Source organism: Brevundimonas sp. TWP2-3-4b1, from assembly GCF_049897665.1.
Taxonomy (GTDB): Bacteria; Pseudomonadota; Alphaproteobacteria; order Caulobacterales; family Caulobacteraceae; genus Brevundimonas; species Brevundimonas subvibrioides_B.
Genome location: NZ_JAFCWQ010000002.1, coordinates 112,952 through 168,295, shown reverse-complemented (window position 1 = coordinate 168,295; position 55,344 = coordinate 112,952). Strand labels below are relative to the sequence as shown.

General features: G+C 67.4%; 56 protein-coding genes and 1 pseudogene (2 of these 57 only partly in view). 38 read left to right on the top strand and 19 right to left on the bottom strand.

The features are described 5' to 3' along the window. The 4 genes in view from tkt to purT are tightly spaced (at most 12 nt apart) and all read left to right on the top strand, a layout consistent with a single transcriptional unit that may run on beyond the window. Window positions 1-1,715, top strand: partial view of a transketolase gene (tkt, locus tag ACP7A5_RS03165; protein ID WP_426040603.1) — the 3' portion only. Its footprint begins 235 nt before the window's first position; only the last 1,715 of its 1,950 coding nucleotides appear in the window; its start codon lies off the left edge, out of view; the stop codon is at window positions 1,713-1,715. Beyond that, window positions 1,715-2,101, top strand: a complete 387-nt coding sequence (locus tag ACP7A5_RS03160) for a VOC family protein (RefSeq protein ID WP_426040547.1) — start codon at window positions 1,715-1,717, stop codon at window positions 2,099-2,101. Before tkt ends, ACP7A5_RS03160 begins: the two co-directional genes overlap by 1 nt. A gap of 12 nt (window positions 2,102-2,113) precedes the next feature. Beyond that, on the top strand, window positions 2,114-2,950 hold the full coding sequence (locus ACP7A5_RS03155) for a hypothetical protein (RefSeq protein ID WP_426040546.1): 837 nt from the start codon (window positions 2,114-2,116) through the stop codon (window positions 2,948-2,950). 10 nt (window positions 2,951-2,960) lie between these two features. Then, window positions 2,961-4,154, top strand: a complete 1,194-nt coding sequence (purT, locus tag ACP7A5_RS03150; RefSeq protein WP_426040545.1) for a formate-dependent phosphoribosylglycinamide formyltransferase — start codon at window positions 2,961-2,963, stop codon at window positions 4,152-4,154. Here purT and ACP7A5_RS03145 read toward each other — a convergent pair. From ACP7A5_RS03145 to ACP7A5_RS03135, 3 genes are all read right to left on the bottom strand, one after another. Further along, window positions 4,135-5,412, bottom strand: a complete 1,278-nt coding sequence (locus ACP7A5_RS03145) for a S41 family peptidase (RefSeq protein WP_426040544.1) — start codon at window positions 5,410-5,412, stop codon at window positions 4,135-4,137. The genes purT and ACP7A5_RS03145 overlap by 20 nt on opposite strands. A 4-nt stretch (window positions 5,413-5,416) precedes the next feature. Next, the gene (locus ACP7A5_RS03140) at window positions 5,417-6,703 is read right to left on the bottom strand and encodes a S41 family peptidase (RefSeq protein WP_426040543.1); all 1,287 of its coding nucleotides are present in this window, start codon (window positions 6,701-6,703) and stop codon (window positions 5,417-5,419) included. A 65-nt stretch (window positions 6,704-6,768) separates the two neighbouring features. Beyond that, entirely contained in the window at window positions 6,769-7,464 is a 696-nt protein-coding gene (locus tag ACP7A5_RS03135) for an EF-hand domain-containing protein (protein WP_426040542.1), read from the bottom strand. Between the two features lie 129 nt (window positions 7,465-7,593). On the opposite strand from ACP7A5_RS03135, the gene ACP7A5_RS03130 reads away from it, so the two are divergent. The 12 genes from ACP7A5_RS03130 (at window position 7,594) to rpoH (ending at window position 18,420) form a co-directional block, all read left to right on the top strand. Next, a complete protein-coding gene (locus tag ACP7A5_RS03130) occupies window positions 7,594-8,316 on the top strand; it encodes a response regulator (RefSeq protein ID WP_426040541.1) in 723 nt (240 codons plus the stop codon). Further along, complete coding sequence (locus ACP7A5_RS03125) at window positions 8,313-9,992, top strand: ATP-binding protein (RefSeq protein WP_426040540.1); 1,680 nt, start codon at window positions 8,313-8,315, stop codon at window positions 9,990-9,992. The genes ACP7A5_RS03130 and ACP7A5_RS03125 overlap by 4 nt, the downstream gene beginning before the upstream one ends. After that, entirely contained in the window at window positions 9,989-10,996 is a 1,008-nt protein-coding gene (gene gap / locus ACP7A5_RS03120) for a type I glyceraldehyde-3-phosphate dehydrogenase (RefSeq protein ID WP_303695268.1), read from the top strand. Before ACP7A5_RS03125 ends, gap begins: the two co-directional genes overlap by 4 nt. 173 nt (window positions 10,997-11,169) lie before the next feature. Beyond that, the gene (locus ACP7A5_RS03115) at window positions 11,170-12,366 is read left to right on the top strand and encodes a phosphoglycerate kinase (protein WP_426040539.1); all 1,197 of its coding nucleotides are present in this window, start codon (window positions 11,170-11,172) and stop codon (window positions 12,364-12,366) included. After that, on the top strand, window positions 12,363-12,599 hold the full coding sequence (locus tag ACP7A5_RS03110; RefSeq protein WP_426040538.1) for a hypothetical protein: 237 nt from the start codon (window positions 12,363-12,365) through the stop codon (window positions 12,597-12,599). Before ACP7A5_RS03115 ends, ACP7A5_RS03110 begins: the two co-directional genes overlap by 4 nt. 1 nt (window position 12,600) lies before the next feature. After that, the gene (locus tag ACP7A5_RS03105; protein ID WP_426040537.1) at window positions 12,601-12,765 is read left to right on the top strand and encodes a hypothetical protein; all 165 of its coding nucleotides are present in this window, start codon (window positions 12,601-12,603) and stop codon (window positions 12,763-12,765) included. Between the two features lie 84 nt (window positions 12,766-12,849). Beyond that, window positions 12,850-13,935, top strand: coding sequence for a class II fructose-bisphosphate aldolase (gene fba / locus ACP7A5_RS03100; RefSeq protein WP_426040536.1), 1,086 nt, complete (start codon window positions 12,850-12,852; stop codon window positions 13,933-13,935). A 266-nt stretch (window positions 13,936-14,201) separates the two neighbouring features. Next, entirely contained in the window at window positions 14,202-14,702 is a 501-nt protein-coding gene (locus ACP7A5_RS03095) for a hypothetical protein (RefSeq protein ID WP_426040535.1), read from the top strand. Window positions 14,703-14,740: 38 nt separating this feature from the next. Next, entirely contained in the window at window positions 14,741-15,904 is a 1,164-nt protein-coding gene (locus ACP7A5_RS03090; RefSeq protein WP_426040534.1) for a cupin domain-containing protein, read from the top strand. A gap of 106 nt (window positions 15,905-16,010) precedes the next feature. Continuing rightward, complete coding sequence (locus ACP7A5_RS03085) at window positions 16,011-16,994, top strand: RluA family pseudouridine synthase (RefSeq protein ID WP_426040533.1); 984 nt, start codon at window positions 16,011-16,013, stop codon at window positions 16,992-16,994. 9 nt (window positions 16,995-17,003) lie between these two features. After that, entirely contained in the window at window positions 17,004-17,309 is a 306-nt protein-coding gene (locus tag ACP7A5_RS03080) for a GNAT family N-acetyltransferase (RefSeq protein ID WP_426040532.1), read from the top strand. A 223-nt stretch (window positions 17,310-17,532) separates the two neighbouring features. Continuing rightward, window positions 17,533-18,420, top strand: coding sequence for an RNA polymerase sigma factor RpoH (rpoH, locus tag ACP7A5_RS03075; RefSeq protein WP_303695256.1), 888 nt, complete (start codon window positions 17,533-17,535; stop codon window positions 18,418-18,420). Window positions 18,421-18,494: 74 nt separating this feature from the next. On the opposite strand, the gene ACP7A5_RS03070 is transcribed toward rpoH, so the two are convergent. The 6 genes and pseudogenes from ACP7A5_RS03070 to ACP7A5_RS03045 form a co-directional block, all read right to left on the bottom strand. Then, window positions 18,495-19,304, bottom strand: coding sequence for a response regulator (locus ACP7A5_RS03070; RefSeq protein WP_426040531.1), 810 nt, complete (start codon window positions 19,302-19,304; stop codon window positions 18,495-18,497). Window positions 19,305-19,398: 94 nt separating this feature from the next. Next, the gene (locus ACP7A5_RS03065; protein ID WP_426040530.1) at window positions 19,399-20,694 is read right to left on the bottom strand and encodes an adenylosuccinate synthase; all 1,296 of its coding nucleotides are present in this window, start codon (window positions 20,692-20,694) and stop codon (window positions 19,399-19,401) included. 80 nt (window positions 20,695-20,774) lie between these two features. Beyond that, on the bottom strand, window positions 20,775-21,932 hold the full coding sequence (locus ACP7A5_RS03060; RefSeq protein ID WP_426040529.1) for a phosphoserine transaminase: 1,158 nt from the start codon (window positions 21,930-21,932) through the stop codon (window positions 20,775-20,777). After that, window positions 21,932-22,855, bottom strand: a complete 924-nt coding sequence (locus ACP7A5_RS03055) for a J domain-containing protein (RefSeq protein WP_426040528.1) — start codon at window positions 22,853-22,855, stop codon at window positions 21,932-21,934. Before ACP7A5_RS03055 ends, ACP7A5_RS03060 begins: the two co-directional genes overlap by 1 nt. Before the next feature lie 100 nt (window positions 22,856-22,955). Continuing rightward, entirely contained in the window at window positions 22,956-24,641 is a 1,686-nt protein-coding gene (locus ACP7A5_RS03050; protein ID WP_426040527.1) for a head-tail connector protein, read from the bottom strand. Between the two features lie 213 nt (window positions 24,642-24,854). Then, window positions 24,855-26,093, bottom strand: a pseudogene (locus ACP7A5_RS03045) (phage major capsid protein). A gap of 138 nt (window positions 26,094-26,231) precedes the next feature. Between ACP7A5_RS03045 and ACP7A5_RS03040 the strand changes: the two are divergent. Beyond that, complete coding sequence (locus tag ACP7A5_RS03040) at window positions 26,232-26,777, top strand: hypothetical protein (RefSeq protein ID WP_426040526.1); 546 nt, start codon at window positions 26,232-26,234, stop codon at window positions 26,775-26,777. Here the strand turns inward: ACP7A5_RS03040 and ACP7A5_RS03035 are convergent. The 4 genes from ACP7A5_RS03035 to ACP7A5_RS03020 all read right to left on the bottom strand — a co-directional run bounded on the left by ACP7A5_RS03035 (window position 26,734) and on the right by ACP7A5_RS03020 (window position 31,418). After that, window positions 26,734-27,114, bottom strand: coding sequence for an HK97 family phage prohead protease (locus tag ACP7A5_RS03035; RefSeq protein ID WP_426040525.1), 381 nt, complete (start codon window positions 27,112-27,114; stop codon window positions 26,734-26,736). The genes ACP7A5_RS03040 and ACP7A5_RS03035 overlap by 44 nt on opposite strands. Continuing rightward, window positions 27,027-27,494 (bottom strand): phage portal protein, encoded by a 468-nt coding sequence (locus tag ACP7A5_RS03030; RefSeq protein ID WP_426040524.1) that lies wholly within the window; start codon window positions 27,492-27,494, stop codon window positions 27,027-27,029. The genes ACP7A5_RS03035 and ACP7A5_RS03030 overlap by 88 nt, the downstream gene beginning before the upstream one ends. 204 nt (window positions 27,495-27,698) lie before the next feature. Then, window positions 27,699-30,935, bottom strand: a complete 3,237-nt coding sequence (locus tag ACP7A5_RS03025; protein ID WP_426040523.1) for a PAS domain-containing protein — start codon at window positions 30,933-30,935, stop codon at window positions 27,699-27,701. 54 nt (window positions 30,936-30,989) lie between these two features. After that, window positions 30,990-31,418: a YcgN family cysteine cluster protein gene (locus tag ACP7A5_RS03020; RefSeq protein WP_426040602.1), complete on the bottom strand. Its 429-nt coding sequence runs from the start codon at window positions 31,416-31,418 to the stop codon at window positions 30,990-30,992. 100 nt (window positions 31,419-31,518) lie between these two features. On the opposite strand from ACP7A5_RS03020, the gene ACP7A5_RS03015 reads away from it, so the two are divergent. From ACP7A5_RS03015 to ACP7A5_RS02980, 8 genes are all read left to right on the top strand, one after another. Then, the gene (locus ACP7A5_RS03015; protein ID WP_426040522.1) at window positions 31,519-33,336 is read left to right on the top strand and encodes an ABC-F family ATP-binding cassette domain-containing protein; all 1,818 of its coding nucleotides are present in this window, start codon (window positions 31,519-31,521) and stop codon (window positions 33,334-33,336) included. A gap of 89 nt (window positions 33,337-33,425) precedes the next feature. Next, window positions 33,426-33,938, top strand: a complete 513-nt coding sequence (locus ACP7A5_RS03010) for a hypothetical protein (RefSeq protein WP_426040521.1) — start codon at window positions 33,426-33,428, stop codon at window positions 33,936-33,938. 78 nt (window positions 33,939-34,016) lie between these two features. Beyond that, entirely contained in the window at window positions 34,017-34,577 is a 561-nt protein-coding gene (locus ACP7A5_RS03005; RefSeq protein ID WP_426040520.1) for a hypothetical protein, read from the top strand. A 656-nt stretch (window positions 34,578-35,233) separates the two neighbouring features. Then, on the top strand, window positions 35,234-36,268 hold the full coding sequence (locus ACP7A5_RS03000) for an ABC transporter substrate-binding protein (protein WP_426040519.1): 1,035 nt from the start codon (window positions 35,234-35,236) through the stop codon (window positions 36,266-36,268). Next, on the top strand, window positions 36,261-37,022 hold the full coding sequence (locus tag ACP7A5_RS02995) for an ABC transporter ATP-binding protein (RefSeq protein WP_426040518.1): 762 nt from the start codon (window positions 36,261-36,263) through the stop codon (window positions 37,020-37,022). The genes ACP7A5_RS03000 and ACP7A5_RS02995 overlap by 8 nt, the downstream gene beginning before the upstream one ends. Then, the gene (locus tag ACP7A5_RS02990) at window positions 37,019-37,783 is read left to right on the top strand and encodes an ABC transporter permease (protein WP_426040517.1); all 765 of its coding nucleotides are present in this window, start codon (window positions 37,019-37,021) and stop codon (window positions 37,781-37,783) included. The genes ACP7A5_RS02995 and ACP7A5_RS02990 overlap by 4 nt, the downstream gene beginning before the upstream one ends. An 82-nt stretch (window positions 37,784-37,865) precedes the next feature. Further along, window positions 37,866-38,756: a hypothetical protein gene (locus ACP7A5_RS02985; protein ID WP_426040516.1), complete on the top strand. Its 891-nt coding sequence runs from the start codon at window positions 37,866-37,868 to the stop codon at window positions 38,754-38,756. Further along, window positions 38,753-39,865, top strand: coding sequence for a DUF2336 domain-containing protein (locus tag ACP7A5_RS02980; protein WP_426040515.1), 1,113 nt, complete (start codon window positions 38,753-38,755; stop codon window positions 39,863-39,865). The genes ACP7A5_RS02985 and ACP7A5_RS02980 overlap by 4 nt, the downstream gene beginning before the upstream one ends. A gap of 58 nt (window positions 39,866-39,923) precedes the next feature. On the opposite strand, the gene ACP7A5_RS02975 is transcribed toward ACP7A5_RS02980, so the two are convergent. The 3 genes from ACP7A5_RS02975 to cysK form a co-directional block, all read right to left on the bottom strand. Further along, window positions 39,924-40,331: a MucR family transcriptional regulator gene (locus ACP7A5_RS02975; protein ID WP_426040601.1), complete on the bottom strand. Its 408-nt coding sequence runs from the start codon at window positions 40,329-40,331 to the stop codon at window positions 39,924-39,926. 196 nt (window positions 40,332-40,527) lie between these two features. After that, the gene (locus ACP7A5_RS02970; protein WP_426040514.1) at window positions 40,528-41,745 is read right to left on the bottom strand and encodes a DUF2336 domain-containing protein; all 1,218 of its coding nucleotides are present in this window, start codon (window positions 41,743-41,745) and stop codon (window positions 40,528-40,530) included. A gap of 45 nt (window positions 41,746-41,790) precedes the next feature. Beyond that, window positions 41,791-42,768: a cysteine synthase A gene (cysK, locus tag ACP7A5_RS02965; protein ID WP_426040513.1), complete on the bottom strand. Its 978-nt coding sequence runs from the start codon at window positions 42,766-42,768 to the stop codon at window positions 41,791-41,793. A gap of 157 nt (window positions 42,769-42,925) precedes the next feature. Between cysK and ACP7A5_RS02960 the strand changes: the two genes are divergently transcribed. The 4 genes from ACP7A5_RS02960 (at window position 42,926) to ACP7A5_RS02945 (ending at window position 46,160) form a co-directional block, all read left to right on the top strand. Continuing rightward, window positions 42,926-43,684 carry a LuxR C-terminal-related transcriptional regulator gene (locus ACP7A5_RS02960; RefSeq protein WP_426040512.1) on the top strand — a complete coding sequence of 253 codons (759 nt, stop codon included), beginning with the start codon at window positions 42,926-42,928 and terminating at the stop codon, window positions 43,682-43,684. Between the two features lie 160 nt (window positions 43,685-43,844). Further along, window positions 43,845-44,618 carry a bacteriorhodopsin-like gene (locus tag ACP7A5_RS02955; RefSeq protein WP_426036731.1) on the top strand — a complete coding sequence of 258 codons (774 nt, stop codon included), beginning with the start codon at window positions 43,845-43,847 and terminating at the stop codon, window positions 44,616-44,618. A gap of 131 nt (window positions 44,619-44,749) precedes the next feature. Next, window positions 44,750-45,619, top strand: a complete 870-nt coding sequence (locus ACP7A5_RS02950) for a Brp/Blh family beta-carotene 15,15'-dioxygenase (protein ID WP_426040511.1) — start codon at window positions 44,750-44,752, stop codon at window positions 45,617-45,619. A gap of 25 nt (window positions 45,620-45,644) precedes the next feature. Further along, window positions 45,645-46,160 carry a CBS domain-containing protein gene (locus ACP7A5_RS02945; protein WP_426036727.1) on the top strand — a complete coding sequence of 172 codons (516 nt, stop codon included), beginning with the start codon at window positions 45,645-45,647 and terminating at the stop codon, window positions 46,158-46,160. Between the two features lie 256 nt (window positions 46,161-46,416). On the opposite strand, the gene ACP7A5_RS02940 is transcribed toward ACP7A5_RS02945, so the two are convergent. Then, window positions 46,417-47,268 (bottom strand): hypothetical protein, encoded by an 852-nt coding sequence (locus tag ACP7A5_RS02940; RefSeq protein ID WP_426040510.1) that lies wholly within the window; start codon window positions 47,266-47,268, stop codon window positions 46,417-46,419. Window positions 47,269-47,296: 28 nt separating this feature from the next. On the opposite strand from ACP7A5_RS02940, the gene ACP7A5_RS02935 reads away from it, so the two are divergent. The 5 genes from ACP7A5_RS02935 (at window position 47,297) to ACP7A5_RS02915 (ending at window position 51,714) form a co-directional block, all read left to right on the top strand. Then, complete coding sequence (locus ACP7A5_RS02935) at window positions 47,297-48,064, top strand: hypothetical protein (RefSeq protein WP_426040509.1); 768 nt, start codon at window positions 47,297-47,299, stop codon at window positions 48,062-48,064. 49 nt (window positions 48,065-48,113) lie between these two features. Beyond that, complete coding sequence (fliI, locus tag ACP7A5_RS02930) at window positions 48,114-49,457, top strand: flagellar protein export ATPase FliI (protein WP_426040508.1); 1,344 nt, start codon at window positions 48,114-48,116, stop codon at window positions 49,455-49,457. Between the two features lie 16 nt (window positions 49,458-49,473). Further along, a complete protein-coding gene (locus tag ACP7A5_RS02925; protein ID WP_426040507.1) occupies window positions 49,474-49,884 on the top strand; it encodes a flagellar export protein FliJ in 411 nt (136 codons plus the stop codon). Window positions 49,885-49,897: 13 nt separating this feature from the next. Then, the gene (locus ACP7A5_RS02920; RefSeq protein ID WP_426040506.1) at window positions 49,898-50,953 is read left to right on the top strand and encodes an endo-1,4-beta-xylanase; all 1,056 of its coding nucleotides are present in this window, start codon (window positions 49,898-49,900) and stop codon (window positions 50,951-50,953) included. A 122-nt stretch (window positions 50,954-51,075) separates the two neighbouring features. Beyond that, entirely contained in the window at window positions 51,076-51,714 is a 639-nt protein-coding gene (locus ACP7A5_RS02915) for an SOUL family heme-binding protein (protein WP_426040505.1), read from the top strand. Window positions 51,715-51,818: 104 nt separating this feature from the next. Here ACP7A5_RS02915 and ctrA read toward each other — a convergent pair whose 3' ends face one another. Continuing rightward, window positions 51,819-52,532: a response regulator transcription factor CtrA gene (ctrA, locus tag ACP7A5_RS02910; RefSeq protein ID WP_426040504.1), complete on the bottom strand. Its 714-nt coding sequence runs from the start codon at window positions 52,530-52,532 to the stop codon at window positions 51,819-51,821. A 343-nt stretch (window positions 52,533-52,875) separates the two neighbouring features. Here ctrA and ACP7A5_RS02905 point away from each other — a divergent pair, with 343 nt between their 5' ends. The 3 genes from ACP7A5_RS02905 to ACP7A5_RS02895 are packed head-to-tail and all read left to right on the top strand — an operon-like array spanning window position 52,876 to window position 53,953. Next, entirely contained in the window at window positions 52,876-53,241 is a 366-nt protein-coding gene (locus tag ACP7A5_RS02905; protein ID WP_426040503.1) for a chromosomal replication initiator DnaA, read from the top strand. Further along, on the top strand, window positions 53,238-53,612 hold the full coding sequence (locus ACP7A5_RS02900; RefSeq protein WP_426040502.1) for a hypothetical protein: 375 nt from the start codon (window positions 53,238-53,240) through the stop codon (window positions 53,610-53,612). Before ACP7A5_RS02905 ends, ACP7A5_RS02900 begins: the two co-directional genes overlap by 4 nt. Next, window positions 53,564-53,953, top strand: coding sequence for a DUF6456 domain-containing protein (locus tag ACP7A5_RS02895; protein WP_426040600.1), 390 nt, complete (start codon window positions 53,564-53,566; stop codon window positions 53,951-53,953). The genes ACP7A5_RS02900 and ACP7A5_RS02895 overlap by 49 nt, the downstream gene beginning before the upstream one ends. 86 nt (window positions 53,954-54,039) lie before the next feature. Here ACP7A5_RS02895 and ACP7A5_RS02890 read toward each other — a convergent pair whose 3' ends face one another. Further along, the gene (locus ACP7A5_RS02890; RefSeq protein WP_425987902.1) at window positions 54,040-54,468 is read right to left on the bottom strand and encodes a SufE family protein; all 429 of its coding nucleotides are present in this window, start codon (window positions 54,466-54,468) and stop codon (window positions 54,040-54,042) included. Between the two features lie 189 nt (window positions 54,469-54,657). On the opposite strand from ACP7A5_RS02890, the gene ACP7A5_RS02885 reads away from it, so the two are divergent. Then, on the top strand, window positions 54,658-55,344 hold the start of the coding sequence (locus ACP7A5_RS02885; RefSeq protein ID WP_426040501.1) for an ATP-binding protein. Its footprint extends 1,017 nt past the window's final position; the window shows 687 of its 1,704 coding nt (coding positions 1-687); it begins with the start codon at window positions 54,658-54,660; the stop codon falls past the right edge of the window.

Below are 55,344 nucleotides of genomic sequence, written 5' to 3'. Positions count from 1 at the left end.
CCGAACAGCTGTCGAACTTCCGCCAGTGGGGATCGAAGACCGCCGGCCACCCCGAGTACGGGCACATGCCGGGCATCGAGACAACGACCGGCCCGCTGGGTCAGGGTCTGGCCAACTCGATCGGCTTCGCCATGGCCGAGCGGCATCTGGCCGCCAGGTACGGCGACGACCTGGTCGACCACCGCACCTGGGTCATCGCCGGTGACGGCTGCCTGATGGAAGGCGTGTCGCAGGAAGCGATCGCGCTCGCCGGCCGCTACAGGCTGAGCAAGCTGACGGTCATTTGGGACGACAACGAGATCACCATCGACGGCAAGGTCAGCCTGTCGGACGCGGTCGATCAGAAGGCGCGCTTCAAGGCCTGCGGCTGGGCCGTCAAGGCCGTCGACGGCCATGACATGAGGGCGATCAAGTCGGCGCTGCAGTGGGCGACGAAGCAGGACAAGCCCACCCTGATCGCCTGCAAGACCAAAATCGGGCGTGGCGCCGCCACCATGGAAGGCAGCCACAAGACCCACGGTGCCGCCCTGGGCGCGGCCGAGATCGCGGCAACGCGTCTTGGCCTGGCCTGGAACCACGCGCCGTTCGTGATCCCCGAGACCATCGACAAGGCCTGGAAGAAGGTCGGCAAACAGGGATCCAAGGCCCGCAAGGCGTGGGAGGCGCGCCTCGCCGCCTCGTCGCAGGCCGCAGACTTCACCCGCGCCATGAAGGGCGACCTGCCGGAGAGCGCGTTCGACGCCCTGAACGCCGGCATCGCCCGACTGATCGTGGACCAGCCGGCCCAGGCGACGCGTCAGGCTTCCGGCGCCGCGCTGGACGCCCTGTTCCGCGCCGTGCCGGAAATGATCGGCGGCTCCGCCGACCTGACCGGCTCGAACAACACCTTCGTCAAGGGCACGCCGATCCTGGACGCGCCGACCTATGAGGGGCGCTACGTCAACTGGGGCATCCGCGAGTTCGGCATGGCGGCGGCCATGACCGGGATGGCGCTGCACGGCGGGGTCATACCTTACGGCGGCACCTTCATGGTGTTCTCGGACTACAGCCGTTCGGCGATCCGCATGGCGGCCCTGATGGGCATCCGCGTGATCCACGTCCTGACCCACGATTCCATCGGCCTGGGCGAGGACGGCCCGACGCACCAGCCGGTCGAGCACCTGGCGGCGCTGCGGGCGATCCCGAACCTGCTGGTCTTCCGCCCCGCCGATACGGTCGAGGCGTTCGAATGCTGGCAGTTGGCCCTGCAGCACAAGGCGACGCCCGCGGCGATGGCCCTGTCGCGGCAGAAGACGGCGGCGGTGCGTGTGACGGCGTCGGACGAGAACCTGTCGGCCCGTGGCGCCTATGAACTGCGTGCCTCGAACGGCGAGGCCCAGGTTACCCTGTTCGCCACGGGCACCGAGATGCCGCTGGCGCTGAAGGCGGCCGAGACGCTGGAGGCCGAGGGCACGCCGACGCGGGTCGTCTCGGTCCCCTGCTTCGAACTGTTCGAGCAGCAGGACGCCGCCTACCAGGCCTCGGTCATCGGCCGGGGCACGGTGCGCGTCGCCTGCGAGGCGGCGATCAAACAGGGTTGGGAGCGGTTCATCGGCGAGGACGGCGCCTTTATCGGCATGACCGGCTTCGGCGCCTCTGCCCCGGCGGAGGTGCTGTATCGCGAGTTCGGCATCACGGCGGATGCGATCGTGGCGGCGGCCAAGGCTCGCCTGTAGTGAGCCGGATCGGCGCGGTCAGCCTGCTGGTCCGCGACTATGACGAGGCCCTCGCCTTCTATGTCGGCACGCTGGGGTTCGACCTCAGCGAGGACACCGACATGGGCGACGGCAAGCGCTGGGTGCGGGTCACACCGAAGGGCGGCCAGACCTCCCTGCTGCTGGCCTGCGCGACGACCGAGGCGCAGATCGCCCGGATCGGCGATCAGGCGGGCGGCCGGGTCTGGCTGTTCCTGGAGACCGACGACCTGATGCGCGACCACGCCGCCTGGCTGGCCGCCGGGGTCACGTTCCGAGAGGCCCCAAGGTCCGAATCCTATGGCAAGGTGGTGGTCTTCGAGGATCTGTACGGCAACGCCTGGGATCTGATCGAACCGGCAAACTGAGGGGCGGCTGAAATGAAGACGATCACGAGTGCGGCGATGGTCGCCCTGATGCTGGGACTGGCCGCATGCGGTCAGGGCACGACCTCCCGGGCGGAGGGCGTCGCCGGTGCGGCAGGTGACCCGATCCTGGTCGAGAAGCCCAGGCTGTCCGCCGATATCGAGGCCATGCCCCGGCTGTCCGGCGACAGTCCGGCCATCGTGCGCATCAATGCCGAACTGGACCGTCTGGACGCTGCAGCCGTGGCGGATGCGGGCGAATGCGGGCGGATGGCCGACAGCCAGGAGGGCGACGGCTGGACCCGAACCATCACGCGACCGATGACGGGTCCGGCCTATCTGACCCTGCGCGAGCATCTGGAAATCTTTTGCGGCGGCGCCTATCCGTCGACGTCGCAGACCCCGATCACCTGGGACCTGTCGACCGGCGAGCGCGTGAACTGGGTCGCCCTGCTCCCGGGCCTGGGCCTGGTTCAGGACCAGGCCGAGGAAGGGATGCCGACCGACTACGTCTACAGCGTCCGCTCGCCCCGGCTGGAGACGCTGTACGAGCGCAAGATGCTGGCGGAGACGACCGACGCCGAACGGCGGGAAGCGTGCCAGGACGTCTGGAAACCCCTGGCGGACGATGAGCTGGGTCAGGGCTTCCGCGTCTGGGCCGATGCCGAGCACGGCGGCGTGGCCATCGACGCCGACTATGCGCACGTGGTTCAGGCCTGTGGCGGAACCATCTATCTCACCGCTGACGAGATGCGGGAGGCAGGCGCGCCTGCGACGCTGATCGACGCTCTCGCCGTCGGCAAGACCGCCGGAAACTGGGCGCCCAGGGAAGATGCCGAAGCGGCTGAATAAGGACCATCTGATGAAACTCGGCACCCCTCTTTCCGACACAGCCGTCCGGGTGATGCTGCTGGGCGGCGGCGAACTGGGCAAGGAGGTCGCGATCGAGCTGCAGCGGCTGGGCTGCGAGGTGATCGTCGTCGATCGCTACGCCAATGCGCCCGCCATGCAGGTGGCGCATCGCAGTCACGTGATCCCGATGACGGACCCGCAGGTGCTGAACGGCGTCATCCTGGCCGAGGCGCCGCACATCATCGTGCCGGAGATCGAGGCCATCGCCACCGAGGTCCTGGCCGATATCGAGGCGGCGGGGATGGCGCGCGTCATTCCGACCGCGCGCGCCACCCAGCTGACCATGAACCGCGAGGGCATCCGGCGACTGGCCGCCGAGGAACTGGGCCTGCCGACCAGCCCCTATGCCTTCGCCGGGTCGGCGGCGGAGCTGGCGGCGGCGGCGCACGACATCGGCCTGCCGGTCTTCGTCAAGCCGGTGATGTCGTCGTCGGGCAAGGGCCAGTCCTTCATCGACGCCTATGAGGACGCCGCCAACGCCTGGGCCTATGCGCAGTCGGGCGGCCGGGTCGAGACGGCGCGGGTCATCGTCGAGGGACGGATCGACTTCGATTTCGAGATCACCCTGCTCACTGTTCGCTCGCTGCGCGACGGCGCGGTCGTCACCGACTTCTGCGCCCCCATCGGCCATCGTCAGGTCAGGGGCGACTATGTCGAGAGCTGGCAGCCCCAGGCCATGAGCGCGGCCTCTCTGGCGACCGCGCAGGACATCGCGGGCAAGGTGACGGAGGCTCTGGGCGGGCTGGGCGTTTTCGGGGTCGAGCTGTTCGTGAAGGGTGACGACGTCTGGTTCTCGGAGGTCTCGCCGCGTCCGCACGACACCGGACTGGTGACGCTGGCCACGCAGACACAGAGCGAGTTCGCCCTGCATGCGAGGGCGATCCTCGGTCTGCCGGTGGACGTCAGCCAGCGCGAGATCGGCGCCAGCGCGGTCATCTATGGCGGCATGGACGGGGTGGGGATCGCCTACGAGGGCGTGGCCGAGGCCCTGTCGGTCCCGACCGCTGACCTGCGCCTGTTCGGCAAGCCCGAGGCCTTCGAGCGGCGACGCATGGGCGTGGCCCTGGCGCGGGGCGAGACCACGGATCAGGCGCGCGAGCGCGCGACGCTGTCCGCGAGCAAGGTCAGGCCGGTGGCGGGGTAGCCGGCCGCTCCGCCGCTTCCGCCCGTAGTCGCTCGATCTGGGCCACGGCGATCGTCAGGCCGGGATCGCGTCCCGCCCGGATTTCGCTCCAGTCGGTGTCCAGCACGATGTCCGGCGTGACCCCCGTCTTCTCCAGGCGGATTCCTGCGGGCGTGGTCATGTCGGTCATTCCGATCCGGATCCCGCCCCCGTCCGGCAGCTCGACCAGGCGTGATGCGATGACCGCGCCGCGCGTCGGCTCTCCGACGATCACGGCCCGATCCAGTTCACGCGCCACCGCCGGATAGAGTTCGCCGCCGCTCGCTGAGGCGGAACCGACGAGGATCACCACCGGCCCGAGATAGGGTCGTTCCGGCGGCTCGACATTGTAGATGCGGTTGATGAAACGGCCCTGTGTGACCGCAAAGTCGATCCGTCGATCAAACAGGTAGGACAACATCAGGCCGGTCAGGTTCAGGCTGCCGCCGCCATTGGAGCGCAGGTCCACGATCAGCCCGGCGGGCGGCGCTTGCGCCAGCGCGTCGAACTCGCCCTTGTACCAGTCGAAGGTCTCGCGGTCGAAATCGTCAAAGCGGATGTAGGCGATGTCCCCCTCGAGTCGCCGGGCTTCCATGCGCGGCAGGGGGTCCATCAGGACACCGGTCAGTTCGATCTGGTGACGCTCGCCGACCTCGTCGAGGAAGACGAACCGGTCGGCCCGGTCCTCGCGCGCGACCGAACCCAGGTGCGGACTGGCCCCGTTGATGCTCTCGATCTTCCAGCCCGGCATCACCCCGGCCTCCTCCGCCAGACTGTCGGGACGTACGCGGAGCACCCAGCGTTCATCGCCGCGCGGCAGCATGACAACGCCGTAGGCCAGCCGCTGGGCGCCCGCGTCATTCGCGGCCAGACGCTCGCGGCGGGTGGGGCTGAGGGTCTGGGTGTGATCGTCGCCGAGCACCTCGACCAGTTGCTCCGGCCGGGCGTAAAAGTCGAGCTCCGTCGTCTGCGCCACGGCCTCGGCGCGACGGGACGCGGCCTCGGCGGCGAAGTCCGTTCCGTGGAAGTCGCGGCTGTAGAACAGCCGTTCGACATAGCGAACTGCCTGGTCGTAGACGCGCGCGTTCAGGGCCGCGCGTCCGGCCGAACCGTCGGCGACCTGAACCGCCGGAGGCAGGCCCCCCGGACGCTCGTAAGGGATGGTCTGGCAGGCGGACAGCGCCAGGGCGGCGGCGACGAGGCTCGAACGCAACCAGCGCAGGGCCATCTTCGCGATCATGGTCTCAGAGGCCTTCGGAGCTGATGGCCGGGACGACCGTCACCCTTGCCGTGTCCTGACGGGCGAGGGCCGCGATGGCCGCATCGAGCGCCGGGTCGAGACCCGCGCGGCGTTCCTCGGCCGTGCGGACCACGACGATGTCGGGCTCCACGCCGCGCTTCTCCAGTCGCACGCCGCCGGCCGTGATGTAGTCGGCGCGGCTGAGGGTCAGGCGACCGCCGTCCGGCAGGGGGCTGTCCTGCGAGATCAGCACGGCGCCGGCGGTATGCTCGCCGATGACCAGGGCCCGACCGGATTCCTGCAAGGCGGCGGGGGTCAGTTCGGCGGCGCTGCGGCTCGATCCATCGACGAGCAAAGCGACATCGTTGGTCACCGGGCGGGTCAGGCTGCCGCAGCCCGGCATGATCGACAGGGTCACCGGCCGGCCGCTGCGCGACACCCGCGTCGCCCATTCCTGGCGCGCCGGGAGGAAGCAGGACAGGGCCGCGTCCGCCTCGAGCAACAGACCGCCGGGGTTGCCGCGCAGGTCGATCACGACGTCGGTTTCTGGCGAGACCTCGGCAAGGCGTTGCCCCAGCCAGCGGCCGAGGCCGGACTCGAACCCTTCGATCCGCAGCACGACCACGCCGGGTCGCGACGCATCCACGCTGAAGGCCGGGATCGGATCCATGACGCGCGGGGTGACCGAGACACGCTGCAAGGCGCCGGCTTCGTCGGTCAGGTCGAGCTGCAGCGCACGGCCCTCCTCGACGTCGAAATCGACACCCCAGGATTGGCCGTCGATGGTCTGGAGCACCCAGCCCGGCTGGAGGCCGGCTTCCGCCGCCGGAGATCCGACGCGGACATTTTCGATACGCCACTGGTCGCCGTCCTGACGGGCCAGGGAGACCCCCATCACCGCGCGCCGGGTCCGCTGCTGGTCCTGACGGCGGGCAACGGCGGCAGAAATGGCGCCCGCGTGATCGTCGTCCAGCAGGTCCAGCATGCCGCTGAGCGCCCGGTACAGGTCGCGGTCGTCGTCGGCGGCGATGGCCTGGGGTCGCCAGGTCTCGCGGACGGCGTTCCAGTCCAGCCCGTGCAGGTCCGGGTCGTAATACTGGCGACGAACGAGATTCCAGACCGTGTCGAACACCCGCCCGTTCATGCGGGCGCGGTCGCGGGTCAGGATAGCGGGCGCCTCGATCGTCTCGACCGCCTCGGCGGAAACGGTCGAAGGCGCGAACGCCGCCGCCGGGAGGAGGACGGAGACGGCGATCAGGGCAAGGAAGGCGCGGCGAGCGGGGAGAACCATCCCCGCCAGCCTAGACCGGCGAACCGCCGCGCCTCAAGTCACGAAACCGATGGCGCAACAGCGGATCAGTCGGCGTGCGGCGGTGCGGGATGTCCTTCGCCTTCGTCGAGGAAGCCATTGTTGTCGGCGTCCATGTGGCCGAACGCTTCGCGTAACGGGGCCAGGAACTCTTCCTGAGAGACCTTGCCGTCGCCGTCCTTGTCCATCTCGCCGGGGCCGTCCGGCCCCCCGAAACGATGGACGAAGACCTGATGCGAACTCGAGCCGCCGGGGCCGGCGTGGGGCGGACCGCCCTCGGGACCGCCCTCAGGGCCGCCGTGGTGGAAGGAGAAGACGCGGACATCGCCGCCCGGACCGCCGGGGCCTTCGCGGCCGCCGAACATCATCATGCCGGGAGCGCCGTGACCGCCCGGGCCGCCTTCGCGGGTGATGATGTGAACGCCCGGACCACCGGGGCCGCCGGGACCGCCCATCATCATCATGCGATGGCCGGGGCCGCCTTCGCCATGACCGGCGGCCAGCTCTTCGGTCGACAGGCGTCCGTCGTCGTTCGCGTCGAGGCGATCGAAGGCGTCGCCCATCGGAGCCGAGAACTCCTCGCGCGTCACCACGCCGTCGCCATCCGCGTCGAGACGACCGGGGCCTTCGCCGCCCGCGTTGACGATGCGGATCTCGGAGCGGGTCTCGACCCGGGGCGCGGCCTGATCCTGGGGTGCGGCGCCGTTGAGAGCGGCCAGCAGGGCGATGGCGATGACGGACATGAAGTCTTTCCCTTCAAGTTTCTGATGCGCCGTTGGACCATGGCGGGCTTGCCGGGGTATTTCAGGCTCCGGATCAATTGTTTCAGCCGTGAAATGGTACGGTCTATCTGTCAGGGCATGTAGGCGGCCATGAGCGATCCCTCCCCACGCATCCTCGTCGTCGACGACGATCCCGGCATTCGGGAAGTCCTGTGCGACTACCTGGGTCAGCACGGCTATCAGGCGCGCGGCGCGGCCTCGGCGGCCGAGATGGATCGCGCCCTCGCCGAAGGTCCAACCGACCTGATCGTGCTCGACCTGATGATGCCGGGCGAAGACGGGCTGTCGGTCGTGCGCCGGCTGTCGGGCACGCCGCCCGTCGTCATGCTGTCGGCCATGGGCGAGGACACCGACCGGATCGTGGGGCTGGAGCTCGGCGCCGACGACTATCTGGCCAAGCCGTGCAATCCGCGCGAGCTGCTGGCCCGCATCCGCGCCGTTCTGCGCCGCCCGCGCGAGGACGAGGCTCCGGCAGGGGCGGCCCTGATGTTCGACGGCTGGCGGCTGGACCTCGTGCGGCGCGAACTGTCGCAGCCCGGCGGAGAGATCGTGACCCTGTCGGCCGGAGAGTTCGGCCTGCTGCGCGCCTTCGCCGAGCGGCCGGGCCGGGTCCTGACGCGCGACCAGTTGCTGGCGGCCGCGCGGGGCGCCGACGCCGACGTCTTCGACCGCGCGATGGACGTGCAGATCAGCCGCCTGAGGAAGAAGCTCGACGACGGCTCCGGCCGCGAACTGATCGCCACGATCCGGGGCGAGGGGTATCGCTTCGACGCGCGTGTCCGACGGGCGGACCGGGCCGGGGCGCGGGCATGAAACCCCGGTCTTCGCCCTTCGGCTCCATGTCGGTCCTGATGCAGGTCGCCCTGCTCTCCGTCTTCGCGGTCGTCGCCTCCCAGGCCGTGGTCTTCGCCGTCGTCCTGACCGCGCCGCCGCCGCAGCCCGCCGGGTTCGGCATTCCGGCCGCCGCCGACGCCCTGGCCGGACGGCCTGCCGAGACCTCCGACGGCCGCGCGCTCGTCCGCCGGGTCTCGGACCAGCCGCCCCAACACGACCTCGGCGGCGGACCGGTTGAACGCGCGATCAGCATGGGTCTGGCCCAGCGGTTGGGCCGGGGGCCGGGCGAGGTGCGGGTGTGGCTGTCGCCGGAACGCACGCACTGGCGCCCCGCCCTGCCGCGCGGACCTCGCCCCCCGGATCAGGGGCCGCTGGTCACCGGCGCCCGCATCACCGGGAGCCGTTCGAGCATTGTCCTTACCCGCCGGGCCGCGCCGGGCGAGGATCACCGGGCGGACCACGACGCCATCATGGCCGAAGTGGGCGAGGTGCTGGCGCAGCGCGGCTTACCCTCACCCCCGGGCTCGAACGACGTTCGCGTGGTTACGGCTGGCGAAGGACCGACGCGGTTCACGGTCACCGCCGACCGGCTGACCTTCGCGCCCTTCTCGGCCTCGGTGCGGATGGACGACGGGCGCTGGGCCACGGTCGAGCCGCCGCGTGGCCTGATCGACCCGTGGCAGATGCGGCTGCTCATCGCCCTGGTCATCACCGCCCTGTTGCTGGCGCCGCTGGTCTGGCTCATGGCGCGTCGGTTGACCCGCCCGATTCGCCAGTTCGCCGAGGCGGCCGAACGGCTCGGCGCCGATCCGGACGCCCCCCCTCTGGTCCCGTCCGGCCCGTCAGAGGTGCGCACGGCCATCGGGGCCTTCAACGACATGCAGGCCTCGATCCGGGGCCATATGCGCCAGCGGACCCAGACCATCGCCGCCATCGCCCACGATCTGCGCACCCCCCTGACGCGGCTGCGGTTCCGCGCGGAACAGGCGCCAGAGGCCCTGCGCGACAGGATGGCCGCCGACGTCGAGGAGATGGACGGGCTGATCGGCCAGGCCATGGCCTTCGTGCGCGGCAAGGTCCAGGCCGAGCGCCGCGAACGGCTCGACCTCGCGACCCTGGCGTCCGACTGCGCGACGGGTTTCGCCGAGACCGGGGCGGCGGTGACCTTCTCGGGCGATCAGACCCTGCCGGTCGAGGGCGACCCGGCGGCCTTGCGGCGGGCGGTCGCCAACCTGATCGACAATGCGCTGAAGTTCGGCGACGCGGCTCGCGTTGAGGCGGTCCGGTCGGGAGACAGGGTTGTCCTGACCGTCGCCGACGACGGCCCCGGCCTGCCCGAGGCCGAGCTGGACACGGTATTCGAGCCGTTCCAGCGCGGCGAACGCTCCCGCAACCGTCAGACCGGCGGCGCGGGGCTGGGCCTCGCCGTGGCGCGTCAGGCGGCGCGTGCGGCGGGCGGCGCGTGCGGCGGGCGGCGACGTGACGCTGGCCAACCGCACGGGAGGCGGGCTGGAGGCCCGGCTGTCCCTGCCGCTCGCAAGCTGAACCGTTACATCCGATCATCCCTTGTGACGCTCCCGGGGTTGATCCTCAGCGCCGCCGGTCCCATTGAAGCGCCAACCATAAAACGCCGCTTCAGGAGCTCGCCCCCATGACCGTTCGCGTCGCCATCAACGGCTTCGGCCGCATCGGCCGCCTCGTCCTCCGTTCGATCGTCGAGCATGGCCGCCGCGACATCGAGGTGGTGGCGATCAACGACCTGGGGCCAGTGTCCACCAACGCCCACCTGCTGAAGTACGATTCAGTCCACGGCCGCTTCCCGGGTACGATCGAGCACGGCGACGACTGGATCGATGTGGGCCTGGGCAAGATCAAGGTCACGGCCGAGCGCGACCCGGCCAACCTGCCGCACAAGGCGCTGAACGTCGACATCGCCTTCGAGTGCACCGGCATCTTCACGGCCCGCGACAAGGCCGAAGCCCACCTGAAGGCCGGCGCCAAACGCGTGCTGATCTCGGCGCCCGGCGACAACGCCGACAAGACCATCGTCTACAAGGTCAACCACGACACCCTGACCGCCGACGACATCATCGTCTCGAACGGCTCGTGCACGACCAACGCACTGGCCCCTGTCGCCAAGGTGCTGAACGACCTGTTCGGCATCGAGCGCGGCTATATGACGACCATCCACTCCTACACCGGCGACCAGCCGACGCTGGATACGATGCACAAGGATCTGTACCGGGGCCGGGCCGCCGCCCTGTCGATGATCCCGACCTCGACCGGCGCCGCCAAGGCCCTGGGCCTGGTCCTGCCGGAACTGAAAGGCAAGCTGGACGGCTCCTCGATCCGCGTCCCGACCCCGAACGTCTCGGTCGTCGACCTGAAGGTCGTCGCCGGTCGCGAAGTCACGGTCGAAGAGATCAACGCCGCCCTGCAGGCCGCCGCCGACGGCCCGATGAAGGGCGTTCTGGCGACGACGACCGAGCCGTTGGTCTCCACCGACCTGAACCACATCGCCGCCTCGTCCACCGCCGCCCTGCCCCAGACCCAGGTCGTCGACGGCAAACTGGCCCGCGTCCTGACCTGGTACGACAACGAGTGGGGCTTCGCGACGCGGATGGCCGACACGGCGCTGGTAATGTCGAAACTGATGTAGACCCCACGTCTCCTCCCCATCGCCACTTGGCGATGGGAAGGAGGACCGCGAAGTGGTGGAGGGGCTCTTGGCCGCCGCACCGAACCGGGGTGAAGAACCCCTCCGTCACGGCGCAAGGGGCGCCGCGCCACCTCCCCATCGCTGCGCGACGGGGAGGAGACAGGAACATCGCCATGACCTTCCGCACCCTCGACGACGCTGGTTCCCTGGTCGGCAAGACCGCCCTGGTCCGCGTGGACTTCAACGTCCCGATGGAGGACGGCAAGGTCACGGATGACACCCGCCTGCGCGTCGCCCTGCCGACGATCAACAAACTGCGCGACGCCGGCGCCAAGGTGGCCCTGCTGGCCCATTTCGACCGGCCGAAGGGCAAGGTCGTGCCGTCGATGAGCCTGCAGCCCGTGGTCGATGATCTGGAGCATCTGCTGGGCGCCCCCGTGCGCTTTGCCAGCGACTGTGTCGGCGACGAGGCCAGGGCCGCCATCGCCGACATCGACGCCGGCGGGGTGATCCTGCTGGAAAACGTCCGCTTCCACGCCGGCGAGGAGGCCAACGACCCTGCCTTCTCCGCCCAGCTGGCCGAACTGGCGGACCTGTACGTCAACGACGCCTTCTCCGCCGCCCATCGCGCCCACGCCTCGACCGAGGGTGTCGCCCACCTGCTGCCCGCCTATGCCGGCGAATCCATGCGACGGGAGCTGGACGCTCTCGACGCCGCGCTGGGCAACCCCAGGAAGCCCGTCATCGGCATCGTCGGCGGGGCCAAGGTCTCGACCAAGCTGGACCTGCTGAAGAATCTGGTCGGCAAGCTGGACCGGCTCGCCATCGGCGGCGGCATGGCCAACACCTTCCTGTTCGCGCAAGGGATCGACATCGGCGGCTCCCTGGCCGAGCGCGACATGGCCGATACGGCGCTCGAGATCATCGCTGAAGCCAACGCGCGGGGTTGCGAACTGCTGCTGCCTGTGGACTTCGTCGTGGCGACCGAGGTCAAGCCCGGCGTCGCCAACCGGGCCGTCCCGGCCGGGGAAACCCTGTCCGCCGACGACAAGATCCTGGACGCCGGTCCGGCCACGGTCGCGCGTCTGATCGAGGCGATCACGGCGTCGAAGACTTTGATCTGGAACGGACCGCTGGGCGTGTTCGAAGTCCCGCCCTTCGACGCCGCGACCGTCTCGGTCGCCCATCACGCGGCGGCCCTGGCCAAGGCCGGTGTGCTCATCGCCGTCGGCGGCGGCGGCGACACGGTCTCGGCCCTGAACCACGCGGGCGTCGTGGACGACATGACCTTCGTCTCGACCGCAGGCGGCGCCTTCCTGGAGTGGATGGAGGGCAAGGCCCTGCCTGGCGTCGAGGCGCTGAAGACGTGAACGAGGGCTTCGACCCGCGCCGTTTCGGCAAGACCGCTCGCAACGAGCAGCGGAAGCTGTTGGCCACGACGCTCAATACGATCGGTCTTGCGACCTTCGGCGTCGGCGTGCTGACGCCGTTCTTTAATCAGGGTTGGCGGCCAGAGAACCTTCTGACGGCAATGACGGTCTGTGTTATTCTGGTCGTGCTCCACATGGTGGCGCAGCGGATACTCCGGGACCTGGAGGAATAGGATGACGCTCGATACCCAATGGCTGCCCGCCATCGCTGGCCTCGTCGGCGGCGGCATCATCACCACGATCTGGCTGGTCATGAGGCACGGCTGGGCGAAAGACATCGCCCGTGAACGACACGCCGAAGCCGAATGGCAGCGGACACAGACACACCCCGCTGAATAGCATTGCACTCGCCTGTTACACGGCGTGACTTGAGGCCGCCCGGCCGCTAAACCGGGAAAAACAAGACCTCAGGAGTTTATCGCCATGGCGCGCATCACGCTGCGACAGCTTCTCGACCATGCGGCCGAGAATGACTACGGCCTGCCGGCCTACAATATCAACAATATGGAACAGGGCCTGGCGATCATGGAGGCGGCCGAGGCCGTCAACGCCCCGGTCATCATCCAGGCCTCGCGGGGCGCGCGCTCCTACGCCAACGACATCGTGCTGGCCAAGCTGATCGACGCGCTTGCCGAGCTCTATCCGCACATCCCGGTCTGCATGCACCAGGACCACGGCAACGGCCCCGCGACCTGCGCCACGGCCATCCAGTACGGCTTCACCTCGGTGATGATGGACGGCTCGCTGATGGAGGACGGCAAGACGCCCGCCGACTACGACTACAATGTGGATGTCACCCGTCGCGTCACCGAGATGGCCCACAGCTGCGGCGTCTCGGTCGAGGGCGAACTGGGCGTGCTCGGCTCGCTGGAGACCGGCATGGGCGAGGCCGAGGATGGTCACGGCTTCGAGGGCAAGCTGGATCACTCCGCCCTGCTGACCGACCCGGACCAGGCGGTCGATTTCGTCAGCCGCACCAAGGTCGACGCCCTCGCCATCGCTATGGGCACGTCGCACGGCGCCTACAAATTCTCGCGCAAACCCGACGGCGAAGTGCTGGCCATGCATGTGATCGAGGAGATTCACCGCCGGCTGCCCGACACCCACCTGGTCATGCACGGCTCGTCGTCGGTGCCGCAGGACCTTCAGGACATCATCAACCAGTACGGCGGCGCCATGCCCCAGACCTGGGGCGTGCCGGTCGAGGAAATCCAGCGCGGCATCAAGCACGGCGTGCGCAAGATCAACATCGACACCGACAACCGCATGGCCATGACCGGCGCGGTGCGGAAGATCCTGATGGAAAAGCCGGGCGAGTTCGATCCGCGCGCCTGGCTGAAGCCTGCCAAGGAGGCGATGCGCAAGCTCTGCATCGAACGCTACCAGCAGTTCGGCTGCGAGGGGCAGGCGTCGTCGATCCGACCGATGTCCACCGCCCAGATGGCCAAGCGATACGCCAAGGGCGACCTGGACCCGGTCTATGGCCGCGAGCTGAAGGCGGCCTCGTAAAGCGCGACCGGGCTGCCGGCCTGCATCGGATCGCGCCCGACTTCGGGGTGATTTTAAAAAGCGGCGGCAACGCCCCGAAGCGGCCGGGCACCCTGAGTCGGCGATGCGGTTGTCCGCCCGTCGATCCTATTGATCTGGATCAAGGACGCTCACTCCCGGATGAAAGACATTGATGATCCGGATGGACCGATCAGGCCCACCCGGATTGCGGCAGACCTCATCTCGCGTGCGGCGACCAGACCGGCGCGTCAACAGTGGAGACCAGAGTGGCCAGCAACATCAATCGCCGGTCCTTCATGGCAAGGATCGTCGGCGGAGCGGCGATTTCGGGAAGCGCACTGTCTCTCGTAACGGGTCAGGCTGGGGCGCAAACCTATACCGGTCGATCGGATTCCGATCCCGCGGACGCGTCCGGCTACGGTCACAACCAGACCGGTGTCTCCGACCGTGTAAGTACCGATCTCGCCAACCAGGGACGCAACCAGACCGGCGTCTCCGACCGCGACAGTACCGATCTCGCCAACCAGGGACGCAACCAGACCGGTGTCTCCGACCGTGACAGTACCGATCTCGCCAACCAGGGACGCAACCAGACCGGCGTCTCCGATCGCGACAGTACCGATCTCGCCAACCAGGGACGCAACCAGACCGGCCGCTCAGATAGCGACAGTACTGATCTTGCCAACCAAGGCCGGGGGACTGGTTGCACGGACAGCGATAGCGGGGAGGGCGCTGATCGCGTCAGCCATGGCCGCTGTCCCAATTGACAGGCCTTCCTGGCGGCCCATCGGGGTCGAGAATTGATATGATCCACAGCCAACTGAAGGATCCACTCGGGTGGCTGCTGGGTGACGCCGCAGCGGGATTTCTCGATACCCGTTTCGAACAAGAGCCGGTTGTCATGCATCACGGCGATGCGGAACGCTTCCGACCGCTGCTATCCATCGCCGCCGTCGATCGGAAGATCTCGGAACTGGATCTTCGCGAAGGCATGTTGTCCATGGCCAACGCGAACCAGCCGATCCAGACCGCAGACTTTGTGGCCGCCAATGGCGCGGTTGATCGCGTCGGGGTTGCCCGGCTGTACCGTCGCGGCGGGACAGTCATTCTGAACCAGCTCCACCAGTCCGACATCACCCTGGCGGCGTTCTGCCGGGCGGTGGAAAGGATCTTCTCCTGCCACGTCCAGACGAATATCTATCTGACGCCGCCTGGATCGCAGGGATTCCACACCCACTACGACAGCCATGATGTCTTCATCCTCCAGATCGAGGGTGAAAAGGCCTGGCGGCTCTATGACAGACCGGTCGACGCCCCCTATCGGGGAGAGTCCTTCGAACCCGGCAAACATCCGGTCGGCGAGCCCCGCCAAAGCTTCACGCTGAAGGCGGGGGATTGCGCCTATGTGCCTCGTGGCCTGATGCATGACGCCTCGACCTCTGGCGAATGGGCCTCGCTCCACATCACCTGTGGTCTGCTGGTGAAGACGTGGGCTGACCTCATGCTGGAAGCGGTGTCTCAGGTCTGCGTCGAGGACCCCAGCTTCCGACGGAGCCTCCCGCCCGGCTTCGCCAATCCTGGTTTCGACCGCGGCCAGGCCCAGGACCATTTCTCGGAGCTGGTCACCAGGCTTGTCGGCCTCGTCGAAATGGGCCCGTCTCTGGATGTCATCACCGATCTTTTCATTCAATCGCGCGAGCCCGATGTCCGCGGCGCGATCGAGGGAGCCTCAAGGCCGCTGGCCGCGCGCTATCGTGCCCGCCCGGCGCTCTGGAAACTCGAGGATGCGGATCCAGGACTGCGCCTTGTCGTTCCGGGCGGAGACATGACCTTCGCTCGAGCGCCCCGGGTTGTCCTCGAGCGGGCGCTTGATGGCGAGCCGTTCGCGCCGCACGACCTGGGATGGGAGGAGGCAGACGATGTGATCCGGCGCCTCGCCACGACCGGATTGATAGAACCTATCGACTGATCGCCCCCAAAGGCAGTAGTGCGTGCGAGATGTGAGCCCATGGCTCGTTCGCCCCGTCAGACATGCGGCCGGCGCATCGCTGGCGGCCTGAAGATCGGCACGGCGCTTGAGGGGAAGTGGGCCCATTCTTATTCTCGAAGCTCGCATCGAGGCGACCGGCGAGCGGCTCGACAAGGCTCTTGCCCTCGCATTTCCTGAACTCTCCCGGGCGCGTCTTCAGGCCCTGCTGCTGCAGGGGGCCGTTTCCGTCGATGGTCAGGTCATCACCAGCGGGTCGGGCCGGGCCGGGCCGGGACTCTATCGCGTCGACCTCCCTGCGGTGGTCTCCGCCAATCCGGAGCCGCAGGCAATCACGCTGACCGTCCTCTATGAGGACGCCGACCTGATCGTCATCGACAAGCCTTCCGGCATGGCCGCCCACCCGGCTCCCGGCACGCCGGACGGCACTCTGGTCAACGCCCTGCTGCATCACTGCGGCGACAGCCTGTCCGGCATCGGCGGCGTCGCTCGCCCCGGCATCGTTCACCGGCTGGACAAGGACACCTCCGGCGTGATGGTCGCCGCCAAGTCCGACCGCGCCCATGCGGGATTGTCGAAACTGTTCGCCGCCCACGACATCGAACGGACCTACATCGCCCTGACGCGCGGCGCGCCTTTGCCCGAGCGCGGCCGGATCGAGACCCAGATCGGGCGCTCGTCCTCGGATCGCAAGAAGATGGCGGTGCTGAAGGTCGGCGGACGCAATGCCGTCACCGACTATGTGGTTCAGGCTCGCTACGGCGTGCCCGCCAAGGCCGGGGCCGCGCCGCTGGCGGCCCGCGTCGCCTGCACTCTGCATACCGGCCGGACCCACCAGATCCGGGTGCATCTGGCCTCGAAGGGTTCGCCGATTCTGGGAGACGCCGTCTACGGATCGGGCAGCCCCGCCGCCGCCGTGAAGGCCGCCATCATCGAAGCCGGCCTGACGCGCCAGGCCCTGCACGCTGCCGTCCTTGGCTTCGTCCACCCGGTAACAGGGGAGGCGTTGCGATTCGAGACGGCGCTCCCACCTGATATGCAGGCGCTCGGGACCCTGCTCGCCGCCCTCTAGAGGCCGGCCATGACCGACGCTCAAATCCGCGACAACGTCGAACGGCACCGCTATGAGCTGCCGGTCGGCAATCAGATGGCGGTGGTGACCTACAACCTGTCCGAACCCAATCCGATGATCACCGAAACCCTGGTGCCCCAGGCGCTGGAGGGTCAGGGCATCGCCAGCCGCCTGGCCAAAGACGTCATCGCCGACGCCACGGAGCGCGGTCTGCTGATCCTGCCGGTCTGCCCGTTTTTCTCGGCTTATTTTCAGAAACACCCGGAACTCGCCCAGGTCGTTCACCCACGATATCGCGACATTCTGGGTATCTGAACGCCGTCGCGAAAGTAAGTCTTGATAGAAGACGCACTACTCGCTATACCCCTCGTCATGGACGGAAGTGGCGCCAGGGTCACGGTCACGCTGTGGTGTGACGATCCGCCTCTGACAAAGGAGGCAACCCATAGCTACTTGTCATGTTGAGGGGTGAGGAGACGGGGCACATTCGGTGGCCGTCTGCGCTGAGCCTGCTCTTATCTAGGCTCGGAGGGACCAAATGGCTGCACTGAAATCACTCGCGGTGATGTCGCCTGAACAGGGACTGTCGCGATATCTGACGGAAATCCGCAAGTTTCCGATGCTTACCAAGGACGAGGAGTTCATGCTCGCCAAGCGGTGGACCGAGCATCAGGACTCCGAGAGCGCGCACCGCCTCGTCACATCCCACCTGCGTCTCGTGGCCAAGATCGCCATGGGTTATCGCGGCTACGGCCTGCCGATCGGCGAGGTGATCTCGGAAGGCAACGTGGGCCTGATGCAGGCCGTCAAGAAATTCGACCCGGACAAGGGCTTCCGCCTGGCCACCTACGCCATGTGGTGGATTCGCGCCTCGATCCAGGAATACATCCTGCGCAGCTGGTCGCTCGTGAAGATGGGCACCACGGCGGCTCAGAAGAAGCTGTTCTTCAACCTGCGCAAGGCCAAGAGCCAGATCTCGGCCTTCGAGGAGGGCGACCTGCATCCGGAACACCTCTCCGCCATCGCCACCAAGCTGGGCGTGTCGGAGGAAGAGGTCACCAACATGAACCGCCGTCTCGGCGGCGACGCCTCGCTGAATGCGCCCCTGCGCGTGGATGGCGAGAGCGAGTGGCAGGACTGGCTGTCGGACGACAACGCGGTGTCCCAGGAGACGGCTCTGGCCGACTCCGAGGAGAAGTCGTTGCGGATGGGCCTGCTTCAGGAAGCCATGGGCGAACTGACCGATCGCGAGAAGCACATCCTGACAGAGCGTCGCCTCAAGGACGATCCGGTCACCCTGGAAGAACTGGCCGGCCAGTACGGCGTGTCGCGCGAGCGCGTGCGTCAGATCGAGGTCCGCGCCTTCGAGAAACTTCAGAAGGCCATGCGCGCGGCAGCCGAGGAACGAAACCTCGTCGACGCATAACGCGCCAAACGCGGACACAAGAAAACAGGCGCGCGAGCACCTCGCGCGCCTGTTTTGCTATTCGATTGTGAGGGTTAGCCGGCTCGGGTCAATTCCGTGCCCGGCTCGGCCAGGGCGAGGATCGCGCCGATCGGTCCGGCCAGACCGGCCTTGGTCGGAGCGCCCGCGGCGAGACAGCCCTCAAGCCCGGCGGCGGCCACCGCCAGCCGCGTGTCGGATGTCTTCATCGCCAACGCCTTGAGCGTCTCCGCCTGCTGATTGACGGCGCGCACCGCCTGCATCGGATCGCTGTCGAACTGAGCCAGCGACGCCGCCAGAATACGCAGCGCCTGATCCTTGACCGCCAAGGCGGCGCCAGCGGCCGTCGCGGGCTTGTCGGCCTTGCGCTTCTGAGGCCCCGCATACTCCCCCGAATTGAACCGGCGCCGGTCCGGCCCGACGTAGCCGACCGCCTCGATCCAGTCGCGCGGCTTCAGCGCCACGTTCTCGACCCGCCGGAACAGATCAGCAGAGGTGAAGGGCTTTCTGAGGAATTCGTGGATGCCGGAATCGCGGGCGCCCTTGATCGAGGACGCCGTCGCATCAGCGGTCATCATGATGATCGGCGCCCGACGGCAGCCCAGATTGGAGCGGCGAATACTTTTCGCAAGACGTTCGCCATCCAGCCTCGCGCCCGAGCGCTCGGTGAAGATCAGGCCCGGCTCCATCTCGCGCGCATGGTCCAGAACGCGGTGCTCGTCGGACTCCGTCACGACCTCGCGCGCGCCCACACTCTTCATGATGTCCAGCAGCAGCCGCGCCGACGCCGGGTTCGGGTCGGCGATCAACACCCGTCGAACGACCGGCTCAATGCGGTTCAAGGTCTTGGCGTCGGCTGCGAACACTAGGCAACTCCGGGGAGGTCAGCATTGTGGCTAACTGCCGCCGGTTAAGACCACGTTGAATGAGAACGGATTTCTTCACCCCCTCCCCGTGCCCTCAGCTCTGGAACGGATCCCGCATCAGGATGGTGTCGTCGCGCTCCGGGCTGGTCGACAACAGAGCCACCGGCGCCCCGATCAACTCCTCGATCCGACGCACATATTTGATGGCGTTTGCGTTGATGTCCTTGAAGCTGCGAACCCCGCTGGTGCTCTCGCTCCAACCCGGGAGTTCCTCGAACACTGGCTCGGCCGCCGCCTGGGCCTTCAGACTGGACGGCAGATAGTCCAGCACTTCGCCGTCGATCCGATAGCCCGTGCAGATCTTCAGCGTCTTCAGCCCGTCCAGCACATCCAGCTTGGTCAGGGCGATGCCGTCGATGCCGTTGATCGCCACCGACTGGCGCACGAGTACGGCGTCGAACCAACCGCATCGCCGCGCCCTGCCGGTATTCACCCCGACCTCGCGCCCCACGGTCGCCAGATGCCGACCGACCTCGTCGTCCAGTTCACAGGCGAATGGCCCTTCGCCGACGCGGGTGGTGTAAGCCTTCACGATCCCTAGCACATAGCCGACACCGCGCGGCCCCAGACCCGAGCCCGCCGCCGCCTGTCCGGCGACGGTGTTGGACGAGGTGACATAGGGATAGGTGCCGTGATCGACGTCCAGGAAAGCGCCCTGAGCACCTTCGAACAGGATCCGCTTGCCGGCTTTCTGCGCCTGATCCAGTACCCGCCAGGCCGGCTTCACATAGGGCAGGATCTTCGGCGCTATCTCCAGAAGTTGAGCCAGCAGGGCCTGCGGATCGATCGGCTCCAGCCCCAGGCCGGCGCGCAGCGGATCGTGGTGCGACCTCAGGCGCTCGATCTTGACCTTCAGATCGTCTTCGTTGGCCAGGTCGCAGACCCGGATCGCGCGCCGCCCCACCTTGTCTTCGTATGCGGGGCCGATGCCGCGTCCCGTGGTGCCGATTTTTGCCCCGGGCGCGCTCGCCGCCGCCTCTCGCGCCACGTCCAGCGCCGGATGGATGGGCAGGATCAGACAGGCATTGTCAGCGATCGTCAGGATTTCGGGATTTATTGTGACGCCCTGGGCCTCGATCTTCGCGATCTCACCGACCAGATGCCAGGGATCGACGACCACGCCGTTGCCGATGATCGACGGCTTGCCCTGCACCACGCCGCTCGGGAGCAAGGCGAGCTTGTAGACCTTGCCGTCCACGACCAGCGTATGGCCGGCATTATGGCCGCCCTGGAACCGCACGATGATGTCGGCCCTGTTCGACAGCCAGTCGACGATCTTGCCCTTGCCCTCGTCGCCCCACTGGGCTCCGACCACCGCTACGTTCGCCAAGGTTTTCGTCTCCGCCTGATGCGGGCGCAGCCTATAGCGGGGGAATCGGGGAATGTCGTCCCGACCGGGACGAATTCGGCTCAGAGTTCGCGGACAGCCGTCTCGAACGCCCAGTCCAGCCACGGGGTGGCGGCGACGATGTCGTCGGCCTCAACCGTGCAGCCGCACCAGATGCGTAGGCCGGCTGGCGCATTGCGGTGGCTCTCGACATCGAACGCCGCCTGTTCGGCCTCCAGCAGCGTCTTCATCCGCTTGACGAAACCCTGCCGTCCCGCGTCGTCCAGCGCCCTGACGCGCGGATCGACGATCTTCAGGCACACCGAGGTCGTCGAGCGGATCGCGGCATCCTCAGCCAGGTAGTCGATCCAGTCGGTACGTTCGACCCAGCCGTTCAGCGCTGCCGCGTTCGCATCCGTCCGTCGGATCAGTTCCCCCAAGCCGCCCGCGCCCTTCGCCCATTCCAGAGCGTCGATCCAGTCTTCCAGCGTCCACACCGAGAAGGTGTTCAGCATCGTACCGCTGGCCAGGCTTCGGTCGAAGCCTTTGCCGTCGCGCAATCGCAGCACCTTGGGGATTGCACGCGGGGGCTCATAAGCGTCCAGGCGGGCCACGGCACGGGGCGACAGCGCAGCCACCCCGATCCCCGCCTCGCCGCCCAGGGCCTTCTGGAAGGAGAAGGTCACGACATCCAGCTTTTCGAAATCCATCGGCATGGCGAAGGCCGCCGATGTCGCGTCGCATATCACGATGCCCATGCGGTCGTCGGAGATCCAGTCCACGCCCGGCGTCTTCACGCCCGAGGTCGTGCCGTTCCAGGGGAAGACCAGATCCTTCTTCGGATCGACCTTCGACACATCCGGGAACCGACCCCAAGGCGCCTCGAGGATCTCAAGCTGGTCGAGCTTCAGGTGATCCTTGGCATCCACAGCCCATTGCTTCCCGAAATTCTCGAAGGCCATCACCTGCACGGGCCGATGGCCCAGCATGTTCCACATGGCGGCTTCGACCGCCCCGGTATCCGACCCCGGCAGATAGGCCAGCACCCAGTCCTGCGGGATTTCCAGAACCTCTTTGGTCAGTCGCAGGCCATAGGCGAACCGCTCAACCACCTCCGGCGAGCGGATGCCCCTCCCCAGCAGGTCGTGCGGCAAGGCATGCGAGGACCATCCCGGGCGTTTGGCGGTCGGCCCCGCCGCGAACCAGGGTCGCGCGGGTTTAATGTTCGGCTTGGACATCATCAGCTCTTGCCCGGCTTGTAGGGGCGATTGGCGCGCCAATCTTCGGCCACCCGGTTCAGGATCGGATCGATCACATCAGGCAGGGTTACGATCAGTCGCGCCTTCAGGTCGCCCCGCGCCCCGCCGGCGAAGGCGCCCCGGCCCTTGAGACGAAGCGTCTGTCCGGAGTTCGCCCCGTTCGGCACCGTCACCGAGACGGTCCCGTCCGGCGTCTGGCACTCGACCTTGCCGCCCAGGATCGCATCGGGGACCGAGATCGCCAGATCCATGGTCAGATCCGCGCCCTCGACTTTGAATACCGGATGCGGCGCGATCCGCAGCTCGATCAGGGCGTCGCCTGGCTCGGTCCTTCCGGGCGTTCCCTGGCCGCGCAGCCGGATCGTCTGCCCGTTGGTCGCCCCCTTGGGAATGGTGACGTCAAGCGTCCGGCCGTCCGAGAATTGGATCCGCCGCGTCGCTCCGCCGATGGAGTCCTCCAGGCTGATCTCCAGCGTCGCCCGAACGTCCTGCCCACGACCGAAACCGGCGGCCCGCCCCCGACCGCCTCCGCCGAACCGGCCGAAGATGTCGTCGAGATCCAGATCCTCGAACGCCGCGCGACCGCCTGGCCCTCCGCCCGCGCCGAAGCCGCCGAAACCGCCGGTCCCCATACCCGCGCCGCCACCCGGCTGTCCGCCGCCGTAGCCGCGATACTGGGGCTGGCCATCGGCGTCGATCTGGCCGGTGTCGTATTTCGATTTCGTGTCGGGATCGCTCAGGATGTCGAACGCGGCCGAGACGCGCTTGAACCGTTCCTCGGTCGCCTTGTCACCGCGGTTCTTGTCCGGGTGCAGTTCCTTGGCCAGTTTGCGGAACGCGGCTTTGATGTCGGCGGCGCTCGCCCCCCTGGACACACCCAGTTCCTTGTAGGGATCACCCGCCACGCCGTTCGCCGCTCCGTCACGCTTCGTCGAATCCGGCTCGCGCGTCGCGACCGACCTTCGTCTCGTCAGTTAAGGCATGCGGTGTGCGGTGCAATGCTTTTCAGACGATCAGCGGCGCCTGCGCCTCGACGCCCCATCCGAAACCGGGCCCGTATTGCGCCACCGCCACGACAGCATCCGGCCCGCCGCCGCCCGGGAAATCTTCGGCCATGTCCTCCACAGCATAGAGGAACGAAGTCTCCTCCACCTCGAACGTCCGCCGCTGCAGGCCGCCGTCAAGGATGCGCACCCGGAACCGGCGCGGATCGACTTCGGCGGGCTCCTGGTCCCATACGTCACCAATCCGGGTCCTTGGCGCCCATGACAGTCGCCGTCCGCCGCCCTCCTCCACGACCCTCAGGGCTGGACTCCACGGCCTCGCGTGCAGTCGCATCGGCGTGAAGGCAGCGTCGACGAACCCGAGCCCGCCCGGGGCCCGCCCGTTCGGCCCAACCCGCGCGATCCGCGCAAGGCCGCGTTCCCCCGTCGCCGTCTCGAACCGTCCCGCCCGGGGGTCCAGCAGCACGACGATCGCGCCTTCGGGCGCCCCCGCCTCCATCTCGCCTTCCGTCCCTTGCTGCCCCCGCAGCAGTCCGCTCAGTCGCCAGATACCGGCGCCCAGCAGCGCCGCCTGCCGATACTGCACGATCTCCCACCCCGCCGTCGTCTCCACGGCAGCCAGGTTCGCCCCGCCCAGCACCGCGCTCTCCGACAGACTGGCCGGGGCCGCACCCTCCAGCCGCACCACCACGGCGTTCGTTTCGTCCCAACGATGCAGCACGCCGGCCCTCAGGGCCCGTGTCAGCCGCCCCACTGTCGCAGGCGCCCCGACAGTTCCTCTGGCGGTCAGGGTCTCCGCATTCTCCCCGACATGCACCGTCATCGGCCGCCATAATTCGCAAGCCACTGCCGCGATCAGCCGATCGTCCGGCTCCGCGCCCGGCAGGGGCGGCAAGTCAAGGATCCGAACGAACGGGGCCCCCGCCGACTCGATACCGGACCCCCGCCGCCACACAACCGGCTCGGTACCGACGCTCTCACCATCGCGTCTCGCCAAAACCGCCGTCGGCGTCTCGTCCAGCGTCACCCGCTCGGTCCGCCAAATACCCGTCTCACCCTCGACCTCCACAGTGTCTCCGTCCTCAAGCCGCAGCGCCTCCAGAGGCCCCAGGGCGACCGTCAACCGATCTTCGCCTTCGCCCTTGAGCAGCCGTCGGGCCAGGGCCTTTGCCAGCCCCGCGCCACAGACGGCCGGCAGGTCGGCATCAATACTGCCTCCGTCGCCTTCGCCCCGCACCACCGTCGCGCCGGTCTGATAGTCCGCGCCCTCGTCGATGAAACGAATTCGCGCCATGGCCGGCAGGGCCTCCAGCGACCGTATCCGCACCGGCCCCGCGCGTCCGTCCGTCAAACCCAGATCAGCCAGCGCCAGGGTTCCGCCGGCTCCCTCGACACCAATCAGCGACACCCGTCCGCCCCGCTCACACGCTTTCATGTCGAACGCGTGCAACAGTGGCTCAAGCGCGTCGCGTGTGCGCATCGGCCGGTCGGTCACATAGGCCCGCGAGGCCAGCATCAGGATCGCCAGCCTCAACGGCGCCGCCGACGCGGCCGTGAGGGCCAGCCCCGCCTCGCCCTCGACCCGCGCCTGGGCCGCATCAATCAATGTCTGGATCAGCCCGTCCTCGGCCTCGTGCTCGACGCGCAGGAACAGCTTCGCCTCCGTGAGCGACACGGGTGCGGTCATGAGAGTTCTCCGATGTCAGAATGCCCCTCTCCCCTTGCGGGAGAGGGCTTGAGCGCCCGCGAGCGAAGCGAGTGGTCTTGCGCGAAAGGGTGAGGGGTCTCGCTGCCGAGAACCGGCGAGGGTCGGCGTCACCCCTCACCCGCCCGCGCCAGGACAGCCGCTAACGCGACCGTGCGCGGCCTCCCTCTCCCGCAAGGGGAGAGGGAGCAACCATCAGCTCAAGCTGAACTTCATCACCTTGATGGCGTCGAAATTCTGCACCCCGCCGCCGACGCGCTTGGTCGTGTAGAACAGCACATAGGGCTTGGCCGAATACGGGTCCCTCAGCACCCGCACCCCGGCGCGATCCACAATCAGATAGCCGCGCTGGAAGTCGCCGAACGCGATGGCGTGGCTGTTGGCGGCGATGTCCGGCATCGTCTCGATCTCGGTGACCGGATAGCCCAGCAGAGACGCCGTCTCGCCCGGCCGCGACGCCGGCGACCAGATGTAGGCGCCGTCCGCGTCCTTGAACTTGCGCACGGCCGAGACCGTCTTGCGGTTCATCACGAACCGCCCGTTCGGCCGGAACTGGGCCTTGGGCGCATAGATCAGGTCGATCAGCCTGTCGGACGGGCTGGAGCTGGCGAAAGCCCCCGCCGCCCCCGAGGCGACAAAGCCAATGTCACCCCAGGTCTGGGATGCATCCGCCACGATGGAATAGCCTAGGAAGCCCTTGGGCTTGTTCACGCCATCGCCCGTCACGAACGCCGCCGTCTCCTGCGCCGCGAAGGCGTCCTCGACCTCGCTGGCCAGCCATTCGTCCAGATCGACCAACGCGTCATCCAGCAACGACTACGTCGCCGCCGGATTGGCGTACAGATCGGCGGCCGGGAAATCGAGCAGGGCCAGGGTCGCCGGATCCGTCTCCGGACGCGCTGCCGTCTCGGCCACCCAGCCCGAAGCGATGCCCGCCGTCGACACGGGTTTGCGGAACACCCCCGACGCCACCGTCCGCACCGTGGCGATCTCGCGCATCGGACTGGTCGCCATCAGCCGCCGCTCGATGGCCCGCTCCGTCTCCGGCGGCACGACATAGCCGCCCGAGTTCGACGCCGACGACAGCCCGGCCTTGAGCTCCAGACCCAGCTCGCGCCCGGTCCGCACATAGCCCTCGAACGCCGCCTTGGCCTCGGGCGCCGAGGCGACCACGGCCGGTTCGGCGCCGCTCGCCGCCCCGATCACAGGCCTGCGCGCGTCCGACAGCGCGCGATCCAGACGCGCCTGGGCCGCGCCCACCGCCTGGTCGATCCGCGCGACCTTCTCCTCCAGCAGCGTATCAGCCGAGGCCTTCTTCTCGATCTCGCTCAGCCGGGCGTCGTTGGCCCCTTTGAACGCCTCGAACGCCGCCATCATTTCATGCATGGCCGCGCGCGCCTCCGGCGAGGCGGAAGCCTGTTTGGTCTCTTTCATCGTGTCTCCGCTTGAAAAATCCGGCGGCTCACCCGACCGGAACCGCGACCGGAACCGTCAGGCTCCGTTCGATTGACAGGACCCGGCCCTCATGGTCGGCTTCGCCCGAAGGCAAAGCTTCCAGGAAGGGCCGCCCCGATGTCTCTGACCCGTTCCGCGATCCTCGCGACCGCGCTCGTCGCCTCGGCCGGCGCGGCCTCCGCCGCCCAGCGCTGCGGCGCCACGACCCACACCACATTCGGCGAGACCCGCGCCTATTTCCAGAACGCGCTCGGCGCCTGCCGCCCCGACGGTTACTGCTCGGTCGTCCTCGCCCTGCCCGCCCCGGCTGGCGAAGCGATGTACGCCCAGCAGCTGCGCATCGCCCGGCCCACGCCCGGCGCGCCCTATGCGGTCGAACTGGTCGCCGCAACGCCGATGAACGCCGGCGACGGCCAGCCGATGTCCGTCGCCTTCGGTCGTCGTCCGATCGATCTGGCCGGCAAGGCCCCGCTCCAGGCCAACAACATGAATCTCTTCGAGGTCACCGACTCCGCGACCGTGGCCGACATCGTCTCTGGCGCCCGTCGCTCGACCTCGATGCGCTGGACCTACCAGGCGGAGTCCGGCCCCACGACCGCGTGGTTCGCCCTCGGCGGCGTTACCCGGGCCCTGACCTGGATCGATTGTATGGGCCGACGTTAGCCGCCTGAAACCGCGCGCCCGGCAGCATCGGGAACGTCACCAACGACACCTCCCAAAGCTCCACCCCCGACAGCACTCTCAACCGCCCGTACCTGCGCGCCTTCGCCGCCCGGAACCCGATCGACAGCCCGTCCAGCGCTCCCGCCCGGCTCAAGGCCTGGGCATAGCGCGCCTCCGCCGACCAGTCGGCGATCCGGCCCCGAACAAACAGGCCCCGATCGTCCTCGACGATCTCGTCCCAGACCCCGATCACGGCCCGGCTCTCGTGCTGGTGCAGCATCCGCACCCCGCCCGCCCCGGTCCGCGTGAGGCTGTCGGCGAAGGCGCCCTTCGCCACCACATCCCCGGTCGGATCTCGTCGCCCACAGCCTCGACATAGGCGTTGCCCGCCGTCTGGAGGGCGCCATAGACGCCCTCCAGCCATTCCGGCCCCGACTGTTCCGGGTTGGGCTTGGCCATCAGCCGGGCCACCGGATGCGCGTCGTTGCGCACCCCGTCGACGAACACGACCAGCGGCGCCGAGCCCGCCGCCTCCGCGATCATCCGGACACAGCGATAGGCTACGTCGTTCTTGCCGAACCCTTCCGCCGCCAGGCTGGCATAGTCGCGCGGCGTCCACAGCGGCCGCCCTGCGCCGGTCACCGCGATCAGAGGGCCGACGCGACTGTCCTTGATTTCGGGCGCGGCTCGGCCGACCCGCCATGGAAATTTCGGCATGGCTTCTCCCGTGGCCGGGGCCCCCGGCGTGAATTGTGGTGTGCGGCGGTCAAGCGTCCGTCAGAGCCCGGGGCTTCCCCCGACGGCTCTATCAGCGGCCGAAGCCAGTGCGTGGGGGGGCCGGGGTCTCACCCCGTTTCGTCCCCATTTCCGGCCATGCCCAAACTATAGGGAACCAGCGTCACAAGGCGCGTAAAACGGCTCTTAAAAGTTCCGGCCGTTGAAATCGCGGCCGGATTCGGCCGATCCGTTGATGGCTATCGCCGAACCTTCGACAATCACGCCACTCCGGCGTCGCTCTTGTCGACAAAGAGTCAAAGTGCCGGCGATGGCCCCGATCAGGTCGCCCATGTGGATCGGTTTGCCGACATGGCCGTCCATCCCGGCCCGTGCATAGGCCTCGATCTGCTCGGGCTGCACGTTGGCGGTCAGGGCAAGGATCGGTACGCTGGCCCTCGCTCCGTTCAGCGCGCGGATCGCCCGCGTCGCGTCCATCCCGTCCATCACCGGCATGTGCACATCCATCAGTACCAAGTCGTAGTCTTCCCTGGAGGCCGCCGCGACCGCCTCGGCGCCGTCGCACACCGCGTCCAGTTCGACACCCCAACCCGACAGGATGATCCGCATCAACTCACGGTTGGCCGGTGCATCGTCAGCCAGCAGGATCCGCGTTCCGGGCGCCAGCAAGATCGCCTCGTCGACTGCCGCCTCCGCCGGTCCCTCGGCCTCCAACAGCGGGATCTCGAACCAGAAGGTCGAGCCCTCGCCGGGCCGACTATCGACCCCGATCACCCCACCCATCAACTCGATCAACCGGCGCGAGATCGCCAGCCCCAGTCCTGTCCCCCCATAGACCCGCGTCGTCGACGCATCGGCCTGGGTGAATCGTTCGAACAGGGCGGCGATCTTCTCCGACGCAATGCCGATACCGCTGTCGCTCACCGCGACCCTCAACTGCCCGCCAAAGCGGCGCACATCCAACCGGATTTCACCCGAAACCGTGAACTTCACGGCATTGGACAGGAAGTTCAGGGTCACCTGCCGCAACCGGCCTTCGTCCCCGATGATCGCGACCGGCAGATCGTCGGCGATCTCGACGATCAGACCCACGCCCTTGGCCCGACATTGGGTCTCCACGATCGCCGCCGCGCCCCGCGCCGTTGCCGCCGGATCGAACGCAGTCGCGTCCAGGCCGACCGCCTCGGCTTCCAGCTTGGAGTAGTCCAGAATGTCGTTGATGACGCTCAGCAGCGCCTCACTGGCCGTCGCGATCCGCTCGGCATAGCGCCGCTCCGTCTCCGGTAACTCCGCACTCTCCTTCAGCAGGCCCGAGAAGCCGATGACGCTGGTAAGCGGGGTCCGCAGCTCGTGAGACATATTGGCGAGGAATTCCGACTTGGCGCGGGCCCCCGCCTCGGCCACGTCGCGGGCCGCGATCAGTTCGTCCTCCAGCGCCTTGGTCGCGGTCACGTCACGCACGACGTCGTGAAACTCGACCACCCGGCCCGCGTCGTCGCGGATGAGGGTCGTGCGCGCCTCGAACCAGCGCGTTTCGCCGCTGGCCAGATTGCCGCGATAGCGCAGGCCGTCCCGTCCCGCGGCCCCGTCGCTGCGGACCAGTTCGCGGAAGGCCTCTGTCAGGCGCGGAATATCCTGCGGATGGATCAAGACCGTCACCGGCTGCCCGATCAGCGCCTTCGGGGCCATGCCGGACACCGCCTCGACGCTCGGCGACACGTAGCGGATCCGCCCGTCCACCCCGTAGGTCAGGATGACGTCGCTGGCATTGTCGGCCAGAAGGCGATACCGGGCCTCGCTGGCCTCGATCTTTTGCTGGGCGAGCGTCTGGTCGGTAATATCCTGGAACACGCCGAACAGGGCGGTCGTCGCACCCGTCTCATCGCATTCGGGCCGAAACTGCGAGTTCACGATCCGCTGCTCGCCATCCTCGCGGATCAACCGCAACTGGAACCCGCCCGGTTTGCCGGTCCGGATCGCCTCGTTGATTTTGTCATGCACGGTCTGCCGGTCATCGGCGTGGAAGCAGCCGATGGCGTCGTCCAGGCCCGGGTCGAACGTCTCGGGGCTCTTGCCGTGAATCCGGTAAACTTGGTCTGACCAGGTTGGTTTGCCTGTGGCAATGTCCAGTCGCCAGCTTCCGCTGTCAGCCAGCCCCTCGGCCATCTCCAGCGTCTCGACCAGCTCGGACTGCAACCGTTCGGCGGTCTTTGCTGCGGTCACGTCCCTCACGCAGTCGTGGAACTCCACGACCTGCCCGGCCGGGTTCCGCACGGCCCGGGGTGTCGCCTCCAGCCAGACCCAGGTCCCGTCGGTCTTCTGCGCCCGGTACTCATAGCGGGGCGGTGTCGCGTCAGGACCGGCGGCGCAATAGGCACGCAGGATCCCGCTGATGCGTTCGATTTCTTCGGCCGGGACGAACGCCGAGCAGTCGAAGCCCAGCATATCGGCGGGCTCGCGGCCCAGAACGGTCCGCACGGCGGGCGATACGTAAAGGAACCTCCCCTTCATATCGTAGCGGGCGATGATGTCCGTCGCCGTCTCGCTCATCATGCGGAACAGCGCCTCGCTCTCCTTGAGGCGCTCCTCGGCCAGAAGCCTCTCGGTGACGTCCTGAAACGCCCCGTAGAGGGCGATCGTCTTTCCGGCCTCATCGCACTCGGTCGCTGCACGGGTGCTGACCCGCCGTTCACCGCGCGTGCCGCCGATCAGCCGCAGGTCCAGATTGTAGCCCTGTCCCGTTGCGATTGCCCGTTCGACGCAGGCCGCCAGCATTTCGCGGTCCTCCGGATGGTAGTCGGCCAGAACGTCCCCGTAGCCGGGGTTGAATGTCGCCCGGTCACGGCCGTGGATGCGATAGACCTCGTCGGACCAGTCAACCCTGCCGCTCACAAGGTCGAAGCGCCAATGCCCCGTCCCTGCCAACTCTTCGGTCAGTTCCAGCAACGCCAGTTGTTCGGCCTGGATCCGGCGGGCCTTGACCTGATCGAACAGGTCGCCGGCCAACCGCGCAGCGTGTTGCAGCAGAACCATCTGCGAGGGCGTCGGCGGGTCTCGCGGGACGGTATCCATGCCCGCGACCGCCCCGACTGGCGTACCCTCGCCGTCGCAGATTGTCGCACCGGCAAAGAATCGAATGCCGGGAGCGCCGACCACCCATGGGTGAGTGCGCAGCACGGGGTCGTCCAGCGCATCGGAAATCACCAAGGTCGCCTCAGGCCCCATGGCAACCAGCCTGCCGCTCACGCTCACGTCACGAGGCAGGGATCTCTGCTGGAGACCAATCCCGGAGCGAAACGTCGCCTTGTCTGCCTCGACCACGGAGACCAGGCCGTGGGGCACGTCCAGAGCCGAGCAGACCATAGCCGTCACTCGATCGAACGGCGATGGAAGGGCCTCGGAGGCCTTGCGCGCGATGTCCATACAAGCTCCGTGAACCCCTCGACGGACCTTGGCTTTGAAGCATCAAAGTTTGAGTTAACGCGGTTCGGTTCCGCGCTCCTCGTTCCACTCCATCGCCTCGTATCCGACGGCGTCCTCCGGCTTTTCGAGTTCCTGCTCGCTGATCGTCTGCCCCCGGATCGACACGCCGGCGGCATGTACGGTCTCCGGATCGCCCGACATCAGCGGATGCCAGTCCGCCAGACCGCGGCCCTCATGGATTCGCCGGTATCCGCATGACTTCGGCATCCACGCCAGCGCCTGGATATTCCACGGCGTCAGCTTGATGCAGTCCGGCACATGCTCCTTGCGGTTTGCATAGTCGATGCAGCTGCACAGTTGGCTGTCGAACAGCTTGCAGTGGACCCGTGTCGGGAAGACCTCGCCCGTATCCTCATCCTCGAAACGGATCAGGCAGCACAGTCCGCACCCGTCGCACAGGCTCTCCCACTCCTCGCGGGTCATCTGATCCAGGCGCTTCGTCTGCCAGAAGGGCTTGGGTTCGGGGGTCGTACGCTCTACATCCACGCGCTCCCCATACGCCTCTCCGCGTCCGAAAGCATCCATGGCCCCCCGCTCGTCTCCGAGACCCCCGCTCGTCGCCCTCAAAGACGTCCGTCTTCAGGATGGCCCGCGTCCCCTGTTCGACGGTGTCGACCTGGCCATTGAGCCGCGTACCCGCTCGTGCCTCGTCGGCCGCAACGGCGCCGGCAAGTCCACGCTGATGAAGGTCGTCATGGGTCTGATCGAGCCAGACAGCGGAACCCGCTCGATCCAGGGTTCGGTCAAGTTCGCCTATGTGCCGCAGGAGCCGCTGATCGCCGGCGATACCCTGCTGGACTACGCCACCTCGAACGGCGCGGAGCACTGGACGGCGGAGGCCTGGCTCGAGACCTTCGGCATGAACCCGCACAAGTCCACCAAGGGCCTGTCCGGCGGCGAGATCCGCCGCGCCGCCCTCGCCAAGGCCTTCGCCGAAGAGCCCGACCTGCTGCTGCTCGACGAGCCCACCAACCACATGGACATCCTGGCGATCGAGCTCCTCGAGACGGAGATCATCAACGCCAAATGCGCCGCCCTGATCGTCTCCCACGATCGCGCCTTCCTGAACCGGGTCACCCAGTCCTGCCACTGGCTGGAAGGTCGCCGGGTCCGAACCCTGAACAAGGGGTTCGATGCCTTTGACGAATGGGCCGCCAAGACCATGGAAGAAGAGGCCGTCGCCTTCCAGAAGCTGACCAAAACCATCGAGCGCGAGACTGTAACATTCTACAGTTCGATCACCGCCCGCCGGAGCCGCAACGAAGGCCGCGCCCGCTCACTCGACGCCCTGCGCGCCGAACGCGCCGAACAGGCCAGGGACCGGCCGCGCGAGATGCTGCTCGGCGTCGATTCCGGCTCCACGTCGGGCAAGCTGGTCGCTGACCTCAAGGGCGTCACCAAATCCTTCGGCGACCGCGTCGTCATCAAGCCCTTCAGCAGCCGCATCATCCGGGGCGATCGCCTCGCCATCGTCGGCCCCAACGGCGCCGGCAAGACCACCCTGGTCAAGATCATGCTCGGCGAGTTGGAGCCTACAGAGGGCACGGTCAAACTCGGTGCCAGCCTCGAGACCGTTTATCTCGATCAGTCACGCGACGGCCTGAAGTCCGACATGACCCTGTGGGACGCCCTGACGCCGGGCGGCGGCGACTCGATCATCGTTCGCGGCTTCTCGAAGCACGTCGCCGCCTACGCCAAGGACTTCCTCTTCACCGACGCCCAGTTGCGCCAGCCGATCTCGACCCTGTCGGGCGGCGAGCGGAACCGACTGCTGCTGGCCATCGCCCTGGCCAAACCCGCCAACATGCTGGTCCTCGATGAGCCGACCAACGACCTCGACATGGACACGCTCGACAAGCTGGAAGAGCTGCTGGAGCAGTACGACGGCACCCTGATCCTGGTCAGCCACGACCGCGACTTCGTCGATCGCCTCGCCACCTCGACCATCGGTATGAATGGCCGGGGCGACATCGTCGAAACCCCCGGCGGCTGGACCGACTTCATCCGCCAGAACCCCGGCTTCCTGAAACCCCAGACCGCCGCTCAGGCCGGGTCGAAGCCCGCGCCGGTCGTCGCTCCGCCCCCGCCGCCTCCCGCCGCCAAGGGCAAGCTGTCCTTCAAGGACCAGCACCGGCTCAAGGAGCTGGACGCCCTGATCCACGCCCTGCCCGCCGACATCGCGGGTCACCAGAAACGCCTGGACGACGTAAACTTCTACGCCCGCGACCCCTCCGGTTTCGCCGCCACCATGAAGGCCCTTGAAGCTGCTCAGGAGAAGCTCAACGCCGCTGAGGAGGAATGGCTTGAGCTGGAGGCAAGGCGCGAGGCCCTGGCCGGCTGACGGATCAGGTTCCGACTGGCTCACCCCACTGTCGCCTGGCCTTGGAATCTGCGCACCGTGTGAAGCGCACCGAGGCGAGGAGAGCACCCATGACCAGACATGCGCTTGTCGCCGCCGTGATGGCGACGACCTTGGCTACGCCCGTTGTGGCCCAAGGGCGCGTCCAGACCGCTGACGCCCGCCCTGCCGCCGAGACTGTCGTCGCAGCGGTGGATGCCTGCGGCCTGCTGCCTGGCGGTGACGAGGACGTTGGCGCTCCGGACGCAAGCGAGGCCGCCCGTAGGGCCTACGAACTGTCGCCGGAAGGCCTGCAGGTGCATTACGACACCGGGCCAACCGCCAGGATGCGGGGTGACCTGAACAGTTATCTGAACCGCGACCCCGCCGGGTGCAGTCTTGAGGTCAAGCCTGGCCTCCCAGAGCCTCAGGGGGAGTTCGACATGATCTCTGATGGCGTTACAGCGCTGCTGAACCGTTCAAGCTCGAACTGGACGTCTTCCGGCGCGAACGCCTGGATACGTTCGGACGGTGCCCGCTTGAGCTGGAGAGTGGTGGATGCGGAAACCCTGCTCTGGACGATTCAGCTGGCGCCGCGGACCTGATCTGACGGAATCACGCTGGCTCGCAAGACCCCTGCCATCGCCATCAACAGCCGCGCTTCGGACGGCAGGAGACCACGAATGATCCGCCTCGCCCTTCTCGCCGCCGTCGCCGCGAGCCTGTCCGCCCCAGCCTTCGCCCAGTCGGACGACACGCCGCCGCCAACAGCGGCGCAAGTCCAGGCTCGCGCGGCGGCCGAAGCCCGATCCGGTCCGCAGGCCATCCTCGAAGCCGTGGATGTTTGCGAGGCCTGGATGACGACGGCCGAGGACAACGGCCTCGATACGTTGACGCCCTATCAGCAGGCTGTGCACGACGCCGTAGCTCAAATTTCGATCGACTTCGTCGACGTTCAGACCCACGCGGCCGGCGAAACAGGGGCCTTTCTGGCGTTGAACGGCGCGCTGGACGTCTGGATCAACGAGGGCCACGGCGGATGCCCGCTCAACATAGCCTCGTCGGGCGGGCGCAATCTGGAACTCAACAGACTGCGACCCGGCGTCCTTGCGCTGCTGAGCGCCGAGGACTCTGGCTGGACCGCCGATGAGGATAACGTCTGGGTCCGCTACGACGGCTGGGGTCTGTTCCTCGGGGAGGACGCGAGCGAGCCCCAGGCGTGGGGCATAGGAATGGCGCGCTGAAAACGAGAGATATCGCTTTTTGTGCATAACTCAAGGCGCTGGAACGGCAGCGCAAATCCCGTCCGTCCACAGAGGTTAACGCGGTTATGCACCGGCCTCGGGCCAATCATGCACCAGGGGCCTTGAACACCCTCTTGCCGCATCCGGAAATCGGAGCGAACCTGACTTTGCCGAGGGACACGGCGGCGCGGAAATCCAGGGAGACCGGGGTTTCAAGCGGGTCGGTCCGGCTCTCTGACCAAGGGTTCCAAGCCATTTCGGTGGACGCGGAAAGCCCGGGCAGGGTCCAGGCTCCCAGCCTTTAGCGCTTCGGTGCGGGGGGACGGAGAACCAGACCGGGATCGATGGACGACGCGAGGGTCAAAAGCCCGGACGAGACGCCACCGGACAGGAGTCGCCAGGATACAGCCGACCGTCGCCGGGTTCGCCCGCCGGCGCTGACGCCAGGGTCCATAACCTCAATGGCCAAGTCCCAACCCGGACTTGGTGGGGGGACGTAAGCACCGGTTCGCCCGGACTTGCGTCCCCTCGCTCAATTTTGGCTTGGGGGCTACCGCTCACCGTCCGGCGGCTTGCTACCTGAGCCCCGTCGCGTTGTGCTCCCCTGCGGCGACGCTCCGCTTCCCATCCCTTCGTCGTCGCCCTAGTTTGCTGCGATGCTGCCCCGCCCGACTCATTCCGTCGTCAGCCGCCGTCTCGTCCTGGCGGGGGGCGTCGCCGTCACGGCCATGGGGCTGGCCGCGTGCGGCAGCTCAGAGGCTCCCGTCGACGACCAGGGCCGGGTCCGGATCCGCTTCGCCACCGACTGGCGCGCCCAGGCCGAGCACGGCGGCTTCTATCAGGCCCTCGCCTCGGGCGCCTACGAACGGCGCGGCCTGAACGTCCAGATCATCCAGGGCGGCCCCGGCGTGAACGTGCCGCAGTTGCTGGCCTCCGGCGCTGTCGAACTGGGCATGGGCTCCAACAGCTTCATTCCCCTGAACCTCGTGGCGGAAGGCGCTCCGGTGAAGGCGGTCGCCGCCTTCTTCCAGAAGGACCCCCAGGTCCTGATCGCCCACCCCGACCCTGACCTGACCGGCATCGCCGACCTGGCCGGCCGCCCCTTCCTCCTGGCCGACGCCTCGATCACCGCCTTCTGGGTCTGGCTGAAGGCCAAATACGGCTTCACTGACGACCAGGTCCGCAAATACAACTTCAACCCCGCGCCCTTCCTGGCCGACGAACGGGCGGTTCAGCAGGGCTATCTGACCTCCGAGCCCTATACGATCGAGAAGGAGGCGGGGTTCGAACCACGTGTCTTCCTGCTGGCCGATGAGGGATATCCCTCCTACGCCACCATGGTGATGTCGCCGGACGGGTTCGCCCGGGACAATGCGGCGGCGTTGCGCAGCTTCATCGCCGCCTCGGCCGAGGGCTGGCGCGACTATATCCGGGGCGACCCGGCGGCGGTCGACGCACTTATCAGGAAGGCCAATCCTGAGATGAGCCAGGACATCCTGGACCAGGCCCGGACCAAACTCAGCGAGAACGGCATCGTCGATTCCGGCGACGCGGCCCTCTTTGGCCTCGGGGCCATGACCGCCGAACGGTGGCAGGCCTTCTTCGACGTGACCTCACAGGCAGACGTCTATCCCGCCGACCTGCGCTGGCGCGACGCCTTCACCGACGAATTCCTCCCCGGCCGTGGCTGACGAGGGCGGGGCGGCGGTCGCCGGCCTTTCAAACGTCAGGGTGGACTATCCCGGCCGCGCCTCGCTTGGTCCACTGGACCTCACCGTCGGTCCGCGCGAGATCGTCGCCATCGTCGGCGCGTCGGGCGCCGGCAAGTCGACCGCGCTCCGCCTGCTCGCCGGACTCGAACACCCTGCCGCCGGAACTGTCATTCGCCCCGCCGAACCCGGCCGCACAGGTTTCGTCTTCCAGAACCCGACCCTGATGCCCTGGGCCGACGCGCGCGCCAACGTCGCCCTGCCGCTGGAGCTGTCCGGCGTGCCTGCCGTAGAAGCCCGCCGCCGAGCGGACGACAGCCTCGCCGCCACAGGCCTCGGCGACCGCATCACAGCCCGCCCGCGCCAGCTGTCCGGCGGCATGGCCATGCGAGTCTCCCTCGCTCGCGCCCTGGCGGTCGAACCCGATCTTCTGCTGCTCGACGAACCCTTCGCCGCGCTTGACTCCATCACACGGCGTGGCCTGATCGAGGACCTGCACCGCCTCTGGGCCGCCCGCCCCATGGCCATGGTCTTCGTCACCCACGACGTGGAGGAGGCCGCCTACCTGGCCGGACGCGTGGTCGTCCTGTCCCGGGCCGACGGCCGGGCCGTCGCCGATATCGCCATGCCCGGCGCACTGCCCCGCCCCGAAGGCTGGCGAAACGACCCCGCTCATCGCGAGGCGGTCGAGGCGGTCGCCGAGGCACTGGCGCGCTCGATGGAGCTGGCGTCGTGAAACGCCACCTCATAGACGCCCTGCCCGCCCTCCTCCTGACCGCCGTCCTGCTGGCGATCTGGGAGGCATCGTGCCGCCTGCTGCATGTGCCGGTCTATTTTCTGCCTCCCCCCAGCGACGTCGCCCGCGCCCTGGTCGACAACGGCGCGATCCTTGCCGGCTCGGCCTTGCAAACCTTCTGGATGGCGCTGAAGGCCCTGATCGTGGCGGCCCTGCTCGGCGGTGGTCTGGCGATCAGCGTCTCCCTCAGCCGCCCGGCAGAGCGCGCCGTGGCTCCGCTGGCGGTTACGCTCCAGGTCACGCCGGTCGTCGCCATCGCGCCTCTGGTGCTGATCTGGTTCGGGCTCGACCATGCCGACCGGGCTGTCACGGCGCTCGCCGCCGCCATTGCCTTCTTCCCTATCTTCTCCGGCGTCCTGACCGGGTTGAAGTCCGCCGACCCTGATCTGGAGCGGCTGTTCGATCTGCACGCCGCTTCTCCGCTCCAGCGCCTGTGGCGCCTCCGCCTGCCCTCCGCCCTGCCCTTCGCCCTCGAGGGCCTGCGCGTCGCGGCGGGTCAGGCAGTGGTCGGCGCCGTGGTGGCCGAGTTCGTCTCTGGCTCCGGCGCGGCACAGGGTCTCGCCTGGCGTCTGCTCGAGGCCGGGAACCGTCTGCGCACGGCCGAACTTCTCGCCGCCCTCGTCTGCCTCGCCCTTCTCGGCCTCTCGCTCAACGGCGCGACCCGGCTCATCGAGCGCCGCCTGCTACGCGATCGGGCCTGAAGTCTTTACGCGCGTTAGCGCGGGGTTAAGCCCGGGCTGCCTAGGCTTTCCGGGACGTTCGTCTCGAACGGGAGCCCCGCCATTGCAGCACAGCACCCCCCGATTTCTGACGCTGCTCCTGGCGACGGCGGGCGCTTGTCTCGCCGCCTCGGGCGCCGAAGCCCAGTCCAATACCGACCCTACTCCCGCGCCGGGCCGCTACCTGACCTGGGCCAACCGCCCGGCCAATACGACTCCCGCCAATGTCGTCGCCGAGCAGACTCGCGCCCGCAACGCCATGATCCCACGTCGCGTCGCGCCGTCACAGGCCCCGTACCGGCCTATGATGCAGCCAACGTCGACGCCGCTGCCGGCGTCGCGCGGCCTGACCCCGGCCAGCGCCTGGCTGGGCCCCCGCGTCGCGCCCGCCTTCGCAACGGGCTCACCTGACCCGATCAGCTACGCCACGACCGAGATGGCATCCGCCCCGATCTATTCGCCCTCCCCGCCCGCCCCCGTCGAGCACGCAGCGCGCGCTCCCGTCGAACGCATCGCCGCCGATCCAATGGCGCCCCGTCGCGACGCCCCGGTCTTTAACCTCCCGCGCCAGGCCTCGGCCGCGCAGGGTCCGATGCCGCAAGAGGCGCCGCAACCCACCGCCGACACCAGCGACCCCATGGCCCCGCGCCGCAATGCTCGCATCTTCCAGATGCAACAGGGCCAGCCCCAAGGTCAGGAACAGGCCTCGCTTCCTGCGCCGACCCGGGCCGCGCCCCCAGGCCAATCCTCGGTCCAGTCCGGCCAGTCGGGCGCCCGATACTATTCGGTGCACCGCGACGCGGGCCATCGCCCCGATCCCACGGTCCTGCCCGAACCCGTCTATTTCGACAGCGTCACTTTGGACCTCGCCCAACCGCCGGAGAACGAGCCCCTGATGCGGGACGCCCAGGGCCGCCGCCGAACGGTTCCCAATGCCGATCCGAGCCTGCCATGACCGACGCCGCCTTCGCCCCCGTCGAGACCGGATCCCGCCTGCCCGATCTGATCGTCCTGGCCCAGGAAACCTCCAGCGAGAAACGCCGCGCCCTGCTGCGTGAGCTGACCGAGCATTTCTTCGGCGCCGGAAAGCGCAGCGCAGGCGAGGACGCCCTTTACGACTCGGTCCTGACGGACCTGACCGCCGAGATGGATACCGCCGTCCGCGCCGAGCTCTCGGCTCGATTCGCCCTTTCGCCCGACGCCCCGCGCGGCCTGATCCGGCGGCTGGCGAACGACGAGGTCGCGGTGGCCGAAGCCGTCCTGCGCGCCTCCACCGTCCTTACCGAGGACGATCTGCTGGGTGTCGTCCGGTCGAGGGGCCAAGCCCATCTGCGCGCCGTGTCGGAACGCGCCACCGTGTCCGAGGCCGTGTCCGACGTGATCGTGGAACGCGGCGACGACGAGACCCTCGGCACCCTTCTGCGCAACGACGGGGCCCGTTTATCGCGCGCCGCGACCGAGACCGCTGTCGAGCGCGCCAAGGTGAATCCTGAGCTTCATGAGGCGGCTGTCCAGCGCAAGGGCCTGCCTGCTGACCTCCTGAACGACATGTATTTCGTCGTCGAGGGCCGGCTGCGTCAGCAGATCCTTGAACAGAACGCGGCCATGGATCCGGTCCTGCTTGAAAGCGCGCTCGCCGCCGGACGCGCCCGCGTGGCCACCGGGGATGGCGCCCTGCCCGCCGACTACTCTGAATGCCTTGCCTATGTGGAAGAGCTGAAGGCGGCCAACCAGTTGAACCCGACCATGCTGGCCCGCTTCCTGCGTTCCGGCAGCCGGACTTCCTTCCTGATCGCCCTGGCCCAGCTTGCCGATGTGGACTTCCACACCGCCAGCCAGATCGTCGAAAAGAAGGAACTCGACGCCCTGGCGGTCATCTGCAAGGCCGCCGACCTCGATCGCTCCCTGTTCCTGACCTTCGCCGTGGTCATCATGGGCGGTGAGGACAATGCGATGGGCAAGGCCCACAGTTACGCCAAACTCTATGCGGAGTTGCAGCGCGACGCCGCCCTGCGCACCCTCCGCTTCTGGCGAATGCGCCGGGGCACGGCTGCTGCAGCCTGAAACAGAAACGCCCGCCTTCTTGCGGAAGCGGGCGTCCTGATCTTCGAACTTTTTGAGACTACTTCTTGGTGGCGCGGGGAGCGGCGCGAGCGGGTTTGCGGCCGCCCTGGCCGAGGCCCATCTGCTTGGCCAGGTCCGAACGGGCCTTGGCGTAGTTCGGGGCGACCATCGGATAGTCCTTGGCCAGTCCCCATTTGGCGCGATATTCTTCCGGGCTCATGTCGTATTTGGTGCGCAGGTGGCGCTTCAGCGACTTGAACTTGCGGCCGTCTTCCAGACAGATCAGGAAATCAGGGCTGATCGACTTGCGGATCGGCACCGCCGGTTCCCTGATCTCGGGCTCGACCTCGACAACGCCGGTCGAAACTTGGGACAGGGCAGCGTGGATGTTGGAGATCAGCGACGGCAGATCGTTCGCCGACACGCTGTTGTTGCCGACATAGGCCGACACGATGTCAGCAGTCATTTCGAGCAGTTCGGACCGTTCGTCCAGTCTTGCAGCGTCCACGAGCGTTTCCTTGCCTAATCTTGCCGGACAGTGGCGATTGTCGCTTTAGGAAATACGGATGTTCGGCGATGAAAGCAATGCGCCTCCATACATCGGGCGTCATAATGTTCCGGACAGTCTGGCGAACTATAGTCTCACTTCGATCCAAACCCGCTTAACGACCGAAGTTTTCCGCCAGCGCCATCATGGCCGCGCGTTCCGGCGTCGAATAGTCATCCAGAGCCAGTTCATCACCCTCGCGGATGGCTCTCAGCAGGTCCGGTGACAGGGCCGAAGACAGAGACCAGTTCCAGTAACGCAGCACCGTCTGGGCCCGATCGACGGCCAACATCTCAAAGGTGACCTGCACGCGGTCCCAGTCGGGATGGACCCGGCCGTCCGGCGTGGTCTCTGGGCGACGCACCGACCGCCAGAGGTTCTGAAGATCGACACGCGACATGCCGGTGGCCTTGCACAGGATGGCGAGGGGCTCTCCGCCGACGTCGCCCATGATCTTGGCGCCCGTCAGAGGCTTGATGCCGGCCAGATAGGCGATCTCGGCCGCGACCTCGCGGTTGAGCCCCTCCCGCGCCGCGACGGTGACCGCGTGTTCCAGGCTGTCGTAGGGGCTCTTGTCGATGGCCGCACGGTTCCGCTGGCGGCGCTCAATAAATTGCAGGGCCTTCCTCGACACCGGATCCTGCCAGCCCTCCTCGGCGACCATGGCGAAGACGTCCTCGACGACCTCCTGCATGACCTCACGACTGACGGCGAAGCGCTGGAGGATGGTCTTCCTGTCCTCGGCCGGCGCCCACCAGAACATCACATAGGCGCCGGACGGACGAAGCTCGGGCCGGCGCAGCAGGTGGCCGCACAGGAGGGGCATCTGGCGGCTCAGTCCCACGATCGCCTCCACCCCGCTCTGCGACAGGCGGGCGGTGGTGTTGCGCAACAGGCATTCGAGAACACCCTGCTCACCGAAGCTGATCAGGGTCTCGGTCACCACCTCGGTCAGGCCGCGGCGGCCTGCCATCAGGAAGCGGTGCTCCGCCCCCGTGTCCCGGGCGCAGGCTACCAGGTCGGCGTCGGTCAGCGACGCGCACTGCTCCAGCAAAAGCCCCGCGATCGCCGGGTCGTCCCTGAGCAGCATCCGCGCCAGGCTGTTCGGCAGTTCGGCCAGCGGCGCCAGTCGCGCCGCCACCCGCTGGCGTTCACGCGGGGCCGCCAATCTCAGCATCTCGACCAGCAGGTCGCCGGTCACCGAGCGCTCGAAGGCGTTTACCCGACTGCCCGGCAGGGAGACAACATCGGCAAGGCGCTTCAGCAACGCATGCCGCGCCCGGAAGGCCGGCTGCGGAGCCTCTTGGTCTGGAACGGGCGCCGGATCGGACATGTTCCCGCCAGCCTAGCGGCGGACGGGTTAACCGCCGGTGACGGCCTATAATCCCTCGAACAGTGCCGTCGACAGGTAGCGTTCGGCGAAACTGGGGATGATGGCGACGATAGTCTTTCCGGCGTTCTCGTCGAGGGTCGCCAGGCGGAAGGCGGCGGTCAGGGCGGCGCCGGACGAGATGCCGACCGGGATCCCCTCGACCCGGGCGACCTTGCGCGCCATTTCGAAACTGTCCTCATTGGAGACCTGTTCGACGCCATCGATGATCGAGCGATCGACGATCGAGGGGATGAAGCCCGCGCCGATGCCCTGGATCTTGTGCGGGCCGGGCTCTCCGCCGCTGAGGACGGGCGAGGCGGTCGGCTCCACTGCGATCATGCGGATCGAGGGCTTGCGGGCTTTCAGCGCCTGACCGATGCCAGTGATGGTGCCGCCTGTGCCGACCCCGGCGACGACGATATCCACCGCCCCCGCCGTATCGTTCCAGATCTCTTCCGCCGTCGTGGACTTGTGGATGGCGGGGTTGGCGGGGTTGTCGAACTGCGCCGGGCTGACAGCGCCCGGCGTGCGCTCGATAAGTTCGGCGGCCATGGCGATAGCCCCCTTCATCCCCTTCTCCGCCGGGGTCAGCACCAGTTCGGCGCCCAGCAGAGCCAGCATCTTGCGACGCTCGATCGACATCGACTCCGGCATGACCAGGATCAGCCGATAGCCCTTGGCGGCGGCCACAAAGGCCAGGGCGATGCCTGTATTGCCCGAGGTCGGCTCGATCAGGACGCTGCCCGCCGAGATCTTGCCCTGCGCCTCCAGCGCTTCGATCATCGCTACGCCGATCCGGTCCTTCACCGACGAGATCGGGTTGAAGAACTCCAGCTTGGCCAGCACCCGGGCCTTTGGCGAATACTCCGCGGACAGGCGCGGCAGCCCGACCAGAGGTGTGTCGCCGATGGTGTCGATGATCGACGCATAGACCTTGCCGCGGCCTTGGGTGGTGCGGCCGTTCGGGGCGTCGTAGTCGGACATGGGGGAAGTCTCCGGCTGGAAATATGAACCATCGAAAACAAGGTGCGGTTCGAGCGCATCCTGCGGTTCGACAGGACGCGACCGAGACCGCGCACCCGGTGACATAGGCCGTCGTCCATGGCGCACAAGCCAGATTACGTGATCCCCACCCCGCGAAATGCTCGAACCGCTCCCTCACGGAGCCGCCCACACGAATGCTGACCGGCTCTCTGATTCCGCCCAACCTGCGACGACTGGTTCGGCTTCGCTTTTGCTCTATCCGGGCTTATGCTGTGAACATGGGGACGGCGACGCGGTGATCGACTATGGCTTGGACGAGGACGGCAGCACGTTGCTGTCTTCTATCGTCAACAGTCCGATCGCCTCGGTGATCAGCAATCCTCGCCTGCCCGACAATCCGATCATCGCGGTAAATCAGGCCTTCTGTGACCTGACGGGGTATCGCGACGACGAAATCGTGGGGCGGAACTGTCGCTTCCTGGCAGGACCGGCGACAGAGCCGTGGCTGACAGAACGCATCCGTCAGGGCACGCGGGATCGGAAGCCGACCCTAGTCGAAATCCTCAACTACAAGCGCGATGGCCAGCCGTTCCGCAACGCCGTCCTCGTCGCACCGGTCTTCCTGCCGGATGGAGAGCTGGAATACTTTATCGGCTCTCAGGTCGAGTTGGATCAGGACGCCGTTGGACCTTCGTCCAGTCGTCACCACCATGCGGTCCAGGTGGTGCGAACCCTGTCGCCTCGACAGCGCGAGGTGCTGCAGCAGATCGCCGCCGGTTACCGCAGCAAGCAGATCTCGTTCAGCCTGAACCTCAGCGAGAAGACGGTGAAGATGCACCGCGCCCTGATCCTGGAAAAGATCGGCACCCACAATATCGCCGATGCCATCCGGCTGGCGGTCGAGGCCGGCCTTTAGCAAAGGGCCGCCCGATTGGGACCGGAATACGGCCTAAAGGCCGTATGGTGCGACATCGCCCAACTGCCTAACCCTCTCCCACGGCCAGAATCCGGAGCTCGCTGCCTTCGCGCAGTTTCTGATCCGGAACCAGAAACGCCGATAGGAGAGGATGACTTCAATGCCGACTGTCGAAATCGGGCAATACCTGCTCGTCTACAATGCCTTTTCATTCACATTCGCAACCATGGCGGCGGCGACGCTGTTCCTGTGGTTCGGCCGGTCCCAGGTCGGACCCGCCTACAAGACAGCCCTGACGATTTCCGGATTGGTGACAGCCATTGCGGCCTATCACTATTTCCGCATCTTCGAGAGCTGGGAGTCCGCCTACGAAGTCCGTAACGGCGTCATCACCGTGACGGGTCTGGCGTTCAACGACGCCTATCGCTACGTCGACTGGCTCCTGACGGTGCCGCTGCTGCTGATCGAGCTGATCCTGGTCATGCGCCTCAGCCAGGAAGAGACGATGTCGAAGTCTCTGAAGCTCGGCTTCGCCGCCGCCCTGATGATCATCCTGGGCTATCCTGGCGAGATCGCCGACGACAACACGACCCGGGCCATCTGGGGCACCTTGTCGAGCATTCCCTTCGTCTACATCGTCTGGGAACTGTTCAAGGGTCTGGGCGCCTCGATCGAGCGTCAGCCTGAAAGTGTGCGCGGATTGATCAAGAAGGCCCGACTGGTGACGTTCGCGTCCTGGGGCTTCTATCCGATGGTCTACATGATCCCCTACACCAACATCGGTGGAGCCGCCGCCGAGACCTATGTCCAGATCGGATATACGATCGCCGACATCATCGCCAAGGCCGGCGTCGGCGTGATGATCTACATCATCGCCGTCCGCAAATCGCGGGTCGAGTACGGTGAAGCCACCCACGAAACCGCTTCGGTCTGATTGACCAAAGCATGACAGGCCCGGGCAGGCTGAGCGCCTGCCCGGGCTTCGTCACAACGAAAGGCGCACTCATGACCTCGTCATCGGGCCACCCAAGCTCTGGAGCGAAGACGCCGCCCGGGGCGCGGCTCATGCTCGGCGCCCTGGTTCTGACGCTGGTGGGATTGTGGCTCGGCGTGCCGCTGTCCGGACCGACGGCAACGACCCTGGCCTGTCTGGCCTTGCTGGTCTTCGGGCTGCCTCACGGCACCCTGGATCTTGAACTCATTCGCGCTCACTCGTCGGGTCCCTGGACGGGGATGGTGGCGCTGGTGTCGATCTATCTGGCTCTGGCGGCCTCAATGTACGGCCTGTGGCGGGTCGAGCCCGTAATGGCCCTGGCTGCCTTTATCGGGATCGCAGTCGTGCATTTCTCGGAAGACTGGCAGGGGGCGGGCTCGGTCCTGTTGAGAGCCGGTCTCGCCCTGGCCCTGTTGTCGGCCCCGACCCTGTTTCACCGTGGTGAGTTGGACACGATCTTCATTGGGCTGACCGACCGGGTCGAGGCGACCATCGTGACGGATGCCCTGATGCTGGTCCTGCCCATCACGATCGGAGTGGGCCTGATCGCCGTGGTGTCCCTGTGGCGCGCCGGCCGGCGCGCCCAGGCCCTGGGCGGACTGGCTGCGCTGACAGCCATGATCGTCTTGCCGCCCATCCTGGGGTTCGCACTCTACTTCTGCCTGTTCCACTCGCCCCGCCATTTTCACGAAAGCCTGACGACCCTGTCGTGGGTCAACCTTCGACAGTGGTGGGGCGTGGTTCTGCCGCTAAGTCTCGCGGCGGGAGCGGTCGCCGCTCTGATCTTCGGACTGGAACTGAGAACCGCGCTCCCGGACCGGGTCATGGCGGCCAGTTTTATGACGCTGTCGATCCTGACGGTGCCGCACATGCTGGCCCCGCTGATCGCCGCCCGACTGTCCCGCCAGGACACATCGCTGATTCCCAACCCAACCGCCTGAAACGGGCGCCCGACTGGAGAGAGACATGAAGATCAAGGATAGACCGGAGTTTCGAAGCAAGGCAGCCGTCCTGACCTTTGGTCCAAAGGCGATGGTTTCCGAAGCCATCGCTGTGATGAGCGAGAAGAATTACGGCGCTGCAGTGATCGTTGACGCCGATCGCAGGCCGCTCGGCATCGTCACGGAACGCGATTTCATGCGCCGTCTGCTGAACAAGCGGTTGAACCCCGACGAAACGACGCTCGAACAGATCATGACGATGGACCTGAAGATAGCGGGGGCCGACGACGACCTGCTGGACTGGTTGCGCCTGATGTCCAACGAGCGATTCCGCCACCTGCCCATCGTCGATGACCAGGGCATCATCATCAGTATGATGAGCCAGGGCGACTTCGTCAGCTACACTTGGCCGGAGTTGATGGGACGGTTGGGAGAACAGGCCAGGGCCACGTTCGACATCAGCCCATCGATCGTGCTCATGATCGCCGGCGCCGCAGTCTTCGCCGCATCGGTTGTGACGATCTTTACCCAACTTCGCTGACCTTCGTCCGGGGTGCCCCGGCGTCAAGGGAAGGAGAACCTGTCTGAAAGACGCGCCTTTCAGCATCCGACTTCAACCTTCTGCGTCCTGCTCTCGGCCGAGCCGGCGATCAGCGCAGTGGGGGGCCGGACCTGTTGCAGGAGCAACTCGGCAGTCTGCAATGGCCGGCGGTCGCCTGCATCGTCGCGGCCTCGGTCGGGGCGATCCTGAGGATCGCCCGGAATGAAACAGGTACGCCGGCCGGTCGTCGTGCGGCTCAGGGGGCGCCGAGCTGGGGCCGGAACAGCTGGTTGAACACCGCGGGATGGGAGAAGCGGGCCTGACCGCTGCGCCACTGCGAACTGTCGTCCAGCGAGTGCAGCCAGCCCAGCATGACGTTGGCGCCGCCCCGCGACCGGGGTCCGCCCAGCGCCCGCTCAACCGCCTCAAGTCCCTCGGCGTCGAGGAAACTCAGTTTGGTCAGCTGCACCGTATTGAAGGCCGGCGCGAACCCATCGACCGTCCAGCGCTGGGCCGGGCTCGCATAGGCGTCGTCGTCGATGCCGAGTTGCTGATGATTGAAATCGGCCAGGGTCACCGCATGACCGTTCGGCTGGGCTGAGGTCCCGCTCATCACCTCGTCGAAATAGTGGTCCGGCCGGGCCATGTACTCACGCCATTCCTCGGTCGTCAGACCCGTTGCGCCACTGATCATATAGTCGAGCGGCCTCTGCAGCAGGGCGCCCAGGGCGTCGATCACGACCTGGGGCAACAGGGCCTCGGCGATCTGCGATGGCGCATAGGCCACCGCGACAGCGAAGTCCGGCGCCCCGGCCATCGACCACAGATGCTGGCGGGCATACCGATTCAGAATGCTCGCAGCCCCCGTGAAGTCGGCCTGGTCGGGGTAATAGATGATCTTCGCGGAAATCTCGGCGCTGACCGCCGGCCAGGCGCGCAGGCCGTCGTCGATGTCCTCGATCCAGGCCCGCTTGTAGGCGAGGGTCGCCCAGCTCTCGGTGCCGGCATCGACATCGGCCTGCAGCCTGTTCCTCAGCCGCGAGAAAATCAGGGGCGCCGACGCGTTGGTCGCCTCCTCGTCGCCGAGCAGCAGTTGCCGCTCCAGCACGCTGCCCGGACGCGGCGATCATCTCGTCATGAATGAAGCCGTCGACGCCGCGGATACTGACCGCCAGATCGTGCCGGACCTCCGGCGCGCGCTTGTCCAGATAGCCCTCCATGACGATGTGCCGGATCGCGTTCTGGCGCGGGTCCAGGGTGAAGGCTCCGCCCGAATAATGGTTGACGTAGGTGTGGGCGAAACTGTCGCCGGCCGCATGGGTCAGGAAGCCGCTGACGAAGGCGCGCACCTCGGGCGAGGCGTCCCCGCCATAGGACCGGATCCACATATGGTTCAGCCAGGCGTCGCTGCCGGTCACGCGGCCGCTGTCATCCTTCGCGACCTCGGGGTGGATGATCTGCTGGCCGGTCATGATGTCCGGATAGGCGTCGGGGCCCAGAACGCCCGCCCGATATCGATCCGGCGCGGCTTTCAGGGCGGCGAGGATCTGGGGCGAAACCGGGAAGTCGCCGAGCGGACCGAGGATCACCCCCGTGCGCGGATCGACGCGCATGATCGTTACCCGCCCGTCGTCGAGCGCGTCCTGCAGCGCAATCTCCGCCAACTGCATATGGGTGGTCGGCTTCCACGCCAGGGCTATGCTCGGCGGCAGGGCACTGAGCAGCATCAACAGGATGCCGGCCGCCGCTCGGAGCGCGCGGCGCAGTTTGGCGCGTTCGAACATGACAGCCCTCCCCTAACGCCGTTCGATTTTGCCCCGATCATGGCCCGATCACAACCTTCCGGCCCGCCTGATCATCGATCACGGTCCACAGGCGACCCGCCAGGCTTCACGCCGCGTTAACCACGTTGGACCAGAGGTTAATGCCTCCGTTTCCTCTCGCAGGCCCCCGTTGCTTAACCTCGTCACCGCCGTCGAAGCGATCGATCCGCTGGTCGTCACCGGCAAGGTGGCGGGCGTCAGCGGCCTGCTGATCGAGGCGCGCGGCGGCCTGTCGCGACTGGCCGTGGGCGCCCGGGCCGAGATCAGGCGGCGCGGCACGACGCCCCTGCCCGCCGAGGTCGTGGGCTTCCGAGATTCCAAGGCCCTGTTGATGCCGTTCGGTTCGGTCGAGGGCGTGGCCCCCGGCGCCGATATCCACATCATCGGCCAGGCGGCGGCGGTCAATCCGACCAAGGCCTGGCTGGGCCGCATCATCGACGCCTTCGGCCAGCCGATCGACGGCAAGGGCCCCCTGCCGCAAGGCCCGGCCCCGTATCCCCTCCGCGCCTCGCCGCCGCCGGCCCATTCGCGCGGCCGGGTGGGCGAGCGGCTGGATCTCGGTGTCCGTTCGATGGACGTCTTCACCACCACCTGCCGGGGCCAGCGCCTCGGCATCTTCGCCGGGTCCGGCGTCGGCAAGTCGGTGCTGCTGTCGATGCTGGCCAAGCAGGCGACCTGCGACGTCGTCGTGGTCGGCCTGATCGGTGAACGGGGCCGGGAAGTCCGCGAGTTCATCGAGGAGACACTGGGCGAGGAAGGCCTGCGCCGCGCCGTCGTCGTCGTCGCCACCTCCGACGAGCCCGCGCTGAAACGCCGCCAGTCCGCCTATATGACCCTGGCCATCGCGGAGTATTTCCGGGACCAGGATCTGGAAGTCCTGTGCCTGATGGACTCGGTCACCCGCTTCGCCATGGCCCAGCGCGAGATCGGCCTCGCCGCTGGCGAACCCCCCACCACCAAGGGCTATACCCCCACCGTCTTCACCGAACTGCCCAAGCTGCTGGAGCGCGCCGGTCCCGGCCCCGTGCGCCCCGACGGCACGACGGCGGGACCGATCACAGCCCTGTTCACCGTGCTGGTGGACGGCGGCGACCATGACGAGCCGATCGCCGACGCCGTGCGAGGCATCCTCGACGGCCACATCGTCATGGACCGCAAGATCGCCGAACGCGGTCGTTTCCCTGCCATCGACGTGCTGAAGTCCGTCAGCCGGACCATGCCCGCCTGCCAGACGCCGCCCGAGCGCGAGCTCAACAAGCGCGCCCGCCAGTGCCTCTCGGCCTATGCCTCGATGGAAGAGCTGATCAAGATCGGCGCCTATCGCGCCGGGGCCGACCCGATCACCGACAGGGCCATCGCCCTGAACCCCGCACTCGAGGCCTTCCTGGGTCAGGACAAGGACGACGCCACGCGTCTTTCCGATTCCTTTACCCGCCTGGAGGCAATTCTGAACCAGGGCATGGTCCCGCAGTAGTGACTGGATTTTACGCATGACCGCCTGGGCCCACTCGCTGATCCGCATCTCCAACTACGAGGTCGAGACGCTGCAGAAGCGCCTGGCCGAGATCTCCAGCCGCAAGGTCACCGCCGAGATGCGTCTGGCTGTCCTCGACGCCGAGGTCGAGGTGGAACGCGAGCGCGCCCGGGCCGACGCCGAGGCCAACCTCCTGCTTCAGGCCTATATGGCCGGCTGGAAGGCCCGAAAGGGCGCCGCTGAAACTGATCTGATCACCCTCGACGCCGAGGAAGAGGGCGCCCGCGACGCCCTGACCGGCGCCTATTCCGAGCTGAAGAAGTTCGAACACGTCGCTGAAACCACCCGCCTGAACGCCCTCATCGCCGCCGGCAAGCGCGAGACCGCCGCCTTCGACGAGATGGGCCTGCGCCGCCGCAGCGCCTGATCGCCTGCGTGGCATGATCGACCGCCGCGCCCTTCTCGCCTCCGCCCTCGCGCTGGCCGCGTGTGAGAAGAACGCCGCAGCAGCCCCCGCAGTCGCCGCGACACCACTCAAATCCATGGCCCCCTTTCCCATCGGGACCTCGGCCATGACCGGCCAGTTCGAGGACCGGGCCTGGGTCGACCTCTGCCTGACCCACATCTCCCAGCTCACGCCCGAGTGGGAGATGAAGATGGAATATATCCTGTCGGAGACCGGCGAGTACCGCTGGGATGCGCCCGACCGGATCGCGGAGTTCTGCACCACCCACGGCCTGCGCCTCTTTGGCACGACACTGATCTGGTATTCACAGGACAGCGCCTTTTTCCGCTCGCTCGACCCGCGGCGGTTCCGGTCCGAGTACGACCGCTACATCCAGACCGTCGCCCAGAGGTATCGCGGTCGCGCCACCGGCTGGGACGTCGTCAACGAGGCCGTCGCCGAGGACGGGAACGGTCTGCGGTCCTGCCTGTGGTCCGAGGCCCTCGGCCTGGACGGTTATATCGCCCGCGCCTTTGAACAGGCGAAACTGGCCGATCCGGACGCGGTCCTGTTCCTCAACGACTACAATCTCGAGAACCTGCCGACCAAGGGTGCGACCTTCCTGCGGCTGGTCGAGCGGCTCCTGAAGGCCGGCGTCCCGATTGGCGGCATCGGCACCCAGTCGCACCTCGACATCGAGATCCCCGCCGGCCAGACGGCCGCCTTCTTTCGCGAGGCCGCCCGGTTCGGCCTGCCGATCCATGTCTCCGAGCTCGACGCCTCTCTCCGCGCCGAGGGCCGTTTCGACACCCGGCCGCAACGTCAGAAGATAGAGCAGCAGACCGCCCGCGTCGCCGAACTGACCTCGGCCTTCATGGACCTGCCCCCGGCCCAGCGGTTCGCCTTCACTGTCTGGGGCCTGCGCGACACCGACAGCTGGCTGCGTCGCGACGCCCGCGACGACGGCAAGGACAGCCCCCTGCTTTTCGACGCGGCGGGACGGGCCAATCCGATGTTCGCCGCTGTGGTCGAAGCGATGCGGGCTGGATGATCCGTCCACGAACTCCGCGCGTGGAAAGGGCCGCCGTGGCCAAAGAGCGCGGGTTATCCGCTGGGACGATCCGTGCGTTAAGGCAACCAGCGATCCTACGCTCCTTGAACAAGGCTTCGATCATGAGACATGCGCTGGTGGCCGTCGGTGCGGCCCTTATGACGACCGCCTGTTCGACTGTGGGCGTGCGATCCGGCACCGAAGAGCCGGCCTATCAAAGCGTCGCAACCGTCGGCGAGATCGACATCCGCCTGTATGGGGAGCGAATAGCCGCCCAGACCGAGGTTACGGGCAACAGCGACGCCGCCCGCAACCAGGGCTTTCGGCGTCTGGCGGGCTACATCTTCGGCGGCAACGCGCAGCGAGCCTCCATCGCGATGACAGCCCCGGTCTCACAGGCCGGCACAGGCGGCTCACAGACCATCGCCATGACCGCGCCCGTGGCCCAGACACCGTCCGGTGTCGACCGCTGGACAGTCCAGTTCTTCATGCCGGCGGCCTATGCGATGGCCGAACTGCCGGTTCCTAACGACCCGACAGTCGAGCTGGTCGTCGTTCCGGCCGAAACCTATGCAGTGGTCAGGTTTAGCGGCGTCGGCTCGGTGCGCGCTGTGGAGACGCACAAGGCCCAGTTGTTGGCCGGACTGGCCGGCAGTGGATGGACCGTCCGTGGAGAGCCGGTCGTCTGGTTCTACGACCCGCCCTGGACCCTGCCGCCGATGCGCCGCAACGAGGTCGCGATCAGGGTCGAGCCGAGATAGAGGCAGGGCCCGGCACAGACGGCCGACCCACCACTCCGGACAGCAAAACGCCCGCCGGTCTCCCGGCGGGCGCTTCTGTGTTCAGCGCCGAGAGCCGAAGTGGATCAGGCGGCGGCGCTCTGCGGCGCAGGCGCCGACGCCTCCGACGGATCGCGCAGCACATAGCCGCGACCCCAGACAGTCTCGATATAGTGTTTGCCGCCGGCGGCCGTGGCCAGCTTCTTGCGCAGCTTGCAGATGAAGACGTCGATGATCTTCAGCTCGGGCTCGTCCATGCCGCCGTACAGGTGGTTCAGGAACATTTCCTTGGTCAGGGTCGTGCCCTTGCGGAGCGAGAGCAGCTCCAGCATCTGGTATTCCTTGCCCGTCAGGTGGACGCGGTGACCGTGCACCTCGACGGTCTTGCCGTCCAGGTTCACGGCGATCTCGCCGGTGTGGATGATGGCCTGGGCGTGGCCCTTGGAGCGGCGGACGACGGCGTGGGTGCGCGCGATCAGCTCGTCCTTGTGGAAGGGCTTGGTCATGTAGTCGTCGGCGCCGCCGCCGAAGGTCTTGACCTTGGTCTCGATCTCGGTGGAGCCCGACAGGATCATGACGGGCGTATTGACCTTGCCGACGCGCAGCTGGCGCAGGACTTCGAGGCCGCTCATATCCGGCAGGTTCAGATCAAGTAGAATGAGATCGTAGTCATAGATCTTGCCCAGATCGATGCCTTCTTCACCCAGGTCCGTCGTGTAGACGTTGAAGCCTTCGGACTTCAGCATCAGTTCGATGCTCTGCGCCGTCGCATGATCGTCTTCGATAAGCAGAACGCGCATTCATGCCCCTCCAGGCAAAAGCTAGACCATATGGCCCGGCGTGAAGTTCCGGGTAACCTTGTTCCGGAGTTAACCGGTCAAAACCTTAAGAACCGTTAACAGCACCCCATGAAGGCGAATCTAGGCTGATTTGCGAATCGACGTCGAGAGTCACGAGTCAACGATTCGAATTATTTCAAAGGCCGGTGTTCGGCAGGCTGGATTCGCCTTGGTCCTGTCCATGCGCGCGCCGCCACGACTGGAGATACGACCGCTTCTGACGTCGAACAGGATAATGTTCCTACCATCCCGTTTTACGGCCCCAGAATGGGACATCGCGCGCATCGGGATCGGGAGAGACGTCTTGAATACACCCTATCGGATCATCGTGTCGTCGGAGGATCGCGACCGGGCCGACCTGGTTCAGCAGATCGTGGCCCTGCGGCTCGGCACGCCGATGGAAACCCTGCAGCGCAAGTCCCGGCTGACACAGTCGGCGCTCCGGACGCGGCGGGTGTCTCTGTACCTGGCCCATGTGGCGCTCGGCTGGCCGCTGGAACGGGTCGGTCACGCCTTCGGGATCAACCGCCAGACGGTCGGGACGGCCTGCACCCGGATCGAGCAGGCGCGCGACGAGCTGCATCTGAACGACCTGCTGGATCAGCTGGCCGAGACCATCCAGACCCTGTGCGAGACGCCGCCGGTCACCGACCTGCCGGAGGTGGCGTGAGCGGCCTTACGGCGCGGGCGCGAGGCCTTCTGGCGCGCGGTGGCTGGATCGACGTCGCGGGGCCCGACCGAACCTATGCCCTGCGCGTCGGCGGCGACCGGCGAGCGCGTGCGACGATGACGCTCAATGAAACCATCTTCCGGGACTTGATCGAGACCCCCGGCCTGAAGGCACGCGCCGGCGGCGGCTGGATCGGGCGGCCGGCCCCGACAGTATCCTCGACGCCGCCCCCGGGCGCGCCCGGCCGGATCGAGGGCGAGCGGCCGATGATGGATCCCGACGGCCGCCTCACCCTGCGTCGCGCCAACCTGGGGAAAGCCCCATCGCCTGGCTGGCCCGTCGCAAGGATGCCGACGGTCGCCCCTGGCTGACCCCGGCCGAGATCGCCGCGGGTGAACGCCTGAGGCTGGACGACGAACTCTCCCGGTCCGGCCCCTCCCTGACCATGCGCTGGGACGCCCTGCCGCGCACGGGCGGCAGCGGCTCGTCGGCCCGCGTCGAACCCTGTGACCGGGCCATCGCCGCCGGTCGGCGGCTCGCGCGGGCGCTCGCATCACTGGATTCGCGAACGCACGCGATCGTAGAACAGGTCTGTATCCGCGAGGGCAGCCTGCAACTCGCCGAACGGGAGGCAGGCCTTCGCCGACGGGAAGGGAAGAGGGTTCTCAAGGCAGCACTGCGAAAGCTCGCGGACCACTACCGGATCGGCTGACCCGATGATCGGAAAGAAGCGCCTTTGGTCACCCTGAATCGTGTCACCGCGCCTCTGCCCCGACCGCCCGGAGTGCCTGCGGGGACTTACCCGGCCGCCATGGCCTCCTGCCGGATCCGCCCCACCATGGCGTTGAGTCCGTTCGCCCTCTGTCGGGTCAGGGCCTGGGGCAGGCCCAGCCGGTCCAGCGCCGCCCTGGCGTCGAAGGCCAGAATCTGGGTCGCAGGACGGCCCGAATAGAGTTTCAGCAACAGGGCGACATTGCCCTTGGAAATGGCGCTGTCCGAGTCGGCGTGGAACGTCAGCCGGTCGCCGTCTCGCCCCGACGCCAGCCAGACCTGCGCCGCACAGCCCGGCACCTTGTTGGCCTCGGTCCGGTCGGTGTCCGGCAGCGGGGCCAGATCCTTGCCCAGGTCGATGACGTAGGCGATGCGCTGTTCCCAGTCCTCCAGCACCTCGAAGTCCTCGGCCAGTTCGTCCAGGGTCGCGTCGATGCTGTCGGCGGGTTCGGTCATGGGTCGCCAGATAGGCCGCGCGCCGGTTAACGACAACCTGCCCGTCCATCCCCAGTTGCGAGCCTCGCCGCCCACTGACGGAGTCGCCTCCTGCGGGTGCGGGCTTTAGACGACTCGGCTGCGACGCTAGTCTACGCGGTCGGCGCGCTGCCCTGACCGGCTCCTCGCCAAGGCCGCCCGGACACCTGTTTGAACCCTGTCTCCAACCCTGACCCGGACGCCTCTCCACCGCCCGCGCGCGCGGTGGGCGAGGGCCTGTCCGCCCTGACGGCCTGGCACGCGGCCTGGGCCGTGGGCGCCGCGCTGTCCGCCGTGGCGGGCGCGGGCCTGGGCTGGTTCGGCGGCTCAGCGATTTTCGGCGCGACGGCCATGGTCGTGCCCGGACTGGCGGGACTGGCCCTGCTGTGGCGAGATGGCACGGGCGAGCGGTCGCTGCTGCTCGTTGTCTGGACCCTGGCGGCCCTCGCCGCAGCCATGCTGTCGGGCGGGCCGGCCGGGCCGCTGGTGGGCTATGTGATCATGCCGTTCGTCGCGGCCCTGGCGCTGGGCGGACCCCGCCACGGCGTGCGGCTGGCACAGGCCGGCGCGATCGGCGCCGGCGTCACGGCCCTGGGCGGCCAGCTGTCGGCCCTGCTGATCGGGCCACCGGGAGGCCGGGCACTGCCGGCCTCGATCTCCGTCGTCCTCGCCACGGTCGCCGCCGTCCTGGCCGTGACGCTGGCCTGGAGACTCCGCGAGAACAAGCTGAACGCCGCCGAGGCGATGACCCTGCGTGTCGAGACCCTGTTGGCCGCCCAGCCCGGTCTGACCCTGGTGCTGGAGCCGTCGGGCCGAGTGCTGGCCGCCTACGGCTCGGCCCCGCCCGCGCTGGAGCCT

Bases quoted from the DNA above. Each gene is read 5' to 3' on its own strand.
- ACP7A5_RS03155 (WP_426040546.1), top strand. From the start codon at position 2,114: ATGAAGACGATCACGAGTGCGGCGATGGTCGCCCTGATGCTGGGACTG.
- purT (WP_426040545.1), top strand. From the start codon at position 2,961: ATGAAACTCGGCACCCCTCTTTCCGACACAGCCGTCCGGGTGATGCTG.
- ACP7A5_RS03145 (WP_426040544.1), bottom strand. From the start codon at position 5,412: ATGATCGCGAAGATGGCCCTGCGCTGGTTGCGTTCGAGCCTCGTCGCC.
- ACP7A5_RS03140 (WP_426040543.1), bottom strand. From the start codon at position 6,703: ATGGTTCTCCCCGCTCGCCGCGCCTTCCTTGCCCTGATCGCCGTCTCC.
- ACP7A5_RS03135 (WP_426040542.1), bottom strand. From the start codon at position 7,464: ATGTCCGTCATCGCCATCGCCCTGCTGGCCGCTCTCAACGGCGCCGCA.
- ACP7A5_RS03130 (WP_426040541.1), top strand. From the start codon at position 7,594: ATGAGCGATCCCTCCCCACGCATCCTCGTCGTCGACGACGATCCCGGC.
- ACP7A5_RS03125 (WP_426040540.1), top strand. From the start codon at position 8,313: ATGAAACCCCGGTCTTCGCCCTTCGGCTCCATGTCGGTCCTGATGCAG.
- gap (WP_303695268.1), top strand. From the start codon at position 9,989: ATGACCGTTCGCGTCGCCATCAACGGCTTCGGCCGCATCGGCCGCCTC.
- ACP7A5_RS03115 (WP_426040539.1), top strand. From the start codon at position 11,170: ATGACCTTCCGCACCCTCGACGACGCTGGTTCCCTGGTCGGCAAGACC.
- ACP7A5_RS03105 (WP_426040537.1), top strand. From the start codon at position 12,601: ATGACGCTCGATACCCAATGGCTGCCCGCCATCGCTGGCCTCGTCGGC.
- fba (WP_426040536.1), top strand. From the start codon at position 12,850: ATGGCGCGCATCACGCTGCGACAGCTTCTCGACCATGCGGCCGAGAAT.
- ACP7A5_RS03090 (WP_426040534.1), top strand. From the start codon at position 14,741: ATGATCCACAGCCAACTGAAGGATCCACTCGGGTGGCTGCTGGGTGAC.
- ACP7A5_RS03080 (WP_426040532.1), top strand. From the start codon at position 17,004: ATGACCGACGCTCAAATCCGCGACAACGTCGAACGGCACCGCTATGAG.
- rpoH (WP_303695256.1), top strand. From the start codon at position 17,533: ATGGCTGCACTGAAATCACTCGCGGTGATGTCGCCTGAACAGGGACTG.
- ACP7A5_RS03060 (WP_426040529.1), bottom strand. From the start codon at position 21,932: ATGATGTCCAAGCCGAACATTAAACCCGCGCGACCCTGGTTCGCGGCG.
- ACP7A5_RS03050 (WP_426040527.1), bottom strand. From the start codon at position 24,641: ATGACCGCACCCGTGTCGCTCACGGAGGCGAAGCTGTTCCTGCGCGTC.
- ACP7A5_RS03040 (WP_426040526.1), top strand. From the start codon at position 26,232: ATGTCTCTGACCCGTTCCGCGATCCTCGCGACCGCGCTCGTCGCCTCG.
- ACP7A5_RS03030 (WP_426040524.1), bottom strand. From the start codon at position 27,494: ATGCCGAAATTTCCATGGCGGGTCGGCCGAGCCGCGCCCGAAATCAAG.
- ACP7A5_RS03025 (WP_426040523.1), bottom strand. From the start codon at position 30,935: ATGGACATCGCGCGCAAGGCCTCCGAGGCCCTTCCATCGCCGTTCGAT.
- ACP7A5_RS03020 (WP_426040602.1), bottom strand. From the start codon at position 31,418: ATGACCCGCGAGGAGTGGGAGAGCCTGTGCGACGGGTGCGGACTGTGC.
- ACP7A5_RS03015 (WP_426040522.1), top strand. From the start codon at position 31,519: ATGGCCCCCCGCTCGTCTCCGAGACCCCCGCTCGTCGCCCTCAAAGAC.
- ACP7A5_RS03010 (WP_426040521.1), top strand. From the start codon at position 33,426: ATGACCAGACATGCGCTTGTCGCCGCCGTGATGGCGACGACCTTGGCT.
- ACP7A5_RS03005 (WP_426040520.1), top strand. From the start codon at position 34,017: ATGATCCGCCTCGCCCTTCTCGCCGCCGTCGCCGCGAGCCTGTCCGCC.
- ACP7A5_RS03000 (WP_426040519.1), top strand. From the start codon at position 35,234: ATGCTGCCCCGCCCGACTCATTCCGTCGTCAGCCGCCGTCTCGTCCTG.
- ACP7A5_RS02980 (WP_426040515.1), top strand. From the start codon at position 38,753: ATGACCGACGCCGCCTTCGCCCCCGTCGAGACCGGATCCCGCCTGCCC.
- ACP7A5_RS02975 (WP_426040601.1), bottom strand. From the start codon at position 40,331: ATGACTGCTGACATCGTGTCGGCCTATGTCGGCAACAACAGCGTGTCG.
- ACP7A5_RS02970 (WP_426040514.1), bottom strand. From the start codon at position 41,745: ATGTCCGATCCGGCGCCCGTTCCAGACCAAGAGGCTCCGCAGCCGGCC.
- cysK (WP_426040513.1), bottom strand. From the start codon at position 42,768: ATGTCCGACTACGACGCCCCGAACGGCCGCACCACCCAAGGCCGCGGC.
- ACP7A5_RS02960 (WP_426040512.1), top strand. From the start codon at position 42,926: ATGCTCGAACCGCTCCCTCACGGAGCCGCCCACACGAATGCTGACCGG.
- ACP7A5_RS02955 (WP_426036731.1), top strand. From the start codon at position 43,845: ATGCCGACTGTCGAAATCGGGCAATACCTGCTCGTCTACAATGCCTTT.
- ACP7A5_RS02950 (WP_426040511.1), top strand. From the start codon at position 44,750: ATGCTCGGCGCCCTGGTTCTGACGCTGGTGGGATTGTGGCTCGGCGTG.
- ACP7A5_RS02945 (WP_426036727.1), top strand. From the start codon at position 45,645: ATGAAGATCAAGGATAGACCGGAGTTTCGAAGCAAGGCAGCCGTCCTG.
- ACP7A5_RS02935 (WP_426040509.1), top strand. From the start codon at position 47,297: ATGAATGAAGCCGTCGACGCCGCGGATACTGACCGCCAGATCGTGCCG.
- ACP7A5_RS02925 (WP_426040507.1), top strand. From the start codon at position 49,474: ATGACCGCCTGGGCCCACTCGCTGATCCGCATCTCCAACTACGAGGTC.
- ACP7A5_RS02920 (WP_426040506.1), top strand. From the start codon at position 49,898: ATGATCGACCGCCGCGCCCTTCTCGCCTCCGCCCTCGCGCTGGCCGCG.
- ACP7A5_RS02915 (WP_426040505.1), top strand. From the start codon at position 51,076: ATGAGACATGCGCTGGTGGCCGTCGGTGCGGCCCTTATGACGACCGCC.
- ctrA (WP_426040504.1), bottom strand. From the start codon at position 52,532: ATGCGCGTTCTGCTTATCGAAGACGATCATGCGACGGCGCAGAGCATC.
- ACP7A5_RS02890 (WP_425987902.1), bottom strand. From the start codon at position 54,468: ATGACCGAACCCGCCGACAGCATCGACGCGACCCTGGACGAACTGGCC.